Below are 41845 nucleotides of genomic sequence, written 5' to 3'. Positions count from 1 at the left end.
CTTTTTGGCTTTCTGGTGCGGGAAAGTCGGTGTTTTAGTTGGTTGGGACCAACTATGAGGATGGACAAATCGTGTTGCTGGAAGGGTGGCTTTTCGGCTTTGTTGCGCGGGAAAGTCGGTGTTTTAGTTGGTGCATGTGGTCGTGCTGTCGTGTGTGCGCCGTTTGTGCACGTTGATCCATGATTCTGTGCGTGGGTCCGCAGATATGCATGCGGGTTGATGCGTCCCGGGCACCATGAAGAGCGTGTTGGACCGACGACCGAACATAGGAATTCGATCCACGCGCCTCGCAACCCAAAACTCGCACGTAATTCGGGTGCCCGAACTTTCTGCGACACCCCCAAAACGTTGCAATTCCAACGATGCGATTTCAAAACTTGAAATACGTGTGGGGGAATTACGTGCGACATTTCTGAGGAACCACAGTAGCGTCCCGCATAGTGGTGTAGTGCTCCCTAACCGGTGTAATGCGTGCGGTGCCCTGTTGCCGCGTTTGTTCTTGTTGTCTGGGGGGAATTGCTACCATAGGGGTGCGACACGCCGGCGACACGCCGTCACGGGGGTTCTATGGTAGCAAAACCCCCCGTTGCGCGGCGGGGTTGTGCGGTGGATTGTCGGTGTTGTGCTCAACGTGCAGTCCACCTCGGCCGGATGCGTCCAAAAAGGGGTGTTTGGGGCGAAGTGGACGACGTTTTGAGCGTAGGTTCGCGATGCTGGGGGCGTGCCGTCGGGCCTCGTCAGTGTGGTCGGCTTCGTCAGTGTGGTCGGCCTGGTTGGCGTCGTCGGTCCTAGCGGTGGCTGGGCCAGGGGGCGAATCGATGCAGGGTGCAAAAAGGCGGGACCCCGCAGGGTCCCGCCTCAAATGACGCCATTTCCCCCGTGGGGAGGTGCTGAGATCGCGGTTCGAGGTGGTGTTGCCGCCAAACTGCAGACCCATTGGGTGAAAACAGTTAAAAATAGGCCGTTTTGGCGCAATGGGTCTGCACTTTGGCGGATTTGGTATCAATCGTGGTGTGTTGTTCGCACGTGAACCCGATGTTGCGAGCCTAAACCCGCAATATCGCATGCAAACCCGCAATTTAGCGCGTGGGTGGGGCTGTCCAGGCTCGTATTAGCAGGTCAACGTGCGTAATAGAGGGTCCGCACGTGGATGTTGGGGTGCCCTGGTGATACTTCGTGAGCTGCCAGACCGCGGTTTGGAGTGGTTCCCCAGCAATGTCGCACGTAATTCCCATGCCTGTATTTTAGGGTTTGAAATTCGATCGTTGGAATTGCAACGTTTGTGGCCTATCTCGAAAAATGACCGCGTTAAATTACGTGCGACTTTTGGAGGGGTGGTTACCTCCGTCACTTTCGGGCCCCTCTGTCAGGCCCCGCCCCTTCACTGGCTGCCCCTTCATAGGCTCTGCTCCTCTGCACCTCCAGGGATGCAGCAGAGGCGGGACCCCGAAGGGTCCCGCCTCTCGTTGCGTGCGGTGGCCGCACAGTCAGCGCCCGAGCCTCAGCTCAGAAACAACGGCCGCGGACGCGTCAACGCGAACGCTCAGTTCTTCCACCAGCCCTTGACGGTGTCGACCGCGTGGGTGCCCAGGTCGGTCAGCGCAGAGTGGGCGTTGACCAGGCCGGAGGACAGGCGGGCGGCCTGGAAACGAGAGGCGACGTTCTCCCAGTTCACCAGGTTCCACCAGGCCTTGACGTAGTCGGCCTTGACGTTGAGGTAATCCAGGTAGAAGGCGTGCTCCCACATGTCGATCATGAGCAGCGGCACGGTCGCGACGGGGATGTTGCCCTGCTGGTCGGTCATCTGGTAGGTCACGAGGCGCTTGCCGACGGTGTCCCACGCGAGGACGGCCCAGCCGGAGCCCTGCAGGCCCAGCGCGGCGGCGGCGAACTGAGCCTGGAAGGACTCAAACGAGCCGAAGAACTCGTCGATCGCGGCGCCGAGCTCACCCTCGGGGCGCGAGGCGCCCTCGCCGGTCATGTTGGTCCAGAAGATCGAGTGGTTGGTGTGGCCACCCAGGTTGAAGGCCAGGTTCTTCTCCCACAGGTTGATCGCGGCGAAGTCGCCGGACTCGCGGGCGGCGGCCAGCTTCTCGAGGGCGGCGTTCGCGCCGGCCACGTAGTTGGCGTGGTGCTTGTCGTGGTGCAGCTCCATGATGCGGCCGGAGATGTGGGGCTCGAGGGCGGCGTAATCGTAGGGAAGTTCGGGCAGGGTGTAGACGGTCATGATGCTCCTCCTGGGCGTCTTCGTCGTTTTGTTGCTACCCCCAAGGGTAGTACTTAAGTCCCGACTTGCGTAGGGGTTTCATGTCACCTTTCGCGGATTGCGATCAACGACGAGGCCGGGGCTAGTCCGCTTGAACCCGCCCCGGCCTCGTGACAAGAGAAGAAAATCAGGCCCTTCCGCGCGCCTTGCGTACGAGCGCCGAGGCGCCCACGACGATCCACGCGACGACGGCACCGAGAATGACACCGAAGACGCCGGACAGGAGAGTCTCGACCAGCCAGGTGACGAAGCCGCCCGCTGCGGACACCGCGTGCTCGGCGGTCTCGAGGATGTGGTGGAAGACGGGGACGCCGACCTCGGCGAGGTTTTCGATGACCAGGTGGCCGCCCACCCACAGCATCGCGACCGTGCCGACGACGCCGATGACGTTGAAGATGTGGGGCATGATGCGCACGATCGTGCGGCCCATGTTGTCCACGGGGCCGGGGCGGTTGTCCTCGGGCTTGACGGCACCCTTGGCCAGGTGGAGGCCGAAATCGTCCGCCTTCACGAGCAGAGCGACGAGGCCGTACACGAAGAACGTCATGAAGAACGCGACCCCGATGAGGACGGCGACGCGCATGACGCCGGTCTCGTTGGACAGGCCCGCCATCGACACGAGCATGATTTCGGCGCTGAGGATCAGGTCGGTGCGGGTCGCGGAGGACACGATGGACTTCTCGAGCTCCTCGGCGGAGGCAGCGCCGCCCTCCTCGTGCCCCTCGTGGTGGCCGGGCAGCCAGCCGAGTTTCTCGAGGACCTTCTCCCCGCCCTCGAAGCACAGGTACGCGCCGCCCACGACTAGCAGGAACGGCAGGACTCGCGGCGCGAACCAGGTGAGCAGCAGCGCGATCGGCAGGATGATGAACAGCTTATTAATAAGGGAGCCGCGCGCGATCTTGCCGATGATGGGTAGCTCGCGTTCGGGGCTCAGGCCCGACACGTACTGAGGAGTCACTGCCGTGTCGTCGATGACGACGCCGACCGCCTTCGACGAGGCCTTGACGGCGTTGGCCGCAACATCGTCGATGGATGAGGCCGTGACCTTCGCGAGGGTCGCGATATCGTCGAGTAGGGCGACAAGTCCTCCGGACATGGGTTTTCCTCCTATGGGCCTCGCATGGGGGCCTCGTGTCGTTACGCGCATTGTACGTGCGGGGATAGTCTAGAGTCATGACGACTTCCGCACCCGTTCCTGCCCTCGATCGTGACCTCATCGCGCGCCTGCGCTTCGACGTTATCGCGGCAAGCTGGACCACTGACACCCTTGAGACGCTGCTCAGTGACGGCGCCCTGTCCGCCCTCATGCGCGACTCGCGCCTGCCCGCCCTCGTCGAGCTCGCGGGCGTCACCGACCCGGCGGCTACCCTCACGCGCTTCTTCGTCCTCGGCCAGCCAGAGCGCGCCTCGGCCCTGGATGCGGCCCTGCCGACGCTGGGCGCCGCGGGTCTGGAAACCCTTGGTCTCGCGGCCACTATCGACGAGGCCGAGGCCACTTCCGCTCTCGTCGTCACCCGCGGGTGCGGCAAGTTTGCGCCCAAGCGTGAGGATGCGCAGGCGGGCGAGGGGGCCTCGTCCCCGAAGACGCCGACCCTGCCGACGATGCACGACCCTGACGAGGAGGCGCCCGAGCTCGAGGTGGAGTCGGACCCGTGGATGAGCGCCCTGTACGACCTGCGCCCCCACGCGGCGACCCTGCCCGGCGGGGACCGCGACTGGTGGGTGACCTCGGACCCGGGGGAGATGCGCACCGGCAAGCCCCTGGCGGACGATCACGTGATGGGCGTCGGCGGGGCGACGCGGACGCTGCTGGGCATGACCGTGCGCGAGTCTGTTGACTCCGCGCTCGACCTGGGGTGCGGCTGCGGCATCCAGGCCCTGTACCTGGCCACGCACGCGCGCCGCGTCGTCGCCACCGACCTCTCGGCGCGGGCGTGCGCGCTCACGCAGTTCAACGCGGCCCTCAACGAGGCCGTCATCGATGTCCGCGAGGGCTCCCTTTTTGAGCCGGTCGTGGGCGAGACCTTCGATCTGATCGTGTCCAACCCGCCGTTCGTTATCACGCCGGACACTGTGCGAGGCGCGGCCGGCCTGCTCGAGTATCGCGACGGCGGCATGGACCGCGACAACCTGGTCCGCGCGGTCCTGCGCGGTGCGCCCGCGTGCCTGGCCGAGGGGGGCACCTTGCAGATGCTCGCGAACTGGGAGATTCCCGCGAGTCGCAACCCGGATACGCAGTGGTTCGAGCGCGTCGACGCGTGGCTTAAAGACCTGCCCGTGGACGCGTGGGTCGTTCAGCGCGACGTCCTCGATCCCGCGCGCTACGTGGACATGTGGATCCGCGACTCGGGTGGCCAGCTCATGGCCCGCGCCGACTACGAGCGCGCGTTCACCTCGTGGCTGGTGGATTTCCGTCGCGCGGGCACGGGCGCGATCGGTATGGGTTTCGTGGCGCTTCGCAGGCTCGACGAGGCCGAGGCCGCCTCGGGTGGGGTGCGTGCGTTTGATCTGTCCCTCGATGGGCACGCCCCGCGCGGGTGTGACGTCGCGTGGGCGCTGGCCTCCCTGCGCGCCCCGGAGTTGTGGGAGGTGGCGCTGACGCGGGCCTCGGATGTGCGCGAGGAGCGCCACTACGTGCCGGGTAGTCCCGACCCGGAGCTGCTGATCCTGCATCAGGGTGGGGGATTGGGCAGGTCGGTGCCGGTCTCGTCGGCCGTGTCTGCGGTCGTGGGAGCCTCTGACGGGGAGTTGACGGTCGGGCAGATCGTGGCGGCCGTCGCGATGCTCACGTCGGTTGAGGTTGATGATGTGCGCGCCGAGGTTGAGGCGCCCCTGCGCGACCTGATCCGCTGGGGGTTCCTGACGTTCTGAGCGTCTTGCCTGTATGCGGGGTGCCGCGGCCGTGATCGGTCGCGGCACCCCGCATTATAGTCGCGATTTTTCGTTGCTATTCCGGGCTTTTGGCGAGTGTGGGGGCGGGTGCGAGTCGGGATGACTCCAGATGTGGGACCCCTGTGTTAGCCTGGCGCCACGATTCAGCGAAGGAGCGACATGGACTACGAGTTCGCATACCGCTACGCGGCGGCCTCGCGCCTGGACGAGGGCGGTGGCCTCGAGCTGGCGACCTCGGGAGGCTCGACCCCCGAGGGGGAGGCTGCACATCCCTTTTTCTTTTCGGGCTTCATGGAGCGCCCCGACGTGGTGGCCGCGGGGCTGCTCGCTGTCGCGCGCGTGGCCCGCACCCGCTTCTACGTGCCGCCCGGCATGGTTCCCACCCCCGGTGGGGGATTGACGCGGATCGGGATGCTCGACCCGGTTGTGACCAGCACGGCGGAGGGCCTGCGTTTTGAGTCCTTCAGCGTGTGCTGCGGCGTGTACGCCCGGCTCGACGTGCAGGCCTCGGCCCTGGACGCCACCCACCGCGCGGTCGGCGTGACCAATGTGGACGTCAACCAGCCGCTGCGCGCCGCCCTGGCCTCCCTGCACGCCGGGGAGCCCCTGCACCTGGATGTGGGGTCGGAGGGCCTGACAGCCACGACCCTGGATGGGGAGGTGACCGAGGAGCGGGTTCCCCTGTCCCTGCGCTGGCTCAAGGGATTCGCGGAGACCCAGATGCTCTCCTCGGCGATGATGCCCCTCCACGTGTTGAATACTGCGCAGGCGCGCGCCTTCGTTCGAGGCCTGCCCAGGTCCAGCGCGACGGGCACGGTCATGTGGGCGGGTCGGGCTGTGCGCGGGCTGCGCTTGGGAACCAGGGCCGCGCCGGGGGCGGCGTGCGTGGCGGGGCCGGAGCGCCTGCGCGTGTTCGAGCCGCTCCTGCACCACATCAGCAGTCTTGAGGCCTACGGTCCTGACGTGGACGCGGGCAGCGAGCCGGTCGCCTCCCTGTGGGTTGCCCGCATGCCCGGCGCGCGCCTCTCCATTGGGCTCAGCCCCGCCAAGTCGCGCGGATTCTCGGGGGAGGGCGCGGTCCTGGCCTCCCTGGGGGATCCGCGCGTCGAGGAGGACGCCGACATGCTCTCCGCCCTGCTGTCTTTCGAGCCGCGCATCGACACTGAGCTCATGGCCGCTCGCGCAGGCCTGGCCCCGGATCGGGTTGCCGGGGGCCTGGCGCTCCTGGCCTCAAGCGGGCAGGTTGGCTTCGACGTCACCGAGGGGGCCTACTTCCATCGGCCACTGCCCGTGCGTCCCGACGCGCTCACCGCCATGCATCCGCGCCTGGCCGGGGCACGCGCGCTCATTGAGCGCGGCGCGGTTACACGGGAGGAGGGCGCGCGATTCCGCGTGTCCTCGGGCGCGAACCGCTACCGGGTGGAGGCGCCCGCCGACCCTTACGCCATCGGCGAGTACCGCTGCACCTGCCCGTGGTGGATGAAACACAGGGGAGGGCGAGGCCCCTGCAAGCACGTCCTCGCCGTCTCCACTCTGATCAAGGAGGATCAATGAGTCAGACATCGGATAAGAGCTGGCGTCCCGAGACCCTGGAGGAATGCGCTGACTTTTGGAGGCTGCACCTGTGGATCACAGATCACCCAGGCGAGTGGACGCTCGACCAGGTCTACGCGCGCATGCTCGAGCTCAACGAGGGGCCGCCCACGCTCTATGACCTGGACGTCAGCTCCAGGGTCACCGGTGCCTGGCTCAAGGGGATCGGCTTCTTGCGTCTGGCTGAACTGCGCGGCGACCTGGCCCTCGACCATGACGAGCGGTACCTAACGGCGCTGATCGCTCTCGAACCCGGGCTGCAGCTGCCCCTTATGCGCGCCGATAGGGAGCTGCGCGAGGAGCTGGTGTGGGGGATGCTGCGTCAGGAGGGCAACCGCGGCGTGTCGCTGTCTGCCTCCGACCGTTCTGCCACCATGGGTTCGGAGCGGACGCCCGGCTGGTCGCGAACGCTCGCCGCCAGCATCGACGAGGGCCTCATCGAGCGTGACCGCCTGCTCGACGCCCTCCTCGACATGCTCGCCGCAGACCTACCGTCGGGGCGCGCCGGTTGGTATTCGCGCACACTGCGAATGCTGTCCATGACCCTCGACGAGGCCGAGGCGCGCCAGGGGGCCCTGTGCGCCCTCATGTCCGCGCCCGTCGGGGCGACCGTCACCCTGGCGGTCGGGCAGCTGAGCGCCCTAGCGCGCGCCGGGCGACTCGACCTGGAGCTCTTCGCACGCAGCTGCGAGGGCGCGCTCATGGGGTCCAAGGCCAACGCCCTGCGCGTGCTCGGGGTCCTGCGTGATGGCCTCGGCGCCGTGGAGGGCACCGACCTCGAACCCCTGCTCGGCGTCGCCCTCTCCTTCCCGCATGCGCAGGTGCAGGCTCTGGCCATCGACTTGGCGAGTGACGCGCTGCGATCGGGCCTCCTCGACTCCGCAGTGGTCGGCCGCCTCCTGTCGGACGCGGAGTTGGACCCGCTCGTCGTTGCCACGCTCGACCTCCTCGACCCCGGGCACGCGGCGACCGACCAGGCCGACCCCGGCCTCGTCCCCGAGGATGACCCGGGCGAGCAGGCTCCCGCCGCCTTCCTGCCGCCGCCCCGGGAGGTGGCCGACCTGGTTCCCATGAGCGCCGACGACGTGAGCGGGAGGGTCGGCGTCCTGGCCCAGGGCGCGCAGATGGGGCTCGAATACGAGGCGCTGCTCGCGTTCCTGGCATCCCCCGAGTTCGACCCGAGTGCGCTGGAATCGTTGCGCCCGCTCGTGCGGCGCCTGACCACGCGCAGATTCGGGTACGAGCGCATGCTCGGAACTCTCCTGCAGATAGCCCTCGATGGGGGAGGGGAGGGTGCTGAGAGCCCGCTGGCCGCTGGCACCGCCTGGTTGGAATCGGAAAATATGCCGACCCTTATGCGAGAGCGCATCATCGAAGTTGCGGGCCTGGTCGAGCGTGGACGGCGCTACCACCTCCTGGCCACGCCCACCGACGACCGGGGAGCCGTGAATCCCCTGACGCTCGTGCGCCGTGCCCTGGACAACGGGGACGCCGCGCCTCTTCCCGCAGACCTCACCCAGGCGCTGCTGCGCGTAGACACCGAGCATCCGGACTGCGCGGCCGCGCTTGCGCTTGTGGAGGAGCGGGAAGCGGAGCTGCCCGCCGCGGCTCGCATCCGTCTCGCGCTCACGGGCGCGGTGCGCAGACGGGCCGAGGGTTACCTGTCCTCCCTCTCCGTGACGTGGGAAGGGCGCCCCGCCTATGAGTCGCGCAGCGGGAAGCCCAAGGTCGCGCGCGACGGATCGCCGGTCTATGCCTTCTATGTCCCGCGCGTCGTCGGCGCAGATACGGGCGCGACAGGCCCTGAGCTGAGCGCGCTCGCGGATATTGCGAGCGCCTCGGGTGATTTTACTGCCCACCGATATCTCTACCCCGCGTCGGTGCGTCACTTCGCCGTCTGCCTGATCGCCTCGCAGTGGTATGTGCTTGACAGTACGCAGCTGACCGCTGACTGCTATCGGGCCCTGTGTGAGCACGGCGGGCGCTGGGATTCACTGTCCGCCCAGCTCCTCGGCCAGGCGATGGGCGAACGCGACGTCGAGTCGCGCGCCCTCGGCGTCGAAACCCTTGCCGCCCTGGTGGCGCGCGGTGACCTCGCCTTCGACGAGGCCGTGGCCGCTTTCGCGGCCGTGGCACACACCGTGAAACTGAACCGGTGGGCGCAGGCCTTCGAGGATCTGGGGGATGTGGATCCGCGCCTCGCGCTGGACCTGGCGCTCGCTTTGCTTCCCGGGCTCGAGCGCGGACGCGTGGGCATCGGGCAGCTGATGGGCGTCGTCACCGCGCAGTACGCGCGGGCACAGGCCGAGGGGTGGGCGCCGCCGCTCGGTGAGGAGTGTATCGGCTGGCTTGGTCTTTTCCGAGGCTCCTCACAGGCGGCCAAGTACGCGCGCACACTGAAGGAGATGGGTCAATGAGTTCGCCGATGACGCTCCCCGCCCGCAAGGCGGCCCTCAAGCGCCTCCTCGCCTCCGGGCAGACCTCCATCGACGCCTACGAGCGGGTGTTGGAGGGGGCCTCGGAGAAGGACCGGCGCTCCCTGTTCAAGTCCGTGCCCTTCGCGCGCCTCGTCCCGCCAGCCGTCGAGTGGGAGTGGGACGCGGTCCCAGAGGACACGGTGCGCATGTGCGCGTTCCTGCGCGCCGCCCTGGCCGGGAGCGATGACGCCGGCGACGACTACGGTGCCCGGTGGTCGGGCCGCCGCGGCGGTGACCCGCGCGAGGGAGCGGACCTGGAACGGCTGCTCGCCGCCCACAGGCGCGGCGCGGCTGGGCGCAGCAGTGAGTGGCTCGAGGAGGCCGCCGGGAGCCCCGGCGGCGTTGGCTTCTGGCACACCTACCGCTCCCTCCTGGCCGAGCGTGGAGCGTACCTGGCCTCCGCGCCCTCCCTGGAGTACTTCGCGCGCAGGATCATTCCCGCGCCCCACCCCACCTCGGATGAGACGCGACTCTTCTTCGAGGAGAACCCGACCTTCCTCGACCACGAGTTCTGGCAGCTCTTCCGCGTCGAAGGAGCCCTGCCTGGCTCAGCCCTCTTTGTATGGATGTACCGCGAGGACCCCTCCGCCCCAGGCGGCGACTTCGAGCGCCTACACAGCCAGGACCTCATCTGCTACATGGCGATGCACCTCCCGCATCTGCGGCCCCGCATCCTCTCCGAGTGTCTGGCAGCCCAGCGGCGCGACTTCTCCGCGTACAATGCCCGTGCCTTCTCGCTGGCCTGGGAGGCGCTCGAACCCACGCGCGAGGAAAAGCTCGCGGCGGCCTCGGACCTCATCGCCCTGCTCGGTGCTCTGCCTTCGCAGACGGTCACCCTGGCCCACAAAGCCCTCCTCGGCCTCGTCGGGGAGCTCGCGGTGGAGCAGGTGGACGCGCTCGTGCAGGTCAGCGCCCAGGTCCTCGCCCGCTCCGAGAAGAAGCTGCTGCGCGCGCACCTGCGCCTGCTCGCCGCCCTCGTCAAGGCCCACCCCGAGTGCGCCCCCGCCGTCAGTGACGTGGTTGCTGAGGCTGAGTTCCCCCTCGACCTGCGCGACCGGGCCGCCGCGCTCGTCGTAGCTCCCGACGCTTCCGATGACTGCGCGGACGAGGCCGGGGCTGGGCCCGCGGGTACGGCCGCCCCCGGTGCGAGCGCCCAGGGAAGCGAAACCGGGGTGGGGGCCCAGGCCTCGTGGACGTTCCCGGACGCCCCCGCCGCCGACTTGCCGCGCGCCGAATGGGTTGCCGAGCTGCCCGACGATAACGACGCGGTCGTCGCGGCGCTGCACGCCCTCTTCGAGGATGCGGCCGCGGGTGCCGCCCTGCCCGCGCTCCTGACGCGCATCAGCGGTGGGGGCATCGAGCTGGCGGAGGCCGACAAGGCGCTGCTCGCCAAATACTGGCGGAGCGCCCCCAACTGGAAGGGCGCCAACCAGCTGTCCTACCTGGCCTCGCGCCTCCTGCACGATGTGGAGGTCAAGGACGCGCCCGAGGCGGGGCACTTCCGCGGCTACCGGCGCAAGGGCAGCGAGTGGGACCAGCACAGAGGCCCGGTCCGTCTCCTGCACGAGCAGCTGCGTGTTGCATTGGGGGACAAGCCCTACGACAAGCCGAACGGTCAGGACGCGTACCGCTTCGACCCGATCCTGACCGAGCCGCTCGAACCCATGGATGTGCAGTGGGAGCGGCAGATCATCCGTGCCCCCTACCAGAAGCCGGTTCGCGTCGTGCGCGGCGATTACGACAAGACCGACGATATGCACGAGACGTGGGTCATCCCCGGTCAAATCCTGGCAACCGGCGAGGACTCGCTGGCGGGTGCCCTCGCCAACGTCGCCGGGGTTGCCCCCGAGTTCACCGGGCGTCTCCTGGAATCCGGGGACTATCGCGCGAGCGGTGTCGCCTACGCGTGGGCTGCCTGGGCCCTCCAGCACAACCCGGACATTCTGGCCGCCCACGCAATGCCTGTCCTGCAGGGGGCTTTTGTCAAGTTCCCGCAGGTGATTGCGCCCTTCGAGGTGATCGTGCGCGCGCTGGGGGAGGGGTGGCGGGCGCCGGGTGCGCCCACCTACTCGGCCCTGGCGTGGGCGTCCACCGCCGCGCAGGCACCCTACCGGGCGATCACCGCCGAGGCTATCGCGAGCCTCGCCGACACCGGCCGATACGACCCGGCGGCCATGGCTGATGAGTTCGGTTACCTGCTGCGCAACGGGTGGTTCGGTCCCGGGCGGGTTGCCCAGACGCTCACCGACTGTGCGTCCGTCTCTGCCCTGGCAGGCTACCGCGTCGCGCAGACCATTGCGGCGTTGCTGCCCTCCCTGTCGGGGGTGCGGGCCTCCAACAGTTTGGTCGAGGCCCTGGTGGCGCTCGCGGGCGACTACGGCATGGGTGTGCCCGTGCCCGAGGCGCTGCGCCCCAAGATGAAAGGATCAAGCGCCCTTGCTCAGGCGCTGCGGGCGCTCGACGCTCTGCCGGACGCTCCGACGGGTCTCGCCCGCGAGGCGGCAGAGGCGCTCGGCGCGGTCCGAGCACAGCGGGGGTAGATGAGCGACGGGTGCCTCAGGTGCGTAGGTTGCTACTGGCCGTAGTGGAAGCGGCAGGAGATGATCCAGAGGGCTTTGCCGTCGTCGCTGATCTGGTAGATCAGGCGGTGCCGTGAGTCGATCCGGCGCGACCAGTACCCCGAGAACTCGTAGCGGAGGGGTTCAGGCTTGCCGATCCCATCGTTCCCGTTGCGCTGAATGTCCTTGATGAGGGCGTTGATGCGCTTGAGGGTCTTGCGATCCTCGAACTGCCACCAGACGTAGTCGTTCCAGGCTTCCTCGTCCCACGTGATGTGCATGGTCAGTCCTCGTCGAGCTCAATGAGGTCGTGGACGACGCCCTCACCTGCGCGGTGACGCGCGATCGATTCGCGCAGGTGGCGGGCGTTCGCGGGGGACTGCATGAGGTAGACGGTCTCCATGAGGGACTCGTACTCGTCGAGCGCCATGATGACGACGCTCTCGTGCCCCTGTCGGGTGATGACGATTTCCTCGCGGTCGTTGACGACCTGGTCGAGGACCTCGGCGTAGCGTGCGCGCGACTCGGTGTAGGTCATGATCTTCATGGGTGCTCCTCTGCTCGCCTATGTACAGAACATTGTACAGGAGATGAGAGTGTGTGTCTCCAGCCGGATGGCGATGCGCGGGGGACAGTGACTCCGTGCGATGGCCGCTGCCTGTCACGGCTTGATGTACGTGGCCCCGTCCTTCGTCCACTCGCGGATTGCGGGGATGGCGGCGGGCACTTGACCCAGCCACTCGGGCAGCGTGCCCTCGACGAACTCGTGGTTGGCCAGTGACCTGGAACAGGCGAAGAAGTCCACGCCAGCGTCGGCCGCCGCCTCCATCTGAGCAGTCCAGTCGTTCGCGCCCTGGAGCGCGTAGACCCCAGTGCCGTTCACGATGACGGTGATCCCGTGAGCCAAGCCGAGTTGTGTGAGATTGCCGAGGTTCGACAGCGCCGCGGGCCAGCGGGCGACATCTGAAACGTGGAGGATATAGTCGTAGCTCATAGTGCTCTCTTCAGTGGGAATGACGTGGCGCGAGTGGAGTCCCCGTCGGGGTACAGGGGAAGGGTATCACGCGGCGATGGGACGGCCGCTAGTGGCCGCGGTGGCGAGCTTTCGCTTTCAGGCGGGCGAGCCGTCGTTTCTCTTCAGCTTTCTTTCGTTTCTCTTGCCTGGTCGTGGAAGCTCGTTCTTGTGCCGCGCGTTCGCGTTCCGCTTGAATCGCTGCCTGTGACGCAGTGGAAGGAAGCGCGCGGCGAGCGAGGCGAGACGCTTGGCGCTGTGTGCGCTTAGGGTTGTGGTGTGTCGTCTGGCGTTGGGCCATATCGGGCGTCCAAGCGGCCTCGTCGAGGCGGCACAGGAGAGTGTTAGCGTGAGCGAGAAGGAACTCGTAGAACTCCGCGTCTGAGGGCTGCGCGCCGAACACGATTCTAACGGCGCGAACACGGTCGGTCTCGTGGCGCTCAATGACACCGACCCAGAACTGACCATCGAAATATAGTGTGGACTCCGTCTTCATTACTCGTCTCCAGGTACACCAAGGTGGACCCGATGACGCTGGATTCTGCTCGGGGCAGCGACGGATGCGAGGCATCGCCCAGACTTCCTACTGGACTGTGCGGTTCGCGTATCAGGACTGACGACTCATTATACGTCCCGTGTTCCAGGGTGTTGCTACTGGATGATCGGATTGCCGCCGATGGCCAAGGCCCTGCGCGCACTCGACGCTCTGCCGGATGCTCCGACGGGCCTCGCGCGCGAAGCGGGGGCTGCCCTCAGCGCTATCGTCTCTCGTCGAGCCGATGGAGGCGGCCCCACCAGCGGGTGATCAGCCACTCGTCGTGCGTTGAGATAACCAGGGTTCCCTCCCACTCGCGCATTGTCTCTTCGAGGGACTCCAGGGCGTTCAGGTCCAGGTAGTTCGTGGGCTCGTCGATCACGAGGATCTGAGCGTCGGCCCGCGCCGCGAACGCCAGCTGTGCCCTGCGTTGGTTTCCCGCGGAGAGCTCACCGAGCGGCCGGTTCCACGCCGCTGGGGGAACGAATCCCTTCCCGGCCTCTCCGATGCCCAGGTGCCACGCATTCTCGGGGATGAGGGGGTCGCCGGGCCGCGGGAGCACCTGGGGCACGAGTACGACCCCGGAGGTGGCGTCGATGCATCCTTGCGCCCCGCTGGGCGCCCCGCGTGCGATCCACTCCAGCAGGGTGGTCTTGCCCGACCCGTTGGGCCCCGCGACGAGGAGGTGCTCGCCGTAGCGCACCTCGAAGGAGGTCGGCGCGAGGCGTCCCTCCACCGACGCGCCGCGGACGGCCAGGGCGATACCCATTGCGTGTGGGTGCGGTGACGTCCCGCCCGTGGTGGTCCTCATGGCGCGAGGGAAAGAGAACCCGCCCTGGTCATAGCGGGGCTTGGGGACTTCGTGTGCCGCGAGAACCGACAGCCTCCGGGAATCGTCGTTGATGCGCCTCGTCGACACAGTTTGGGCGCGGTCGGCGTAGTACTTCTGCGCCATCCTCGTCTCGGTGCGGGGTTTGAAGCGCGCATGCCCCACCACCGTTGAATCCCGCTGGTGAGATATGAGTCGGCGTTTCTCGGCCTGCTGATCCGCATGGATCGCGGTGTGCCGCGAGCGTGCGGCGGCCTTGTTGCGCAGGTAGTCCGAGTAGGATCCTCCTACCCTGTACGCCCCGAAGTCCGCGGGCTCTCCCTTGGAGATTGCCACCGCACGCCACGGTGTCGGATCCAGGTCGAGCAGCGCCGTCGCCGTGCGCTCAATGAATGCCCGGTCGTGGCTGGTCATGAGCACCGGCCCCTGCCAGTCGTCGATTGTGTGTGCCAGGTGCTCGCGCCCGTCAGTGTCCAGGTGGTTCGTCGGCTCGTCCAGGACGAGGGCCTCCGGTCGATCGATGAGGGTGAGGGCCAGGCGCAGGCGGGCACGCTGCCCCGGGGAGAGGGTGGCGAGGGGGCGGGAGCGGTCGAGGCCTCTTAGGTCGAGAGCCTCAAGGGTCTGTTCGAGGCGCGTGTCGATGGTCCACGCGTCCCGCGTGATCATCGCCGCTAGGACGCGGTCGTATTCCGCTTCGTCGCGCGGAGAGGGGTCCCGGGCGAGGTGCTCGGTGAGGAAGTCGAAGCGCGCCGCCAGCTCTCGGGTGTACGACGTGGCGGCATCGATGAGGTCTGCGACGGTGCGGGACTCCCTGTCCCCCGCGAGTGGAGGGTGAGACGCCAGAGGGACTCCCGGTGCTGACCGTGTGGCCGCGGGCCGATGAATTGGGGGAACTAGCTGGGTCGCAGAGAGTGCCGGGCCGGAGATCGTTCCGGAGTCCGGCTGGAGTCGGCCCGCCGCGAGGGCCAGCAGCGTTGACTTGCCGATCCCGTTCGGGCCGACGACGACGAGGCGGTCGGCGGGCCCACACGTGAAGGAGACGTTAGTGAGGACGGGCAGCGTGCCGTAGGAAAAGAAGACGTGGGAAAAGACAATCGTGGACATAATGCACCTTGGGGAGGAGGGGCAGGGAGGCATTATGTCAGGAGTCCATGGGGACATTATACCGGCAAAGGCGCGCAGGTGCGGCAGTTCTGCACGGAAATGGGGGCGTCTTCCCGGGGATGTCTCACAAGACTAACGGCTTGCCGACGGACGACATGAATGCGGGAGGACACCCGGACAAAATTCTCCCCCGCGATCCCTCGTTGGGGCTCGCGGGGGAGGAACGGCGACTACTGAGAGATCCTCAGAACAGCAGCGGGAACACCGCCGAGGCCGGGGCGAGGAACGCGGCGCCACCCAGCAGAGAGTCCTTCAGGGAGAGGATGAAGTAGGTGAGCACGAGTAAGACAACGATAAGAAAGCCCGAGAAGATCAGGTTGTTGCGCTGGCGCTTGTACTGCTCGGGCGTCAGGTCTTCCTTCTTGCGGATGAGCGGGACCTCGCCGTGGACAGAACCGGTGTTCCCACCGGGCTTGTGGCCGTCGTTGTAGACAGGCTTGTTCTGGTCGGACATTACGGCCTCCTACAAGGGTGCGTGTTGCTACTGGACGATTGGCTTGCCGCCGATGGACAGGGGTGCGCGGGTGCGGGCCTGCATGTCGAGCTCACGCTCCCACGCCGAGGCGTCCTGCCACCTCGCGTACGACAGCAGGTGCAGGTCGCCCTCGGTCGCGAGCGCGTCGAGCAGGAGGAAGCGAGGGGCGACGGAAGGAGCGCCCCACGGGATCGCTGTCCACAGGCCGTTGGCGCCGATCAGGAACTCCCCGCGGTTACGCTCGTGCAGGTCGTTCTCTGCCTCCTGCTCCACACCTTCGGCGGCCCACAGCCAGCGGGTGAGGCGGAAGGCATCCCAGGCCTCGTTCCATGAAGAGTAGCTCAGTTGCAGCGCGCGGTTGATGAGAGCGAGGGTGTCCCAGGCCTCCTCGTCCGTCAGGTACCCGAGGGCCGCGCCGGAGCGCGTCAGCATGGCCGCGCGGATGAAGTCCCACGCGCCAAAGTCCACGTCGTTGATGCTGCGGTCGTTATTGAGGAAGCGGTGGATACGCCAGCGTTCCTCCCACGCGTCCGTCTGCTTGTCGGCAATCTCGTCGAGGCGCGCCAGGCGGTTTTTCACCCACGATGGATTGTTGCACTGCTCGCGCGTGCGCCCGAAGTCCTTGCGGTGTCCCTCCCGGAGGAGCCAATAGAGTTGGTGGAGCAGGTCGGATCGGCTCGTGATGCCCCAGTCGCGCGCGAGCATGTCCTTGGTCGAGCCGGGCTCGGTGACTGCGAGCGCGTCGACCGGGTTGCCGTGGCACAGGGCGTAGGGGAAGGACGGGGCGAGCAGCCGCGCGCGGGCGTCGGTCGCCAGGGCCTTGCGCGAGCCTCGTAGCTTCGGTGTGTGATGCTCGTTGAGCTTGTTCCAGTCCTTTTCCTTGCCGGCCTTGCGCACATCGCGCGGCGCGGGAACGGCGCCTTTCGAGCGGGCGATCGCCTGCTTGACGTAGTAATTCAGCAAAAACACGATGACGCACCCGATGGCGAACCATACGGGGAAGGGAATGTCGGACACAAAATTCGCAATCACGGTCACGATTGTGCCCGATGAAACGCCGCCCACACAACCTCAAGGCGGGTGGGGTGGGGACGAGGCCAGGGCTGAGCGCGCGGACCCCGACCGGTTTCCGGGTGGTGGAGCTCGGCCGGGGCCGCAGGTGCGTCAGCGTCGAGGGACGATCCGCAGCGTCGTCTGGTCGTCGAGCTCTTGCTCCCAGCGCGAGGAGCGCTCACGCTTCTGGCGCGACAGCGTGCTCAACTGCTTCGTGGGCGCGAGCGCGTCGAGGATGAGGAAACGGGGCGCGGGGTAGGGGGCGTTCCAGGGGATCGATGTCCACAGGCCATTCTTTCCGATGAGGATCTCGCCTCGGTGGCGGTCGTGCAGGTCGTTGGTGGCCTCCTGCGCCTGTCCTTCGGCCGCCCAGAACCAGCGGGTTGTGCGGAAGGCATCCCAGGCCTCGTCCCACGAGGAGTAGCTCAGTTGCAGCGCGTGGTTGATGACCGCGAGGGTGTCGCAGGCTTCCTCTTCGCCGATCCAGCCCAGGCCGGCACCGATGCGCGTGAGCATGGCCGCACGAATGAAGTCCCACGCGGCGAAGTCGACGCTCTGGACGCGTCGGTCGTTATTGAGCAGGCGGTGGATGCGCCAGCGCTTCTCCCACGCGTAGGTGTCCTCGTCGGCCTTCTTGTCGAGGCGCGCGAGCGTCGACGATACCCAGGTGGGGTGGGCGCACTGCCTGCGCAGGTTCTCGAAGTCCTCTCTGTGCCCGCCCTTGAGCAGGGAATACAGCTGGGTGAGCAGGCCGTTGCGGTCGGAGAGCCACCAGTCGCGCTGCAGCATCTGCTTCATGGAGGTGGGGTCCGTCAGCGTGAAGGTGTTGACCGGGTTGCCCTGGCACAGGGCGTAGGGCATCGCTGGGGCGAGGAGCCTCGCGCGGACGTCGGTGGCCAGGGCCTTGCGCGAGCCCTTGATCGTCAGCTCGTGGTGCTTGTTGAGCTTCCTCCACTCCTTGGTTGTGCCGGCTTCTTGCACGTCTTTCGGAACGGGCAGGCCCTTGGCGCGCTCGATGGCGCTCGTGATGAGGACGTAGGGCAGGCACAGGAGAACCAGGAGGATCGCGAAGGCGACGGGCGGGGGTATCGCGGACAGGATGCTTTCTAACATGGTCACGATTGTGCCCGATGATCCGTGCGTCACACAAGCGGCGGCGTGGGTTTGGAGCCCGCGCGACGAGGCCGGGGCCGGGTGTGGTGGGTCGTTGCGCGTGAGGGGTCGCGACCGCCGCAAACGCCTACCTACTGGCCCGCATGGTGGGTTGTCGCGCGTGAGGGGTCGCGACAGGTGGTTGTGCCCGCCCGTTTGTGCGCAGCTGGGCCCTTGAGGTGGCAGTGTGGGCGCCCTGCCCACACCGCCACCCATAGGGTTAACGTGCGCAGTCAAGGGCCCAGGGCGCCACCCCTGAGATGAACGCACCGGCAGCAGAGCCACCCAAGGGACCCAGGCCTCGTCAATGACGACAACTCAGCCCGCCCGCTTCGGCGTGATCCCCATGAGCACCGTGTCCGGGTGGGGGTAGGTGCCGAGGTAACGCAGGAAAATGCTGCGCTCGGGGACGGGGGTCGCGATAAGCAGGTCATCGTAGAAGACGGATGCGTCGGACACGCCGATCTCGTCGAGCGATGTCAGGGGAATGCCCGAGGGGACGGCGTAGAGGGTCTCTGGAGGAGCGGGTTCCTCCCGATCGTCGTGTGTCGGGGGTGTGGAGAGAATCAGGGATCCATCCGTCGAGATGGCCGCTGTCTTCGGGAAGGAGACCCGATCGACCCCTCCCGCCTTGTTCGTGACGTGCAGACTCCTGCCATTGATGGCGGTGATGCGTGAGGGGAGGGCATTGTCGCCCGTATGCGTGCACAGGTGTGCCCAGGTGACCTCGCCCGAGATGAGGGTTGTCGCCAGTTGCTCGCTCGTCGGGGTTATGGTCTGGCCGATTTCGTCCCAACACCTAACGGTGTCGGGGCCCTTCATGCGTATGGCGTTGTCTGTCAGAGGGATGCGCGAGACCTCAGTGCCGTTCGCGGTGATTGTCACGAGGGCGGGTGCCTCGGAGTCATCGGCCATCGTCCCGCTGAACGCCCAGCCGTCGGTCACCGGGGTCAAGGTGGTGAAGTCGGCGGACACGGGTTCCGTGACACTACCGTCCAGGAGATTGAGGAAACGGTTCACGTCAGTCCCGGGAACTAAGGTGTTTTGCTTGGCCGGGACGTATCCGTTGACCATGGGGACGTTCATGGGGACGCCCGGCTTCTCGGGTTCGAAGCCACGGACGTCGGCGGCGTATCGCCATGCCTCGGTGCCGTCCTTGTTGTACCCCAGGCACATGTAATCGTAATCCTGGAACATTTTGGTCATGTCCCCCGCGTGGCACATGACGGCCACGGGCCACTGCACCGCCACGAAACTCATCTTCTCGCTTCTGTCCAGGTCCTGTCCCACGTCGAGGAGGGGCAGTCCTTTGTCGGAGATGCCGGAGACAACGGAGTCAGGGATCGGGAATTCCCACGTGGCCGTGACCTGGCCGTCAGAGACTCGGATCGTCTGTCCGTCGACGACGATCGAGTCGTCCCACGTCAGGATCGGCGCACTCGATTCGGCCAGCTCGCGGCGCCACAGGACCGAGGGCTGCGTGCCGCGCAGGTCGATGGCCACGAGCGTGGGGGGTTGGTCCTTGTCCTTGAAGATCGCGACCAGAGTGTTGTCGACCTTCGCGTGAGAGTACAACTGTCCGCTCACTCCCAGTTCCGAGGCCGTCATCTCCCAGGCGACGTCGAAACCCGAGGCGAAGTCGGGGGAGATGAACGAGGAGATGCGTGCGTTGCCCGAGTAGCCGACGGGTCGGTGGGTGAGGTGGCACACGCAGATCGCCGCCGCAGTGACGAGCGCCACGACAAGAGCGATGGCGAGGCGGCGCACGAAGGAAGGGAAGGACCTGAGTCGGGAAGCCGGTGTGTCAGCTAGCGTCATCGCATACTCCTCATCGGGTCCGGTACAGGGGTCAGGCCGACGATGCGCTCGCCGGGAGCAGGAGACAGGGCGGCTAGGCGCTTGTACCAGGGAGATGATGGTGAAGCGAGTCCGACGATGAGATCGTCGAAAACAGGAGAGGCTTCAAGCAGGCCATAGCTGCGCCAACCGTGGACGGTGGAGACTCCCAATAATGTGTCTGACAGTCGAGTTGAGGGCCGGGAGCCAGCATCGATAGCCGCCCCCACGTTAACGAGAGCTGGACCCCACACGTCGGATGAACCGGGAGGGGAATCTAACTCGACGTAGGGCACAAAAATGAGCGAGGAATCCTTGCTCACGGTGGCGGTACTCAGCAGTGCGCTCGGGTTTTTGAGACCATCGCTGAAGATTAGCTGACCCGTGGGCACGCTCGTCTCATCGTTGATGACCAGGTTGACCACCCTTTTCCTCGGCTCAACGGCCAGTGAGCTTTCCCAGGAGGCTTCGCCTGTGGCTGCGTAGCGCATCAAATCCTCGATCGTGGGCGCGGTGTCGGTGTTCGTGGCAGGTAGCGTGCGCAGGTTCGCCAGGCGATCCGATGACGGTTCGGTCATGACCATGACCTGAGGATTGGAGCCGTCGGGGCCCATAGATGCGACAAGTCCATAGTCGCCTCCGATGACCCATCCATCGGCGGCGCGTACGAGGCGTTCACGCAGCGTGTACGAGTTGGCGACTCGGCAGCTTCCGTCGATGTTGAGCCCGTAGGAGGCACAGGCCTCGTTTAAGGCCTCCAGGCCGACGCGCTCGCCGGTGTTCACGTTCAGGAATCCCGTGAGGTCACCGAGCGACTCGCCCATTGCGGGTCCCGCGTGCTCATCCATCCACGTACGCAGAGGCACCCACCCGTCGACGGGGGTTACGGACTCCGGGAAGGAGCCGGTGGAGGCGTCGAAGTCCCACACGTGGGTGGCGTTCTTATCCCAGGCCTGGCAGGGGACCGTCGCGGGGCTCGTGCAATACAGGCGGACTGGGCCGATGGCTTCCGTGCTCCTGCCGCGCATAGACGGGTGCTCGTAGGGGGAGTCGGCAACACGGATCCCCGGAGATGGCCATCCGGTTGTCGTTGTTCCGTCGGTTGGTGAGATGAGGGTATTGCCGACGAGGAGGTCCCCGTCCCACCAGTGAACGCCGGGTTCGTCGTCGACGGGGGTGCGCCAGAGTTGGCGTGGGGTGGAGTGCGTGGCGTCGTAGCCGACGGCGACGCGTTGGGTTCCCTTGTAGCCGACGATGAAGAGGTGGCCGTCGCGTGCGACGTAGTCGTCGATGCGGTCCAGGCCCGCGTCCGCCGTGTCGATTTCCCAGGCGAGGCGCACGCCGTTGATGTAGTTGGGGGATAGGTAGCCGGTGTCCTGGGCGTTGCCGTGGTAGCCGCTGGGTCCGTTCGCTGACTGGATGACCGCGAGCGCGCACAGGATCGATGTGGTGACTATCCACAGGCGTTCGCCGTAGGTAAAGGGGCAGATGATCATGTACCAGAGGCGTTTGAGCGACCCTGCCCACCTGTAGTCGTCTTCGTCTGGGAATCTCATGGTGTGATCCTATCGGGTGTTCGACGAGGCCGGGGCCGGGTTGCGTGGGTCCCGGCCTCGGCCTCGTGGATCGGTGCGCGTCCTGCGACTCAGTGCCGGCCTCGTGGGTCGGTGTCGGTCAGCGCACGTCCTGGGGGTCAGCGCACGTCCTGGGGGTCAGCCCGCCCGCTTCGGCGTGATCCCCATGAGGACCGTGTCCGGGTGGGGGTAGAAGCCCAGGAAGGAGCGCAAGCGAGTAAGCCACGAATCCGATCGCGTGGGGGATGCGATGAGCAGGTCGTCGTAGAAAGGTACTGCGTCGTGCAGGCCAACGTCCTCCAGCGAGGCCAGCTGGATCCCCGAGGGGGCGGCATACAGGTTCATCGGCGGGTTCTTGTCCGTCGAGTCCTTATCCTTCGGGGGCAGGGAGAGGATCAGAGAGCCGTCCGTTGCTGCGATTAGGCTCAACGGATAGGTGCCGTTCTCAGCCCCGCCCGCTCCATTCGTCGCCATCAGACGATGGCCATTCAACATGGAGAAACCCTCTTTGGAGTGTTGATTCCTCTGTACGCATACGGACGCCCAGGGGAACTCCCCAGAGGTGAGAGTGGATGCTGCCTGCTCGCTCGTCGGTCGCGCGACACGCCCATCTTCGTCCCAGCACTTCACAAAGTCGAGGTCCGACAGCTGCATGAGTGGATCGGCGAGGCGAGTACGCGAGACCTCGGTTCCGTCAGGGGCCAGCGTGACGAGGAGGCGCTGCCTGGGATCGTCCGTCCCTCCCTCCAGCAGCCATCCGTCCGCAACAGGCACCAGAGCATCCGCATTGTAGGTCGCGCTCTCGACGAGGACTCCGTCGGCCAGGTGGAGGAAGGCGCCGACCTGCTGATCCGCGTAGCCGAAATTCCGGGAGACGGGAACGTAGCCGTCGACCGCCGTCACGGGCAACGGGAGGCCGGGACCCTGAAGATCGTCAGGGGAGAGGTTCACCTTATATCTCCACGCTTCGGTGCCGTCCTTGTTCCATCCCAGGCACAGATAGTCGAAGTTCTGAACGGCATCAGGCTTGTCTCGCGGGTAGCAGATAACAATGACCGGCGACGTCACGCGTAAGAAGTCCCCGTCTGCGGGATTGACCTCGTTGCCCCCCACGTTGATGAAGGCCTTCTTATTAAAATCGTCGAAGTACGAGCTAATGTACGTGGGGATCGGTGTGTCCCAGGTGGCCGTGACCTCGCCGTCGGCGACGCGGATCGTCTGTCCCGCGACCACGACGGAGTCCTCCCATGCGAACATCGGCGAATCGACGTCCGGCACCTCGCGGCGCCACAGGACCGAGGGTTTCTTGCCGCTCAGGTCGAGCCCCACGAGCGTGGAGGGCTGGTCCTTCTCCCCAAAGACGGCGACGATAAAGCCGTCGACCTTCACGTAGGTCAACAGCGATCCACTCACACCCAGATCCGAGGCCGTCACCTCCCAGGCGACGTCGAAACCCGAGGCAAAGTCCGGGGAAAGCGTCGAGGAAACCCGAGCGTTGCCTGAGTATCCGACGGGCCTGTGCATGAGCCAGGAGGCACCGACGGCTAGCGCGCTAACGAGGGCGACGGCCAGTGCGATGGCGAGGCGGCGCACGAAGGAGGGGAGGGCCTCGCGCAAGGAAGTCAGCTTGTTGGGGAGGTTCATCGGACGCTCCTTGACGCTTTGTGGGTGGGGGTCAGGCCGACGATGCGCTCGCCGGGGGCTGCAGACAAGCCTGCAAGGCGCTTGTACCAGGGGGCTTGGGCCGGCGACGAGAAGCCGACGATCAGGTCGTCGAAGATGGGCGTCGCTGCAAGCATATGGAGGTTCTCCCATCCGGGGACAGCGTAGGAACTGATGGCGTACTTGTCTGAATCGGCTGCGTTGCTGGTGGCATCGGCGGCCGCATTCACGTCGACGAGAACTGGGATCCACTCGTACTTGGGGATAAAGGAGGTGGGGGCCACGTTGACGTAGGGGAGCAACACGACGGATGCATCCTTACTGAGCGCGGGGTTACCCAGCCACACACTGGGGTTGTCGGGGTCAGTTCCGTAGTACCCCATGCCCGTGTTGAACTTTGTGTGCTCGTTGATGACGAGCGCGGTGTCGTGGTCTCTCGGTGACAGGGTGATCGAGGAATCCCACGACGCCTCGCCAGTTGCGGCGAAGTGCATGAACTCTTCGATCGTGGGGGTCTGCGCGGATCCCTGATCGGGGAATCTCCGCAGGAATATGAGGCGTCTCGAGGCTTGTGCATCCAGGTGCATCACCTGCGGATTCGAGCCGTCGGGGGCGACGGTCGCGATGTATCCAACGTCGTCGCCGACGATCCACCCGTCGGAGGCACGCAGGATGAGGTGCTGCTCTTTATATTTCGCGGTGATGCGGCAATAGGGCTCGCCGGACTTGTCCAGCGAGGCGGGCCCGCACGCCTCCTCGATGGCGTCCAGGCCGACACGCTCTCCGGTTTCCAGGTTGAGGAAGCCCGTAAGCTCGTCGAGCGTATATCCCATGGCCGGGCCGGTCGACGATGGCTCCCACGCGCGTAGGGGCACCCAGCCCTCCAGCGGGGTGACGGAGTCGGGGAAGGAGCCGGTGGAGGCATCGAAGTCCCACACGTGGGTCCCGGTCTTGTCCCAGGCCTGGCAGGGAGCGGACGAGGGGGTGGGGCAGTACAGGCGAACCGGTCCGATCGGCCCCGTGCTCGGTCCCTCTCCCGAGGGATGCTGATAGGGGGAGCCCACTAGACGAACGCCCGGGGTCGGCCAATCCGAGCGCGTCGACCCGTCAGCGGTCGACACCAGGGTGTTGCCCACGAGCAGGTCATCGCCCCACCATTTCACCCCTTCCTCGTCGTCGTTGATGTCGGTGCGCCACAGCTCGCGCGGGGTGGAATAGGAGGCGTCGAAGGCGACGACGCTGCGCTGAGCCCCCTTATACCCGACCAGATAGATGTATTCGTCACTAACGCGGAAGGTGTCGATGCGGTCCAGGCCCGCGTCCGCCGCGTCGATTTCCCAGGCGAGGCGCACTCCGTTGATGTAGTTGGGGGATAGGTAGCCGGTGTCCTGGGCGTTGCCGTGGTAGCCGCTGGGTCCGTTCGCCGACTGGATGACCGCGAGGGCGCACAGGATCGACGTTGTCACCATCCACAGGCGTGAGCCGAAGGTGAAGGGGCAGATGATCTTGTACCAGAGGCGCTTCAATCCACCCGCGTACCTGTAGGCGTCTTCGTCTGGGAATCTCATGGTGTGATCCTATCGGGTGATCGACGAGGCCGGGGCCGGGTGTGGTGGGTTGTCGTGCGTGACGGCTCGCGATAGGTGGTCGTGCTCGCCCGTTTGTGCGCAGCTGTGCCCTTGAGGTGGCGGTGTGGGCGCCCTGCCCACACTGCCACCCATAGGGTTAACGTGCGCAGTCAGGGGCCCAGGGCACCACCTCTGAGATGAGCGCACCGGCAGCAGAGCCACCCAAGGGGCCCAGGCCTCGTCAATGACGAAAACTCAGCCCGCCCGCTTTGGCGTGATGCCCATGAGCACCGTGTCCGAGTGGGGGTAGGTGCCGAGGTATCGGTGCCAGGAGCTGTCGGGGTGGTTGGGTTCCGCTATCAACAGGTCATCGTAGAGTGGGGTGGCTCCGTAGGCACCGACCTCGGTGAGGTTCGACAGAAGTACACCCTCGGGGGCGGAGTAAAGGGGCTGTGACGCGTAGGTTGCATGCCGCCTCGGCTCGTCGGCTGACCAGGTCGAGGATGGAGACAGGATCAGTGAACCGTCCGATGCGAGGATCGAATCATCGGGATAGCTATCCGTCTTTGGTGAGCCGTCCTTGTTCGTCGTCATCAGGGGCCTGCCGTTGATGAAACCGATGTCCGTTTCAGAATAGGTCGGTGGTTGTGTGCATAGCGGAGCCCAGGAAACCTCCTCTGAGCGGAGAGTTTCGAGGGCCTGCTCGGCTGTGGGGGTGATGATGTGCCCTGTCGTATCCCAGCACGTCATGTGCAGGATCTTCAACCAGTCTCGGGAACCGAGCGAGCGCGCAGTGCGCTCGCGTTCAGTCCCGTTCGGGTTGTAGACGACAAACTCTTCATCTTGCCAATAGGGGCCAGATGAGGCGGTATAGATCCATCCGTCGCTCGCAGGGAATAGCATCGTGGCATTGATGCCGTCCTGTGTGTCACCGCGCGTGTAGGTGCCGTCAGCGAGGTTTAAGAATCCGTCGGCGTCGTACCGCCTGTGTTCTTGATTGAGGCGGCCGACGAGGATGTAACCATTAACGGCGGGGGTAGTGATGGGGCCGCGTTGTTCGTCTCCTTCTGCGCCCGTGACGTAGCTCCACGCCTGGCTACCGTCTTTGTGCCACGCCGTGCAAGTGAATTGCGTCGTTGGGACAGCGAATGAGTATCTCGTGTCGGTTCGTGCACAGACGAGCGCGACAGGCCACGTCACTTGCACAAAGCGTGACCCTTCTCTGATGGGTTGAACGTTACCCACGAGTGTTGCAGGAACTGCCGGGTTCGCGTAGTACCCAAACCTCATGGTCGTGGGTAAGGGCGTCTCCCAGGTAGCGGTGACTGCGCCATCAGCGGCGCGTATTGTTTCGTCACCGGCGACGATAGAGTCCTCCCAGATCAGAAGATTCATGTTGCCGTTGTGGATGTCATGACGCCACAGGACCGTGGGAGTACGTCCGCTCGCATCGATGCCGATGAGTGTCCCGGAAAGTGGATCATCAGAGGATACACGTGTGGAGGCAAAGATGACGGCTGTTCCGTCGATCTGCACGATTTCTTGGATGGGAGCGTCTGTCCCCAGCTCTGCGGACGTCATCTCCCACGCGACGTCGAAGCCCGAGGCGAAGTCCGGGGAAATGAAGGAGGAGACACGTGCGTTGCCCGAATACCCGACCGGCCTGTGCATGAGCCAGGAAGCGCTGACGGCTAGCGTGCTAACGAGGGCGACGGCCAGTGCGATGGCGAGGCAGCGCAGGAGGATCGGGAGGGACTTGCGCCCGGAGGTCAGCGTGTTGGAGAGAGTCATCGGGCGCTCCTCATCGGTCCGGGGGCTGGGGTCAGGCCGACGATGTGGTCGCCGGAGGAAGGAGTCAAGCCAAGCAAGCGCTTGTACCACGGTGATGTCTCAGGGGATATGCGGGCGACGATGAGGTCGTCGTAGAGTGGAGTTGCCGAGCGAACCCCGAGGTTGTTCCAGCCATGTACCGCATCGTTACTCAGCCTGTAAGTGGATGATGTTGTGGGCAGTGTCGACGCCTGCGCCGCAGCCGATACGTTGATGAGTGAAGGGTGCCACGAGTCCAGGTCATGGTCGCTGGACGAAGCACCCTTGAGATGAGGTATGAGCAGGACAGAAGTATCTTGACTGATCGCGGGCGCAGCCCACCACCACGACGCGTCGTAGGATAAAACGTCAAGGTATTGTTGATACGTAGCCAGCGTGACGCTGTCGTTCACGATGATCGCCGAGCCCTCGGTGAGCGTGATTGTTGTGTCCCACGAGTGGTCTCCTGTGGCTGCGTAGTGCACGATCTGTTCGGTCGTCGGTAGTGAGGCTTTCGTCTGTGGATAGGTGCTCAGGTAGTTGATGCGCGCGACGGCCTCCTGCGTAAGAGTGACGACCTGCGCATCCGATCCGTCGGGCGCGACCGTGGCTGCGTGCATGTACCCGCTGCTGATCACCCAACCGTCCTGGGCGCGGATGATGGGCGGTGCGCCAATGTAGGGGAATGTGATACGGCACGACGTGGTTCCGTCATCGAGTTCGGTCGTTGCTGGACCACATGCCTCCTTGATGGCATCGATTCCGGTGCGTTCACCGGTCGAGAGGTTCAGAAATCCGCGCAGAAACGTGCTGCTGAATCCGGTCAGCTGATACCTCGAAAGATGATCAGCGTGGACGATGGGGATCCAGCCGTCCACGGGAGTCACGGTGTCGGGGAAGGAGCCGCTGGATGCGTCGAAGTCCCACACGTGTGTTGCGGTCTTATCCCAGGCCTCACAGTGTCCGGTGGAGAGATCGGGGCAGTAGAGGCGGATCGGGCCGATCGGGGCGCTTGACCAGCCGGTGTGCGAAGGGTGTTCGTAGGGGGAAACTCCGTAGCGAACTCCCGAGGTAGGCCATCCGGTAGTTGTGTGACCGTCCGCTGCGGACACCAGCGTGTTTCCGACGAGGAGGTCGCCGTCCCACCAGTGCACGTCTGTCTCGTCGTCGTTGATGTCGGTGCGCCACAGCTGGCGCGGGGTGGAATAGGAGGCGTCGTAGCCGATGGCGATGCGTTGGGTTCCCTTGTAGCCGACGATGAAGAGGTGGCCGTCGCGCGCGATGTAGTCGTCGATGCGGTCCAGGCCCGCGTCCGCCGCGTCGATTTGCCAGGCGAGGCGCACTCCGTTGATGTAGTTGGAGGACAGGAATCCGGTGTCCTGGGCGCTGCCGTGGTAGCCCCACGAGCCGTTCGCCGACTGGATGACCGCGAGGGCGCACAGGATCGACGTTGTCACCATCCACAGGCGTGCCCCGAAGGTGAAGGGGCAGATGATCTTGTACCAGAGGCGCTTCAATCCACCCGCGTACCTGTAGGCGTCTTCGTCTGGGAATCTCATGGACCTGATCGTAACCGCATCCGCTAGCAACCGGGTAATTGTGCTGGCGTCGCAGGCCAGACGAGGCCGGGGCCGGGTTTGCGCGGGTCACGTCCGTTCTCGCGGAGCGCGGGTGGCAGCGCGAAGGGCCCAGGCCTCGTCAATGACGACGACTCAGCTCGCCCGCCTCGGCGTGATCCCCATGAGGACCGTGTCCGGGTGGGGGTATCCGCCGAGGTAACGCAGGAAGAAATTGCGCTGAGGGACGGGCGTCGCGATAAGCAGGTCATCGTAGAAGGGCTGCGCGGTCCTTGCTCCAACCTGCGAGAGCGAGGCGATCTTGACGCCTGACCGGGAGTAGTACAAGGCTGGAGCTTCTTCCTTGGTGGAGTTCTTCTTGTCGCTCTCTATCGACTGGATGCCGAGGATCAGTGAGCCGTCAGCCGATAAGAATGCCCCTTGTTCGTAATCCGTGTAGGTGGGTGTTCCGTCCTTGTCGGCGGCTAAGAAGCTCCTGCCGTTGAGAGTGGTGAGGTCAGAGCCGGATCGGGGAGTGACAATACCGCTGCACATGGGTGTCCAGCCGTGCCCGGTGCGGAGGGCCGTGAGGGCCTGCTCGGCTGTGGGAAGAACTGCAAGCCCATCGGTATCCGTGCACGTGGTGGTGATGAGTGTCCTCCACCCTAGTGAGTTGGTGGTCAGCGTCACCATCTCGCGGAGGCTGCCGTCTGGGTTCAAGACGGCGATGTCGCCGTCTTCAAGCTGAGAGTAACCCATCCCGTTAATGATCCAGCCATCGCTTGTCGCGTAGACGTTGTCGATGCTGATGCGACCAGAGAAGGGCACGTCGAGATCCGTGACGGAGCCGTCGACGAGGCTGAGGAACGAATCGACATACAAATCATAATCGTTCTCAGAGTGCCCGACGATGAGATGGTCGTCGACCGTGGCGACACCGGTTGGCTGAACCGTCTGCCCATCGGCGTTCCTCGTGACCGCGTAGTTCCAGGCCTGGGTGCCGTCCTTGTGCCACCCCGTGCACGAGGGGCCCTCATTGCGATCGCCCGACCTCGAGTCGTTGATGGGCGTGCAGGTGACCACGACGGACGAGGTGATGGGAACAAAGCTCCCGCCGTCACCCCACGATGGGCGCGGGAACAAGACGCGTGGGGAACCGCGATCATGGTCGTACCCGACAGTGGTGGGCAGGGGAGTATCCCAGGTCGCGGTGACTGTGCCATCGGATGCCCGAATAGTTTCACCACCCGCAATGATCGAGTCGTCCCAGGTGAAGAGTGTGCCACTCTCAGAGTTGAACTCGTGGCGCCACAGAACGGTAGGAGTGGAACCGCTCGGATCGATGCCGATGAGCGTCCCGGAGAACGTTGTCGCACCTTTCGACGACCCATCTTTCTTGCCGGTGACCGCGACCAGCACCCCATCGACCCTCGTGGTGGCCACGACCGGCCCATCGACGCCCAGGTCCTTGCTCGTCATCTCCCAGGCGACGGAGAACCCGGAGGAGAAATCGGTGGAGATGGCCTGCGAGGGGTGGGCGTGACCGGAGTAACCGGTGGGGAGATGGATCAGCCACGACAGGCCGATCCCGAGGACCACGGCGATGGCGGCGACGAGAAGCTTCCTCTCGCGGATAAAACCAAGCACGGAAACAAGGAAGTTGCGCGCACTATCCGGGGCAGTCATCGAACGCTCCTCATCGGTCCGGGGGCTGGGGTCAGGCCGACGATACGGTCGCCGGAGGAAGGAGCCAGGCCAAGCAAGCGCTTGTACCACGGTGATGTCTGAGGGGATATGCGGGCGACGACGAGATCATCGAAGAGAACTGTGCCGGATGAAACCTGCAGGGTGCGCCATCCGGGGACTGCGGAGTTTTTTAGCAAATACTCGCCCTTATCAGGCCTGCTCCAGTCTGCCGCGGCCGCCGCCGAGTCAACGAGGAGTGGCGTGTAGTAATCCTTGACGTCCCTCGTGGACTTGGGGATCAATGCCACTGATGCGTCACGGCTATAGGCGATGCCTCGCGCCCACGTGGCCGCGCTCGAATACGTTTCAAAGAGCTCCCGATCGGTGGCAAGCGGCTCGCCATCGTTGATGATGACCGAGGCCATGGCCGAGCCAGGCGACGTGTAGACCACCGCGCTCGAAGCCTCCCACGTGTGGTCGCCCGTGGCGGCGAAGTGGAGTAGGTCCTCAGTGGTGGGCAGTTCGGAATCGTCCGTCACGTGGACGTTCAGGAAAGCGATGCGTTCCATTGCCTCGAACGACAGGGTGCCCACCCTCGGATTCGATCCGTCAGGGGCGACGGCGGCAACGTTGGAGTCATTCGCGCTGGAGGAGCTTGATCGGAGTCCGTCGCTGATGATCCAGCCATCCCTGCTGCGAATGATGGGTAGCCGGAGTGTGTCTGGATGGACCAAGCGACACGTTGTCGTACCGTCGTGATTCTCCTTGACGGCGGGACCGCATGCCTCCTCGATGGCGTCGATCCCCGTGCGTTCGCCCGTCTCCAGGTTCAGGAATCCGGCCAGCCCATACGTCATGTCTCGAAGACTCTTGTCCGTCGACTTGTCTGTTCTCACCAGCGGCACCCAGCCGTTCACCGGGGCAACTGCGTCAGGGATCGTATCCGAGGAGGCGTCGAAATCCCAGACGTGGGTAGCGGTCTTATCCCAGGCCTCGCACCGTCCGGTGGAGAGATCAGGGCAGTACAGGCGGATTGGGCCAATGGGGGCGCTTGACCATCCCGTAGAAGTGGGGCGTGCATATGCGTTCCCAGCCAGGGAATCACCCGACGACGGCCAGCCAGTTGTGACCTTCCCATCTGCCGGAGAGATCAGTGTATTGCCGACGAGGAGGTCCCCGTCCCACCAGTGCACGCCGGGTTCGTCGTCGACGTCGACGCGCCACAGCTGGCGGGGGGTGGAGTGGGAGGCGTCGTAGCCGATTGCGACCCGCTGGCTTCCCTTGTAACCCACCAGGAAGAGGTAGCCGTCGCGTGCGATGTAGTCGTCGATGATGTCCAAACCAGCGTCCGCTGCATCGATTTCCCAGGCCAGGCGCACGCCGTTGACGAAGTTCCCGGAGAGAAATCCTGTGTCTTGGGCGCGGCCGTGATAGCCCCACGAGCCGTTCGCTGAATGCATGACAGCGAGCGCGCAGATGATGCTGGTTATCACCATCCACAGTCGTGCCCCGAAGGTGAAGGGGCAGATGATCCGGTACCAGAGGCGCTTGAGCGCCCCCGCCCACCTGTAGTCTTCATCGTCTGGGAATCGCATGGTTCGATCGTAACCGCATCCGCTAGCAACCGGGTAATTGCGCTGGCGTCGCAGGCCAGACGAGGCCGTGGCCGGGTGTGGTGGGTCGTCGCGCGTGAGGGGTCGCGACAGGTGGTTGTGCCCGCCCGTTTGTGCGCAGATGGGCCCTTGAGGTGGCAGTGTGGGCGCCCTGCCCACACTGCCACCCATAGGGTTAACGTGCGCAGTGAAGGGCCCAGGGCGCCACCCCTGAGATGAACGCACCGGCAGCAGAGCCACCCAAGGGACCCAGGCCTCGTCAATGACGACGACTCAGCCCGCCCGCTTTGGCGTGATCCCCATCAAGACCGTGTCCTTGCGATGGGAGGGGCTGGGGGAGTTGCGCGTCGCGTAGCTCGGGGTCGGTACTGCGACCAGGAGGTCTTCGTACACGGCGGTGACGCCGTGAACCCCGAACTCCTCCAGGGTCGCGAGCTGGTTGCCGGAGGGAACTGCGTAGAGGTTGTGCGGGCGGTGGAGGACAGAGTCGCTCTCACCGGCGCCATCAGGCTCGCGCGACAGGATGAGGGACCCGTCCCTCGAGGGAATTAAATCGGTGGCGTAGGCGCCCTTGATGGGCTTGCCGTCCGTGCTCGTGACCGTCAGATCGCGTCCGTTGATGGCCGTGATCGCAAAGAGGGAGCCGATTCCGTTGCGCGTGGCGCACAGGGTAGCCCAGGGGGCCTGGCCGGTGGCGATGGTTTCGGTGGCCTGTTCGACCGTGGGGATGATCTCGGTGCCGTCTTCCGACCAGCACAGGAGGGCGGCCAGATCCTCGGGGGGCATGGCCGTGGAGGCGACGGCACTCGTCGACTGCTCGGTCCCGTCTGGCGAGACGGTCACCAGCGCGGTTTCGCGGGGCTGCCTGTTCGTCACGCCGCTGGAAATGTAGCCGTCGCTGGCGATGAGGTAGTGGCGCGCCTCAAGGGTTGCTCCTTCCGTGATGGTCCCGTCTTCCAGGCGCAGGTACTGGGAGATGGGGGCGATGTCTGCGGAGCCGGTGCGGGAGATCGGAATGTACCCGTTGGCGGCGCGTGTATGTGAGGGTAAGCCGGGCAGCGACGTGTTGGAATAGGTGCTGGTCGCCGTGTACGTCCATGCCTGGGTGCCGTCCTGGCGCCAGCCCGCGCAGTCGTAGTCCGCGCCGTGTCGGCCCGAGGAGCTCGTTGACTCCAGGCAGGTGACGGCGAGGGGCCAGGCCACGGGGACGATGCGCGGCTCGTATTGGTCGACGATGTGCTCGCCGACCAGCAGGAGGGGCTGGCCGGGCATGTAGCTGCTGGCCTCGCTGGGCAGCGGTGTCTGCCACGTCGCGGTGACGGTCCCATCCGAGGCACGGATCGTCTGGTTTCCGGCGACGAGCGAGTCGCCCCACGCCAGGACGATTGGGTATTCGCCTGTGAACTGGTGGGTCCATAGGACGGTGGGTGTCGGCCCGCTGACGTCGAGGCCAATGAGGGTGTGCTCCGAGCCGTAGGGTCCGGTGAGGGCGACGAGAGTCCCGTCGACGACCGCGGTCGTCGCGACCGTCTCGTTGGCACCCAGGTCCGTGGCGCTCATCTCCCAGGCGACCTCGAAGCCGCCCGAGAAGTCGGTCGAGAGGAACCTGGAGGGCAGGGCCTGTCCCGAGTATCCGGTGGACTGGGCGGACCTGGAGGAGTCCGAGGCTCCGGGGGTGGGGAGCGTTCCCGTGCAAGCCGCGAGGAATGCGGCCGCCGCGAGCGCAGCGCCGATGGTGGTGCCGATCCGGCGCCTGTTCGGGCGGTGGGAGGCGGTGGATGTCATTGCGTGCTCCGGGTGGTGTTGGTGGTGGGGATCAAGCCGACGATGTGGTCGCCGGAGGAAGGAGTCAGGCCAAGCAAGCGCTTGTACCACGGTGATGTCTCAGGGGATATGCGGGCGATGATGAGGTCGTCGAAGAGGGGGATCGCCTCGGTCGCCTGGTAGTCGTTCCACGCCGGGACCGCGTACTCGTTGAGGGCCGAGGCCGGGGCGGGCGCGTCCTCATGCGCCGTAACGTTCAGCAGCAGAGGGCGCGCCTCGGGCAGCTTGGACTGCGAATGGGGTTTCTCCTGGTCGATGGAGGCCAGCAGGATGACGGAGGTGTCGCGGCTGATGGCCGGTCGGCGCCACCATGTCTCAGGGGAATTCCTCGAACTGGGAAAGATGCTCTGTGAGGTGACGATGGGATCGCGATCGTTGATTGTGATGGCGGCATTGAACGAGTCTGACGTGGCCGGGGTCAGGCTGATCGTCGTCTCCCAGGGGTGCGCGCCCGTCGAGGCGTAGGCCATCAGCTCCTCGGTGGTGGGAGGCGTAGGCTGGCTTGTGCCCGAGTAGGTTTCCAGGTAGCGCAGGCGTTCGATCGCCTCGCTGCTCATCGGGAAGAGCTGTGCGTTGGACCCGTCGGGGGCCACGGTCGCCACGTTTCCATCCTCGTCGCCGATCAGCCACCCGTCCGAGGCTCGGATGATCGCGACCTTGAAGGATCCCGTTCCCGTCAGTGGGCAGCGATCTTCCTCGGTCAGGCCACGGATCTCGATGGGGGAGCAGGCCTCGTTGATGGCGTCAACGCCGACGCGCTCGCCCGTGTTGACGTTGAGGAATCCCACGAGAGCCCCTGCGTCGCGGGTCTCCACACGGGAGATCGCGTACGTCGTGCGTCTGAGCGGAACCCACCCCTCCAGTGGTTTATCCGTCGTGGGGAAGTCGCCGCGCGAGGCGTCGAAATCCCACGCGCGGGTCACGTTCTTATCCCAGGCCTCGCACTGGAGGGTGGAGGGGTCGGGGCAGTTGAGGCGCACGGACCCCACGGGCGCGCTCGTCCACCCGCTGAGCGTGGGGCGCGAGTACGAGGAGTGATCGAAGCGGGCGGTCGGCGTCGGCCAGCCCGTGGTCGTTGTTCCGTCCGCGACGGACACCAGCGTGTTGCCCACGAGGAGGTCCCCCTCCCACCAGTAGCTGCCGGGCTCGTCGTCGGTGAGGTTGGTACGCCACAGCTCGCGCGGCTTCGCGCTGCTCGCGTCGTAGCCGATTGCGACGCGCTGGCTCCCGCGATAGCCCACCAGGAAGAGGCGTCCGTCGGCCGCTGCGTAGTCGTCGATGCGGTCCAGACCAGCGTCCGCCGCGTTCATCTGCCAAGCAACGCCGACGCCGTTTGCGTAGCCATCGGCCAGGTAGCCGGTGTCCTGCGCGGCCCCGCGATAGCCGGGGGTGGCTCCTGCGGTGACCAGCCGTGAATCGCTCATGACATATAGGAGTGCGAAGGCTCCCAGAACGATGAACGCCACGATCCATATCCATGCTCGGCGCAGGAACGGGCGCGATGAGCGCGACGGAGGATCAGCCGACACTGGCTGAGCATCAGGCACTGTGTGACGAGAACTCATGAATCTGATCATAACGGTCTAATTTTGTTAGCACTGTGCCTCTCGTCCCGGAACCCAGGTGAAACGCCGTTTGTGGCCGAGTGCGCCGGTCGCGCACGCGCGCGAGAATCAGCCACGGCCTCGTCAATGTCAAACCGAGTGGCGTGAGACGCGCGGAGATGGCCTTGGTACACAGATGTGGGTGGGACGCGGTAAGGTCCTTCCAAGATACCTCGGAGCGTGGATTCGCCGACGAGGTGCTACAAATACTGGGGAAGTAACGGGGAAGGGACAGGTAATGTCAGCGACGAAGCTCGTGATCGTGGAGTCTCCTGCGAAGGCAGCCACCATCGAGGGGTACCTGGGTCCCGACTACCACGTAACCGCCTCCATCGGCCACATTCGCGACCTCCCGCAGCCCTCCGAGCTGCCCAAGGACATGAAGAAGGGGCCATTCGGCCGCTTCGCCGTCAACGTCGACGAGGGCTTCACGCCCTATTACGTGGTGAACCCGGACAAGAAGAAAAAGGTCACCGAACTTAAGAAGCTCCTCAAGGAGTCCGACGAACTCTTCCTCGCAACCGATGAGGACCGCGAGGGTGAGGCCATCGCGTGGCACCTCCTGCAGGTGCTCAAGCCGAAGGTTCCTGTGCGCCGCATGGTGTTCCACGAAATCACGAAGGAAGCGATCCAGCGCGCGCTCGACAACACGCGTGACCTGGATACGAACCTCGTGGACGCGCAGGAGACGCGCCGCATCCTCGACCGCCTCTACGGCTACGAGGTCTCGCCCCTCCTGTGGCGCAAGATCCGCCCGTCCCTGTCGGCGGGGCGCGTGCAGTCGGTGGCCACGCGCCTCGTGGTCGCCAAGGAACGCGACCGCATGGCGCACGTGAGCGCCCAGTACTGGTCGATCGACACGGCCTTCACGTCGGCAGGCCAGGCCTTCGGCGCGCGCGTGGCCTCCGTGGACGGCCACGCCATCGCAACCGGCTCTGACTTCAGCGAGAAGGGCGAGCTGAGCGCGAAGGCGGCCAAGGCCGGCGTCCTCCACCTGGACGAGGCCACCGCCCGCTCCTACGCCCGCGCGTTGGAAGACGCCCCGGCCTCGGTCATCGACTCGGTGACCCGCAAGCCCTACCGCCGTCGCCCGGCCGCCCCCTTCACGACGTCCACCCTCCAGCAGGAGGCCTCGCGCAAGCTGCACTGGAACGCCTCCTCGACGATGCGCACCGCCCAGTCCCTCTACGAGTCCGGTTACATCACCTACATGCGTACCGACTCCACGGCCCTGTCCAGCCAGGCGATCCACGCCGCCCGCGAGCAGGCCACCCAGCTCTACGGGGCCGAGGCCGTGGCCGAGTCCCCGCGCCTGTACGGCACCACGTCGAAGGGCGCGCAGGAGGCGCACGAGGCGATCCGCCCGGCCGGCGACCACTTCCGCACACCCGGCGAGGTGGCGGGCTCCCTCTCGAAGCAGCAGCTCGCCCTGTACGACCTGATCTGGAAGCGCACGGTCGCCTCGCAGATGGCCGACGCTCTTGGCTACACGGCGACGATCCGCGTGCTCACCGGCATCGAGGTCGACGGCAAGCGCCACGACGTGATGTCCTCGGCCTCGGGCACGGTCATCACCTCCCCGGGCTTCCGCCTGGCCTACCAGGAGGGCCGCGACCAGGGCCGCTACGACGCGGAAAAGAACGACGCGGAGAAGACCCTGCCCGACGTCGCCGAGGGTGATCCCGCGACGCTGACCGAGGCCACCCCCGACGGCCACGAGACCCAGCCCCCGGGCCGCTACACGGAGGCCACGCTGGTCAAGACCATGGAGGAACTCGGCATCGGCCGTCCCTCCACCTACGCGGCGACCATCCAGACGATCGGGGACCGCGGGTACGTCACGCATCGCGGCCAGTACCTGGTGCCCACGTGGCTGGCCTTCTCCGTGACGCGGCTGCTCGAGGAGAACCTGGCGAACCTGGTCGACTACGACTTCACGGCCTCGATGGAGGGCGACCTGGACCGTATCGCCGCTGGCGAGGAGAATGGCACGGAGTTCCTGACCGGCTTCTTCTTCGGCTCCGACGGTACGGGCGAGCACGGCGGCCTGCGCCACGACGTGGCCTCCCTGGGCGACGACATTGATGCGCGCGCCGTCAACTCGATCGACCTGGGTCGCGGCGTGACGCTGCGCGTGGGCCGCTACGGCCCCTACATGGAAAAGGCCGACGGGACGCGCGCGAACGTGCCGCCGGAGGTCGCCCCCGACGAGCTGACGGACGAGCTGATCGACCAGCTCTTTGCGCGCGCCGCCGACGACGGCCGCGAGCTGGGCGTCGACCCCGCGACCGGTCACACGATCATCGTTAAGGACGGCCGCTACGGCCCCTACGTCACCGAGGTCCTGCCCGAGGCGGCCGAGGGTGCCGAGGAGGGCGCGAAGAAGGCGAAGAAGAGCGCCGCCAAGCCTCGCACCGCGTCCCTGTTCAAGACCATGGACATCTCCACGGTCACCCTCGAGGATGCCCTGAAGCTGCTGTCCCTGCCGCGCGAGGTGGGCACCGACCCGGCCTCGGGCGACGTCATCACCGCGCAGAACGGGCGCTACGGCCCCTACCTGAAGAAGGGCACGGACTCGCGCACCCTGGCCTCGGAGGATCAGCTGCTGACCATCACCCTGGACGAGGCCCTGGCCATCTACGCCCAGCCCAAGACGCGCGGCCGCGGCGCGGCCCGCCCGCCGCTGCGCGAGTTCGGCGAGGACCCGATCTCGGGCAAGAAGGTCACCGTCAAGGATGGCCGCTTCGGCCCCTACGTGACGGACGGCGAGACCAACGTGACGGTGCCGCGCGCCGAGACAGTCGAGGACCTGACGGCCGAGCGCGCCTACGAACTCCTCGCCGACAAGCGCGCCAAGGGCCCCGCCCCCAAGCGCACCCGCAAGACGGCCGCGAAGAAGCCCGCGGCCAAGAAGACGGCCACCAAGAAGACGACCGCGGCGAAGAAGACGGCCGCGGCGAAGAAGACGGCCACCAAGAAGGCCGCGACGAAGAAGGACAGCTGATGGCAGCGCGAGGAGTGTTCATCACCTTCGAAGGCGGCGACGGCTCGGGGAAGTCCACGCAGATCCAGTCCGTGCGCGACTGGTTCGAGAGCCGTGGCCGCGAGGTCATCGTCACCCGCGAGCCGGGCGGCACCGAGCTGGGCACGGAGATCCGCCGCCTGGTCCAAAACGGCCCCGAGGACGTCGATGCGCGCACGGAGGCCCTCCTGTACGCCGCCGACCGCGCCTACCACGTCGCCACGGTCATCCGCCCCGCCCTTGAGCGTGGCGCCGTCGTGCTGGGGGACCGCTACATCGACTCCTCCCTGGCATACCAGGGCGCCGCCCGCTCCCTCGGCGTGGACGAGATCGCCTCCCTGAGCGCCTGGGCGACCCGCGGCCTGTACCCCTCCCTGACCTTCCTGCTGGACCTGCCCCCGGAGGTGGGTGCCCGTCGCCGCACCGACGCCCCGGACCGCATGGAACGCGAGTCCATGGACTTCCACGAGCGCGTGCGCCACCAGTACCTGCGACTCGCCGACGCCGAGCCCGAGCGCATCGTCGTCATCGACGCGGTCGGCACGATCGAGGAGGTCTTCTCCGAGATCCGCGGCGTCCTCGTCGAGCGTTTCGACGGCGGGGTGGCCACCATCGACGAGGCCGTGGACGGCTCCGCCGGATCGGTGACCGTCGCGGGCGCTGGCGCTGATGCTCCTGCTGACGCTCCTGCTGAGGTTCCCGCTGAGACCGAGGATACCGCTCCCGAGGTTGCCTCCTCCGAGGCGTCGACCGAGGAAGCCTCTCCCACCGACACCCCCGAGGCCTCGGCCCCCGACACCGCGGGCGAGGAAACCGCCACCGACGAGGCAGAACCCGTCCTCGTTGACACCCCCGCGACAGCCGCCACCCGGAAGCACCGCGCCGCCAAGGCCTCGCACAAGGGCAGCACCGAGAAACGGTCCTCGCGTAAGCCGGCGACCATGGTGGGAGCCCTGGGCGAGTCCCAGGGCGCGCTGTGGGATGAATGATGAGCGTCTGGTCCTCGCTGGTCGGACAGGACGCGGCGGTCGCTAAGCTCAGCGAGGCCGCGGCGTCCGCCCGTGCAATCGTCGCCTCCCGGGGCAGCGGGCGTGCCACCGACGAGGCGCGCTCTATGAGCCACGCCTGGCTTATCACCGGCCCGCCCGGATCCGGCCGCTCGGTCGCAGCCCGCGCCTTCGCGGCAGCCCTCCAGTGCACCGGCGAGACCCCCGGGTGCGGAGCGTGCCCCGGGTGCCGCACGACGATGGGCCGCACCAACGCGGACGTTCTCTTCGCGGCCACCGAAACCTCGATCATCAACGTGGACACCGCGCGCTCCCTCGTGCTCCAGGCGCAGTCCTCGCCCTCCCAGGGTCTGTGGCGCGTCATCGTCGTCGAGGACGCCGACCGCCTGGGCGAATCCGGCGCGAACGCGCTGCTCAAAGCCATCGAGGAGCCGCCCGAGCACACCGTGTGGCTCCTGTGTGCCCCCAGCCCCGAGGACATGATCGCCACGATCCGCTCGCGCTGCCGCCACCTGGGCCTGCGCATCCCCACCGCGGCCGCCGTCGCCGACCTGCTCGTGCGCGAGGGCGTCGCCTCCCCCGAGGTCGCCCTCGAGGCCGCGCGCGCCGCCCAGTCCCACATCGGGCTGGCCCGGGCCCTCGCCCGCGACCCCCAGATGCGTGCCCGCCGCCGCGACATCATCACCGCGCCAGCCTCCGTGCGCAGCGTCGGCGAGGCCGTCATGGCGGCCGACCGCCTGCTCGAAACCGCCAAAGCACAGGCCGACGCGCAGGTCAGCGAACGCAACGCCCGCGAAAAGGCCGAACTGATGCGCCAGCTGGGCATGGAGGAAGGCGAGAACGCCACCAAGGCCTCGCGCACGATGATCCGCCAGCTCGAGGAAGACCAAAAGCGCCGCTCCAAGCGGGCCCTCACCGACGCGATCGACCGCGCCCTCATCGACCTGCTCGCCATCTACCGCGACGTCCTCATGGTCCAGGTCGGCGGCGACAGCGACCTCATCAACACCGACCTGACCGACCTCGTGCGCCAGATCGCCGACGACTCCACGCCCCGCCAGACCCTGGCGCGCGTCGACCACATCGAAACCGCCCGCAAGCGCCTGGTCGCCAACGGCAACCCCCTCCTCGTCCTCGAAGACATGGCGATCTCCCTGCGGCCGCAGGCATAGGAACCCCGCGCGTAAACTCCGTTACAATCGGGGCCATGAAAACACGCTCCATCGCGGCCGCAGCCGTCGCGATCCTCGCGGTCGTCGCGATCGTCCTGACCATTATCGGGTACTTCGGTATCCACCGCCGCAAGGGACCCGCGCCCACCCAGACGGCCACGGCCTCGTCCGCCCCGATCGACGTCCACGGCGGCTCCATCCAAGCCTTCTACGACCAGGGCATCACGTGGGGCAAGTGCGCGCCCGGCACCTTCGACAGCTACCGAGGCGTCGACAGCTCCGACCCCAGCGAATACCAGTGCGCCTTCCTCAAGGCCCCCCTGGACTGGGATAACCCCGACGGCGACCAGATCTCCCTCGCGCTGGCCATCCACCGCTCCGGTAAGAAGGACGCGCCCGCGCTGTTCGTCAACCCCGGCGGCCCCGGCGGCGCCGTCGTCTCCGCGCTGCCCTACTACGCCGGCCAGGGCATCGGCGAGGCCGTGGTCAATGCCTACGACATCGTCGCCCTCGACCCGCGCGGCGTCGGCGACTCCACCCCCGTCTTCTGCATGACCGACGCGGAGAAGGACAAATACAACGCGGGCTCCGAAACCGAAGGCACGGACGCCGACACCCCGCAGTCCGCGATCGCCGAAGTGCAGGAAGACTCGCGCGAATTCGCGCAAGGATGCCGCGACCACTCCGGCGCCATCTTCGAGCACATCGACACGGTCAGCGCCGCCCGCGACTTCGACATGGTGCGCTCCATCCTCGGCCAGGACAAGCTCAACCTCCTGGGCTACTCCTACGGCACCTTCCTCGGCGCCACCTACGCCGGCCTCTACCCGGCCCAGGTCGGACGCTTCGTCCTCGACGGCGCCCTCGACCCCTCCCTGAGCGTCGACGAAGTCTCCTCCATGCAGATGCGCGGCCTGGATGCCTCCCTCCAACAGTGGATCACGGACTGCGCCACCCAGGCCTCGTGCCCGATGGGACGCACCAAGGACGAAGGCATCGCCAACGTGCGAAGCTTCCTCGAATCCCTCGAGGCCAGCCCGCTGCCGACCAATGACCCGGACCGCCCCCTCACCGAAGGGCTCGCCGTGACCGCCATGATCGGCGCCATGTACAACACCGAGTGGTGGCCCGAGCTCACCAACGCCTATTCGGACGCCACGCGCCGAAACGACGGCACCGCGATGCTCGAGATCGCTGACCTCATGAACTCGCGCAACCCCGACGGCACCTATGCGGACAACTCCACGGACGCGATCAACGCGATCAACAACCTGGACTACAAGCCCGCGGGCACGGACGCTGAGTGGATCGCCCGCGCCGACGCGCTCAAGAGCGAACTGTCCATCCTGGACCGCTACGTCGGCTACCCCTCCGCCGGGCTGTCAGCCTGGCCGACCGAGCACGCCGAGCGGGCACCCATCCACGCGACCGGTGCCGCGCCCATCCTCGTCATCGGAACCACGCACGACCCAGCCACGCCCTACCCGATGGCCGAGGCGCTGGCCAGCCAGCTCGACTCCGGCGTCCTCATCACCGTCGAAGGCTGGAACCACACCGCCTACCGGCGCGGCGCCAACCAGTGCGTCGTGCGCGCCGTCGAAGACTACCTGGTCAAGGGCGCTGTCCCCACCGACGGACTCACCTGCCAGTAGTTCGTGACCCACGACATTACTTTGCTGGACGTCCTGGTTTGCGCTGGCGCCGGTTCGTCCAGTAGAGTTGTGCCGTTGCCTGCACGCCCCGGAAACGGTGGAACGGCAGGCGCGGCCGCCTTAGCTCAGTCGGCAGAGCGATTCACTCGTAATGAATAGGTCGTGGGTTCGATTCCCACAGGCGGCTCCATAAGAGCGTCACTTTGGATACAAAAAATCCCGGCCCAGCCGGGACGTGTCCAGGGTGGCGTTTT

28 protein-coding genes and 1 tRNA gene are annotated in these 41845 nt (G+C 66.2%); 9 read left to right on the top strand and 20 right to left on the bottom strand.

The genetic code is table 11. The features are described 5' to 3' along the window. Positions 1-1543: 1543 nt before the first annotated feature. Entirely contained in the window at positions 1544-2227 is a 684-nt protein-coding gene (locus O3669_RS08080) for a superoxide dismutase (RefSeq protein WP_371524315.1), read from the bottom strand. A 166-nt stretch (positions 2228-2393) separates the two neighbouring features. Then, positions 2394-3362 (bottom strand): DUF808 domain-containing protein, encoded by a 969-nt coding sequence (locus tag O3669_RS08075; RefSeq protein WP_371524314.1) that lies wholly within the window; start codon positions 3360-3362, stop codon positions 2394-2396. A gap of 77 nt (positions 3363-3439) precedes the next feature. Between O3669_RS08075 and O3669_RS08070 the strand changes: the two genes are divergently transcribed. From O3669_RS08070 to O3669_RS08055, 4 genes are all read left to right on the top strand, one after another. Further along, positions 3440-5137 carry a methyltransferase gene (locus O3669_RS08070; RefSeq protein ID WP_371524313.1) on the top strand — a complete coding sequence of 566 codons (1698 nt, stop codon included), beginning with the start codon at positions 3440-3442 and terminating at the stop codon, positions 5135-5137. A 180-nt stretch (positions 5138-5317) separates the two neighbouring features. Continuing rightward, the gene (locus O3669_RS08065) at positions 5318-6712 is read left to right on the top strand and encodes an SWIM zinc finger family protein (protein WP_371524312.1); all 1395 of its coding nucleotides are present in this window, start codon (positions 5318-5320) and stop codon (positions 6710-6712) included. Beyond that, positions 6709-9168 (top strand): DUF6493 family protein, encoded by a 2460-nt coding sequence (locus tag O3669_RS08060; RefSeq protein ID WP_371524311.1) that lies wholly within the window; start codon positions 6709-6711, stop codon positions 9166-9168. The genes O3669_RS08065 and O3669_RS08060 overlap by 4 nt, the downstream gene beginning before the upstream one ends. After that, entirely contained in the window at positions 9165-11768 is a 2604-nt protein-coding gene (locus tag O3669_RS08055; RefSeq protein ID WP_371524310.1) for a DUF6493 family protein, read from the top strand. Before O3669_RS08060 ends, O3669_RS08055 begins: the two co-directional genes overlap by 4 nt. A gap of 32 nt (positions 11769-11800) precedes the next feature. Here the strand turns inward: O3669_RS08055 and O3669_RS08050 are convergent, their stop codons facing one another. The 18 genes from O3669_RS08050 to O3669_RS07965 all read right to left on the bottom strand — a co-directional run bounded on the left by O3669_RS08050 (position 11801) and on the right by O3669_RS07965 (position 34699). Beyond that, the gene (locus O3669_RS08050) at positions 11801-12067 is read right to left on the bottom strand and encodes a Txe/YoeB family addiction module toxin (protein ID WP_371524309.1); all 267 of its coding nucleotides are present in this window, start codon (positions 12065-12067) and stop codon (positions 11801-11803) included. A gap of 2 nt (positions 12068-12069) precedes the next feature. After that, positions 12070-12333 (bottom strand): type II toxin-antitoxin system Phd/YefM family antitoxin, encoded by a 264-nt coding sequence (locus O3669_RS08045; protein ID WP_009053929.1) that lies wholly within the window; start codon positions 12331-12333, stop codon positions 12070-12072. A 114-nt stretch (positions 12334-12447) separates the two neighbouring features. Beyond that, entirely contained in the window at positions 12448-12780 is a 333-nt protein-coding gene (locus O3669_RS08040) for a DsrE family protein (protein WP_073983652.1), read from the bottom strand. Between the two features lie 88 nt (positions 12781-12868). Further along, complete coding sequence (locus O3669_RS08035) at positions 12869-13294, bottom strand: YjdF family protein (RefSeq protein WP_371524308.1); 426 nt, start codon at positions 13292-13294, stop codon at positions 12869-12871. 262 nt (positions 13295-13556) lie between these two features. Next, a complete protein-coding gene (locus O3669_RS08030) occupies positions 13557-15266 on the bottom strand; it encodes an ATP-binding cassette domain-containing protein (protein WP_371524307.1) in 1710 nt (569 codons plus the stop codon). 244 nt (positions 15267-15510) lie between these two features. Next, positions 15511-15780 (bottom strand): transporter, encoded by a 270-nt coding sequence (locus O3669_RS08025; protein WP_371524306.1) that lies wholly within the window; start codon positions 15778-15780, stop codon positions 15511-15513. 27 nt (positions 15781-15807) lie between these two features. After that, a complete protein-coding gene (locus tag O3669_RS08020; RefSeq protein ID WP_371524305.1) occupies positions 15808-16833 on the bottom strand; it encodes a DUF1266 domain-containing protein in 1026 nt (341 codons plus the stop codon). A 132-nt stretch (positions 16834-16965) separates the two neighbouring features. Next, positions 16966-17967 carry a DUF1266 domain-containing protein gene (locus tag O3669_RS08015; RefSeq protein ID WP_371524304.1) on the bottom strand — a complete coding sequence of 334 codons (1002 nt, stop codon included), beginning with the start codon at positions 17965-17967 and terminating at the stop codon, positions 16966-16968. 357 nt (positions 17968-18324) lie between these two features. Next, entirely contained in the window at positions 18325-19824 is a 1500-nt protein-coding gene (locus tag O3669_RS08010; RefSeq protein WP_371524303.1) for a hypothetical protein, read from the bottom strand. Continuing rightward, a complete protein-coding gene (locus tag O3669_RS08005) occupies positions 19821-21398 on the bottom strand; it encodes a hypothetical protein (protein WP_371524302.1) in 1578 nt (525 codons plus the stop codon). The genes O3669_RS08010 and O3669_RS08005 overlap by 4 nt, the downstream gene beginning before the upstream one ends. 156 nt (positions 21399-21554) lie before the next feature. Beyond that, positions 21555-23060 (bottom strand): hypothetical protein, encoded by a 1506-nt coding sequence (locus O3669_RS08000; RefSeq protein ID WP_371524301.1) that lies wholly within the window; start codon positions 23058-23060, stop codon positions 21555-21557. Next, positions 23057-24646, bottom strand: coding sequence for a hypothetical protein (locus O3669_RS07995; protein WP_371524300.1), 1590 nt, complete (start codon positions 24644-24646; stop codon positions 23057-23059). Before O3669_RS07995 ends, O3669_RS08000 begins: the two co-directional genes overlap by 4 nt. A gap of 255 nt (positions 24647-24901) precedes the next feature. Next, positions 24902-26437 carry a hypothetical protein gene (locus O3669_RS07990; protein ID WP_371524299.1) on the bottom strand — a complete coding sequence of 512 codons (1536 nt, stop codon included), beginning with the start codon at positions 26435-26437 and terminating at the stop codon, positions 24902-24904. Further along, entirely contained in the window at positions 26434-28014 is a 1581-nt protein-coding gene (locus tag O3669_RS07985; RefSeq protein ID WP_371524298.1) for a hypothetical protein, read from the bottom strand. Before O3669_RS07985 ends, O3669_RS07990 begins: the two co-directional genes overlap by 4 nt. Before the next feature lie 153 nt (positions 28015-28167). Next, positions 28168-29697, bottom strand: coding sequence for a hypothetical protein (locus O3669_RS07980; protein ID WP_371524297.1), 1530 nt, complete (start codon positions 29695-29697; stop codon positions 28168-28170). Next, the gene (locus O3669_RS07975) at positions 29694-31292 is read right to left on the bottom strand and encodes a hypothetical protein (RefSeq protein ID WP_295920142.1); all 1599 of its coding nucleotides are present in this window, start codon (positions 31290-31292) and stop codon (positions 29694-29696) included. Before O3669_RS07975 ends, O3669_RS07980 begins: the two co-directional genes overlap by 4 nt. 291 nt (positions 31293-31583) lie before the next feature. Then, positions 31584-33095 carry a hypothetical protein gene (locus O3669_RS07970; protein WP_295967664.1) on the bottom strand — a complete coding sequence of 504 codons (1512 nt, stop codon included), beginning with the start codon at positions 33093-33095 and terminating at the stop codon, positions 31584-31586. Then, on the bottom strand, positions 33092-34699 hold the full coding sequence (locus O3669_RS07965) for a hypothetical protein (RefSeq protein ID WP_295967661.1): 1608 nt from the start codon (positions 34697-34699) through the stop codon (positions 33092-33094). Before O3669_RS07965 ends, O3669_RS07970 begins: the two co-directional genes overlap by 4 nt. Before the next feature lie 277 nt (positions 34700-34976). Between O3669_RS07965 and topA the strand changes: the two genes are divergently transcribed. From topA to O3669_RS07940, 5 genes are all read left to right on the top strand, one after another. Further along, positions 34977-37742, top strand: coding sequence for a type I DNA topoisomerase (gene topA, locus O3669_RS07960; RefSeq protein ID WP_371524296.1), 2766 nt, complete (start codon positions 34977-34979; stop codon positions 37740-37742). Next, positions 37742-38749: a dTMP kinase gene (gene tmk / locus O3669_RS07955; protein WP_371524295.1), complete on the top strand. Its 1008-nt coding sequence runs from the start codon at positions 37742-37744 to the stop codon at positions 38747-38749. The genes topA and tmk overlap by 1 nt, the downstream gene beginning before the upstream one ends. Next, a complete protein-coding gene (locus O3669_RS07950) occupies positions 38746-39939 on the top strand; it encodes a DNA polymerase III subunit delta' (protein WP_371524294.1) in 1194 nt (397 codons plus the stop codon). The genes tmk and O3669_RS07950 overlap by 4 nt, the downstream gene beginning before the upstream one ends. A 35-nt stretch (positions 39940-39974) precedes the next feature. Continuing rightward, positions 39975-41591, top strand: a complete 1617-nt coding sequence (locus O3669_RS07945) for an alpha/beta hydrolase (RefSeq protein ID WP_371524293.1) — start codon at positions 39975-39977, stop codon at positions 41589-41591. 114 nt (positions 41592-41705) lie between these two features. Next, positions 41706-41781: transfer RNA gene (locus O3669_RS07940), tRNA-Thr, on the top strand. Positions 41782-41845 lie beyond the last annotated feature (64 nt).

It is taken from the genome of Pauljensenia sp. 20925_1_34, from assembly GCF_041432775.1.
GTDB lineage: Bacteria > Actinomycetota > Actinomycetes > Actinomycetales > Actinomycetaceae > Pauljensenia.
Note: the sequence above shows the minus strand (reverse complement) of the source record. Positions and strands in the feature narration are given on the sequence as shown.

Bases quoted from the DNA above. Each gene is read 5' to 3' on its own strand.
- O3669_RS08010 (WP_371524303.1), bottom strand. From the start codon at position 19,824: ATGACGCTAGCTGACACACCGGCTTCCCGACTCAGGTCCTTCCCTTCC.
- O3669_RS07980 (WP_371524297.1), bottom strand. From the start codon at position 29,697: ATGACTGCCCCGGATAGTGCGCGCAACTTCCTTGTTTCCGTGCTTGGT.
- O3669_RS08005 (WP_371524302.1), bottom strand. From the start codon at position 21,398: ATGAGATTCCCAGACGAAGACGACTACAGGTGGGCAGGGTCGCTCAAA.
- O3669_RS07945 (WP_371524293.1), top strand. From the start codon at position 39,975: ATGAAAACACGCTCCATCGCGGCCGCAGCCGTCGCGATCCTCGCGGTC.
- O3669_RS08040 (WP_073983652.1), bottom strand. From the start codon at position 12,780: ATGAGCTACGACTATATCCTCCACGTTTCAGATGTCGCCCGCTGGCCC.
- O3669_RS07965 (WP_295967661.1), bottom strand. From the start codon at position 34,699: ATGAGTTCTCGTCACACAGTGCCTGATGCTCAGCCAGTGTCGGCTGAT.
- O3669_RS08025 (WP_371524306.1), bottom strand. From the start codon at position 15,780: ATGTCCGACCAGAACAAGCCTGTCTACAACGACGGCCACAAGCCCGGT.
- O3669_RS08055 (WP_371524310.1), top strand. From the start codon at position 9,165: ATGAGTTCGCCGATGACGCTCCCCGCCCGCAAGGCGGCCCTCAAGCGC.
- O3669_RS08060 (WP_371524311.1), top strand. From the start codon at position 6,709: ATGAGTCAGACATCGGATAAGAGCTGGCGTCCCGAGACCCTGGAGGAA.
- topA (WP_371524296.1), top strand. From the start codon at position 34,977: ATGTCAGCGACGAAGCTCGTGATCGTGGAGTCTCCTGCGAAGGCAGCC.
- O3669_RS07985 (WP_371524298.1), bottom strand. From the start codon at position 28,014: ATGAGATTCCCAGACGAAGACGCCTACAGGTACGCGGGTGGATTGAAG.
- O3669_RS08080 (WP_371524315.1), bottom strand. From the start codon at position 2,227: ATGACCGTCTACACCCTGCCCGAACTTCCCTACGATTACGCCGCCCTC.
- O3669_RS08015 (WP_371524304.1), bottom strand. From the start codon at position 17,967: ATGTTAGAAAGCATCCTGTCCGCGATACCCCCGCCCGTCGCCTTCGCG.
- O3669_RS07975 (WP_295920142.1), bottom strand. From the start codon at position 31,292: ATGCGATTCCCAGACGATGAAGACTACAGGTGGGCGGGGGCGCTCAAG.
- tmk (WP_371524295.1), top strand. From the start codon at position 37,742: ATGGCAGCGCGAGGAGTGTTCATCACCTTCGAAGGCGGCGACGGCTCG.
- O3669_RS07970 (WP_295967664.1), bottom strand. From the start codon at position 33,095: ATGACATCCACCGCCTCCCACCGCCCGAACAGGCGCCGGATCGGCACC.
- O3669_RS08075 (WP_371524314.1), bottom strand. From the start codon at position 3,362: ATGTCCGGAGGACTTGTCGCCCTACTCGACGATATCGCGACCCTCGCG.
- O3669_RS08035 (WP_371524308.1), bottom strand. From the start codon at position 13,294: ATGAAGACGGAGTCCACACTATATTTCGATGGTCAGTTCTGGGTCGGT.
- O3669_RS08050 (WP_371524309.1), bottom strand. From the start codon at position 12,067: ATGCACATCACGTGGGACGAGGAAGCCTGGAACGACTACGTCTGGTGG.
- O3669_RS07950 (WP_371524294.1), top strand. From the start codon at position 38,746: ATGATGAGCGTCTGGTCCTCGCTGGTCGGACAGGACGCGGCGGTCGCT.
- O3669_RS08045 (WP_009053929.1), bottom strand. From the start codon at position 12,333: ATGAAGATCATGACCTACACCGAGTCGCGCGCACGCTACGCCGAGGTC.
- O3669_RS08065 (WP_371524312.1), top strand. From the start codon at position 5,318: ATGGACTACGAGTTCGCATACCGCTACGCGGCGGCCTCGCGCCTGGAC.
- O3669_RS07995 (WP_371524300.1), bottom strand. From the start codon at position 24,646: ATGAGATTCCCAGACGAAGACGCCTACAGGTACGCGGGTGGATTGAAG.
- O3669_RS08000 (WP_371524301.1), bottom strand. From the start codon at position 23,060: ATGAACCTCCCCAACAAGCTGACTTCCTTGCGCGAGGCCCTCCCCTCC.
- O3669_RS08030 (WP_371524307.1), bottom strand. From the start codon at position 15,266: ATGTCCACGATTGTCTTTTCCCACGTCTTCTTTTCCTACGGCACGCTG.
- O3669_RS08070 (WP_371524313.1), top strand. From the start codon at position 3,440: ATGACGACTTCCGCACCCGTTCCTGCCCTCGATCGTGACCTCATCGCG.
- O3669_RS07990 (WP_371524299.1), bottom strand. From the start codon at position 26,437: ATGACTCTCTCCAACACGCTGACCTCCGGGCGCAAGTCCCTCCCGATC.